The following is a 57,671-nucleotide window of genomic DNA, read 5'->3' as shown; positions in this document are numbered from 1 at the left end:
GGCCTGGCGTCGGTGATCTGCAGCATCACGTCGAGATAATGCACGCCGCAGTCGACGATCGGCGATGTCGTCTGCATCAACTGCTTGTGCGTCTCCCAGCTGTGGCCTGAGGATTGCTGGTTGAGGTTCATGCGGAACACGTAGGGGCCGCCCAGCTTCCGCGCCTCGGCGATCAGCCTTATCCAGGACGGGTGATGGCGAAGGATATAGCCGATCACCAGTTTCTTGCCGTTGGCCTTGGCGGCGGCGACGACGCGCTTCGCATCCGCGACCGTTGTCGCCAGCGGCTTTTCGACGAAGACATGGCAACCCGCCTCGAAGGCCTTCACCGCATACTCGGCATGGCTGTCGGAGTAGGTGGCGATGCAGGCAACATCCGGCCGTTCGTCGCGCAGCGCCTCGTCGAAGGAACGCCTGATGCCGTAGCCGGAAAGCCCGGCCGGCAGCGGCACATCCGAACGGTTGACGAGTGCTGCGATCTCGAAATCCGGATTGGTGTGGTAGGCCAGCGCATGGCTGCGGCCCATATTGCCGAGACCGGCGACGACGACGCGAAGGGGTTTTTGCGAGCTCACTTGACGGCTCCGGAAGTGATGCCGCGGATCAACTGCCGCGAGAAGATGACGTAGAGGATCAGCACCGGCATAATCGCCAACGAAAGCGCTGCCAGGATCGCGTTCCAGTTGGTGACGAACTGGCCGAGAAACAGCTGCGCGCCGAGCGTCACCGTCTTGGTCTGCTCCGACGGCGCCAGGATCAGCGGGAACCACAGATCGTTCCAGATCGGGATCATGGTGAAGACGGCGACAGTCGCCATCGATGGCCTGACCAGTGGCAGCACCAGGCGGAAGAAGATGGTGTATTCCGACAGGCCGTCGATGCGGCCGGCATTCTTCAAATCGTCCGACACCTGCTTCATGAATTCCGACAGGATGAAGATCGCCAGCGGCAGGCCTTGCGCCGTATAGACCAGGATCAGCGCCGTCAGCGTGTTGACCAGCCCGCTCGCCACCATCAATTGCAGGATGGCGACGGTGCCGAGGCGGATCGGGATCATGATGCCGAGCGCCAGATAGAGTCCCATCAGCGAATTGCCGCGGAAGCGGTATTCCGATAGCGCGAAGGCCGCCATAGCGCCGAACAAAAGCACGAAGAACAGCGAGGCGACGGTGACGACAAGGCTGTTCTGGAAATAGTGGATGAAGTCGCCCTGGCCGATCACCGTGGTGTAGCCGATCAGGTCGAAGGTCTTGGGGGTCGGCGGCGTCAGCGGCGCGCCGAAAATCGCGGCGCGCGACTTGAATGAATTGATTATGACGATGATCACCGGAAACAGCGCGATTGCCGTATAGGTCAACAGGATCGCATGGGCGCCAATGGTGCGGGGCAGGGATGCGGTGGCGCGGCTCATTGAAACGCCTCCTGACCATCGGTAACGAGAAGGGTTCTCGCCCGGGGGGTGTTCAAGCTAAACATTTCCGGCCCCCTAGAACTGATAGCGACGCAGGCGCGTCTGGACGAGGAAAAGGTAGACGCAGACACCGCCAAGGATGATCAGGAACATCATCGTGGCGATCGCAGCACCCATATTGGGGTCGCCGACCTGCAACTGGAAACCGAAGAAGGCGCGGTAGAGGAAGGTGCCGAGGATGTCGGTCGAATAATTCGGGCCGGCCAGCGCGCCTTGCGCGGTGTAGATCAGGTCGAAGGCGTTGAAGTTGCCGACGAAGGTCAGGATCGAGATGATGCCGATCGACGGCAGGATCAGCGGCAGCTTGATCTTCCAGAACTGCGCCATGCCGGTGATGCCGTCGCATTCGGCTGCCTCGATCACCTCGTCGGGGATCGACAGCAACGCTGCATAGATGAGCATCATCGGGATGCCGACGAACTGCCACACCGAGATCAGGCTGAGCGCGGTCAACGCATATTGCTCCTTGCCGAGCCATGGCGTGAACAGGCTCTTGAGCCCGACCAGATCGAGCATATGCGGCGCCACGCCCCACAGCGGCGACAGGATCAGCTTCCAGGCAAAGCCGACGATGACGAAGGACAGGATCGTCGGCACGAAGATCGCCGTGCGGTAGAAGGCGGAGAACCTAAGTCGCGGACTGGAGAGCGGCGCCGCCAGCAGCACGCCGATCGGGTTCTGCACCAGCATGTGGATGATGAAGAACCAAACGTTGTTCCTCAGCGCGTTCCAGAAATTGACCGACCAGTTGGGATCGCCGAACAGCATACGAAAGTTCTCCAGCCCGACGAAGACCTGGGACTGGTTGATGTTGCGGAACAGCGAGAGCTGCAGCGTGCCGGCCAGCGGCAGGATCATGATCGCCGTATAGACCAGCACCGCCGGCGCCAGGAAGACGCCGATGTGCCAGCGGAACGGTCGTTTCGGTGCTGCGGCCATGAGTTCGGTCCTCGCCGATCAGGTCTTGCAATTGCTTTCGATGGCGGCACTGCCCCTTACTCTTACCCTCTCCCCGTGAACAACTGGGAAGGGGTCGCCAACGTCTGCGGCCTAGCCCTTCTCCCCGTCACTATGCGGGGAGAAGGTGCCGGCAGGCGGATGAGGGGCAGCGCTATCGAATGCCATGAATGCGATGCCAGGCCGCGCGCAAGGCGCGACCTGGCCGTCGTCCGAGCTCTTACTTCGCCGGCTTGTACCAGCTGTCGAGGCCGTCCTGCAGCTTCTTGGCGGCAGCTTCCGGCGTATCGGTGCCGTTGATGACGTTGGCTGATTCGACCCACGTCTCGTTCTCGAGGTTCGGCGTGCCGCGCGACAGGATCTGGTAGGTCGAGCGGATCGTCGACTTGCACTTGCCGCGCCAGGAAACGAATTCCTGCGCCAGCGGGTCTTCCATCTTCACCGGGGTGTTGTTCAGGCTGAAGAAGCCCGGCAGCGCGTTGGCGTAGATGGTGGCGAAATCCGGCGAGGCGACCCATGACAGGAAGGTCTTGGCCGCATCGGCATTCTTCGACGCCGCGTTCAGTCCCATGCCGATATCGGTGTGGTCGGAGATATAGCAGGTGTCGCCGGCCTTTTGCACCGGCGGCGGGAAGGCGCCCATCTTGAATTGCGCCTGCGTGTTGAACAGGCCGATCTCCCACGAGCCGGCCGGATAGATGGCGGCGCGGCCGAGCGTGAACAGGTTCTGGCTGTCCGGATAGGTCTGCGCCTCGAAGCCGTCGCCGAGATAGGGCTTCCACTTGGCCAGTTCCTTGTAGGGCTCGACCCAGTCCGGATCGGTCAGCTTCTGCTCGCCCTTGATCAGCGCCAGGCGGCCTTCCTCGCCCTTCCAGTAGTTCGGGCCGATGTTCTGGTAGCCCATGGTCGCGGCTTCCCAGAGGTCCTTGGTGCCCATCGCCATCGGGATATAGGTGCCGTCGGCCTTGATCTTGTCGAGCGCGGCGTAGAACTCCTCATTGGTGGTCGGCACCTTGATACCGAGCTTGTCGAAGGCGTCCTTGTTGTAGATGAAGCCGTGGATGACGGAAGCCATCGGCACGCAGAAGCTCGCCTTGCCGTCGTCGGTCTGCCAGGCAGCCTTGGCCACATCGGAGAAGTTCTCCATGCCGGGCAGCGTCGAAATGTCGGCGAGGTTGCCCTTCTTGAACAGTTCCAGCGACTTGTCGAACGGCCGGCAGGTGATCAGGTCGCCCGCCGAGCCGGCGGCGAGCTTGGCGCCGAGGGCGGCGTCGTACTCGGTCGGCGCCGAGGGCGCGAACACCACCTTGATGCCCGGGTTCTTGGCTTCGAAGGCCGGGATCAGCTTGTCTTTCCAGATGGCAAGATCGTCGCCGCGCCAGCTTTCGATGTTGAGCGTTACGTCATCGGCATAAGCCACCCCGGCGGAGCCGAGGATGCTGGTGCCGAGAAGAAGTGCCGTCAGTAGTTTCGTTGTCATGCTCAGTCTCCCTGTTGACCTTTTTCAGGTTCGGTTTTGAGAACAGGGGCTTTCGGCCCCTTGCTCCCCTCGATCGCGGAAAGCGCCGGGCGCAGTTTCTGGCCGGTCCTTTCCAGTATCTTCTCGGCCGCATCGGCGTTGGCGGCGCCGGCGGCGAGCAGAATGGCAGTCTTGACAACGCCGCCGCTCTTTTCGAGCAGGCGAGCCGCATCGTCCTTGCCGCGCCCGCTGATGGCGGCGACGATGCGCGCCGCGCGATCGCGCAGCTTGATGTTGTCGGCGGTGAGATTGACCATGTAGCCGTCATGAACATGGCCGAGATGAATGGCGGCCAGCGTCGACAGCATGTTGAGCGCGATCTTCTGCGCGGTGCCGGCGCCCATGCGCGTCGAGCCGGCAATCAGCTCCGGCGGCGTTTCGAGCAGGACGGCGATGTCGGCCAGTCGCAGCAGCGGCGCGTCTTTGTTGTTGGCGATGGCGATGGTCGCAGCGCCGCGGCGCCCGGCTTCCTCGATCACCCTGACAGCATAGGGCGTCGATCCGCTGGCCGAGACGGCGATCAGGCAGTCGCCCTTGCCGATGCCGGCATTGGCGACCGCGATCAAGGCTTCGTCGGTGTTGTCCTCCGGTCCGCCTGCCAGCCTCTTGAAGGCTTCGTCGCCGCCGGCGATCAGGATGGCGATGCGCTCGCGCTGGATGCCGAAAGTGCCAGGCAGTTCCAGTGCATCGGCCAATGCCATCAGGCCAGAGCTGCCAGCTGCCGCATAGGCGAGCTTGCCGCCGTTCTTCAACTGGCTTGCGATGATCTCGGCTGCCTTGGCGATGGCAGGAATGGCGCCGCGCACGGCCTTGGCGGCCTCGATCTGCGCATTAGCCAGCGAGGAAAGGATGGCGTCCGGGGCCTGGATGTCCAGTCCCTCGGCATTCTGGTGAAGCGCTTCGGTGCGCGTTTCGGCCATCCGCTTTCCTCCGATCCAGAAAACAATACCAAAAAAATACCACTTGTCCACACGCATTAACGAGTTGATTGTCGAGGAATCGGCTCGTCGGCAAAATACGTTGGTTTTTCAATAAAGTACGGCTTAATCTTTTTGAAACGGAAATTAATCCTTGGCTATTGGTATTTTATTGGTATTATCGGCCCGGAGGAGAAATTGCGTGAATTTCGTGCTTGGCATTGATGGCGGCGGCACCAGCTGCAGAGCGGCCCTGGCGACCATGGACGGCACCGTGATCGGCCGTGCCAAGAGTGGCGCCGCCAACATCCGCACCGATCTTACCGGCGCCAGGGCCAACATCGTCGACGCGGCGAGGCAGGCCTTTGTCGCCGCCGGGCAGGATCCCGAACTGATCCCGCAAACGCCGGCCATCCTCGGCCTTGCCGGCGCCAATGTCGGCACCTACCGGCAGCAGCTCGAAGCGATCCTGCCGTTCAGCATCAGCCGTGTCGAGACCGACGCCGAGATCGCGCTGGAAGGCGCTATCGGGTCCGGCGACGGAGCCATGGCCATCCTCGGCACCGGCACCGCCTATATGGCGCGCAAGAACGGCAAGTCGCGCGCCGTCGGCGGCTGGGGATTCCAGGTCGGCGACCAGGGCAGCGGCGCCCGCATCGGCCGCGACCTGCTCGAACAGACGCTGCTTGCCTATGACGGCATCCGCGAAGCCTCGCCGCTGACGCAAGCCATGCTCGCTACCTTCCGCAACAATCCCGAGGATGTGGTCGAGTTCACCACCAATGCCAAGCCCGGCGATTTCGGCGGCTTTGCGCCCAAGGTCTTCGATCATGCCGTAAAGGGTGACATCGTTGCCAACTGGATCGTCGACAAGGCGGTCGCCGATGTCGAGGCAGCGCTCGGCGTGCTCGATCTCGGCGGCAACGACCCGCTCTGCCTGCTTGGCGGGCTGGCGCCGCTCTATGCGCCGCGCCTGTCGGAGCGCTACCGGGCACTGCTGAAGCCGCCGCTCGACGATGCGCTGGGCGGCGCGGTGCAGATGGCGGTCCGCCTTTTCGCCGGATCCGCGGAGGCGACGTGATGAGCGATGCCGCCGACCAGATTTTTGCCATGCTGAGACAGTCGTCGCAAAGCGGCGCGCCGCTCTATCTGCAGCTCAGGAAGAGCATCGAGGACGCCGTCAATCGCGGCTTGATCGGACCCGGCGATGCGCTGCCTTCCGAGCGCGACATTGCCAGCAAGGCCGACATCTCGCGCGTCACCGTGCGCAAGGCGGTGCAGGATCTGGTCAAGGGCGGCATCCTCGTCCAGCGTCATGGCTCCGGCACCTTCGTTGCGCCGCGCATGGAGCGCGTCGAGCAGTCGCTGTCGAGGCTCACTTCCTTCACCGAGGACATGGCGCGGCGCGGCATGGCCGTCCGTTCGGCCTGGCTCGACCGTGGCCTCTATGCGCCGTCGCCGGACGAGATGATGGTGCTCGGCCTGTCCTCGAACGAATTGGTGGCGCGCGTGGCGCGCCTACGCATCGCCAACGACACGCCGCTGGCGATCGAACGCGCCGCACTCTCGGCAAGCGTGTTGCCCGATCCGGCGGCGATCGGTTCGTCGCTCTATGCAACGCTGGAAATGTCAGGCAACCGGCCAGTGCGGGCGGTGCAGCGTATTTCCGCCGCCAATCTCGGCGACGGCGACGCGCGCCTGCTCGAAGTGCCGCCAGGTATTGCCGGTCTGCACATCGAGCGTATTTCCTATCTGGCGAGCGGCAAGGCGATCGAGTTCACCCGCTCCATCTACAGGGGCGACGCCTATGATTTCGTCGCCGAGCTCCGGCTGAGCGTGCCGGGCGAAGAGGGCCGGCCATGAACGCAACCACAACCCATATGCGCCGCGAAATCGAGGAGATCCCGGAGGCCACCGCGCGCCTGCTTGATGGCTCGGCAGCGGCACTGACCGAGGCTGGGCGCGGCATTCGCGAACGTGATCCGAATTTTGTCGTCACCGTCGCGCGCGGTTCGTCCGATCATGCCGCCAGCTTCATGAAATATGCCGTCGAGCTGACCGCCGGCCTCGCCGTCGCATCGGTCGGCCCGTCGATCGCCTCGATCTACAAGGCAAAGCTGAGGCTCAGGGGCTCGGCCTGTCTGGCTATCTCGCAGTCTGGCAAGAGCCCGGACATCGTCGCCATGGTGGAAGCGGCCAAAGCCGGCGGCGCACTGACCGTCGCTATCACCAACACCGCCGATTCGCCGCTGGCTCGCGCCTCGGACTATGCGATCGACATCCTGGCCGGGCCGGAGCGCAGCGTTGCGGCGACGAAGACCTTCGTCAACTCCGCCGTCGCCAGCCTCGCTTTGATGGCGCATTGTACCGGTGACGACAAGCTGTTGGCCGCACTCGCCCGCTTGCCGGACCATTTCCGCAAGGCAATCGCTTGCGACTGGATGCCGCTGGCCGGCGCGCTGGAGGCGCAGAAGTCGCTGTTCATCCTCGGCCGCGGCCCGTCCTCGGCGATCGCCAACGAGGCGGCGCTGAAATTCAAGGAAACCTGCGCCATGCATGCCGAGGCCTACAGCGCCGCCGAGGTCATGCATGGCCCGTTGGCGCTGGTCGGGCCGGGCTTCCCGGTGTTGGCGCTGGCTGCCCGCGACGCTTCCGAGCCGTCGGTTGCCGAGGCCGCCGACAGCCTGGCGGGCAAGGGCGCGGCCGTCTTTGTCACCTCGGACAAGGCGAAGAGCGCCCAGCGCCTGCCGCATGTCGCCACCGGCCACCCGCTCACCGACCCGCTGGCACTGATCGTGTCCTTCTACGGTTTCGTCGAAGCCTTTGCCCGCCATCGCGGCCTCGATCCCGACATGCCGCCCAATCTGCGCAAGGTGACGGAGACCGTATGAGCGACCGTTTTGCCCTGACTGGCGCCCGCATATTCGACGGCGACGACTGGCACGATGGTGCGGCCCTTGTCGTGCGCGACGGTCTCGTCGAGGCCATCACTGCCGCCGGCGCCATTCCGTCCGGTGTCGCCCGTATCGAGACCGGCGGCGGCATACTCGCGCCGGGCTTCGTCGACCTGCAGGTCAATGGCGGCGGCGGCGTCATGCTCAACGACCATCCCGACGTCGCCTCGATCGAAACCATCTGCCGGGCACATGCGCCCTTCGGCACGACGGCGCTGCTGCCGACGCTGATCACCGACACGCCTGACATCACCGCTGCAGCGGTAGCGGCAGGGGCCGAGGCCGCTCGACGGAACGTTCCGGGCTTCCTTGGCCTGCATCTCGAAGGCCCGCATCTGTCGATCGCCCGCAAGGGCGCGCATGACCCGGCACTGATCCGGCCGATGCTAGATGCCGACCAGGCGGCGCTAATCGCGGCGCGAAAAAACCTGCCGGTACTTTTGACGACGATCGCGCCTGAATCCGTCGAGCCTGCTCAAGTGTCGGTGCTCGCCAAGGCTGGCATTGTCGTCAGCCTCGGCCATTCCGACACCGGCTACGCCAAAGCCCGCGCCTTCGCCGACGCCGGCGCAACGGTCGTCACGCATTTGTTCAACGCCATGAGCCAGGTCGGCAACCGTGAGCCAGGGCTGGCGGGCGCCGCCATCAGCACGGGCACATTGTTTGCCGGCATCATCGCCGACGGTATCCATGTCGACCCCGCCACCATGGCGATCGCGTTGCGCGCCAAGCTGGGGCCGGGGAAGATCGTCCTCGTCACCGACGCCATGGCGACGATCGGCACCGACATGACCTCGTTCACACTCAACGGCCGCACCATTTTCCGCAAGGACGGCAGTCTCCGGCTCGCCGACGGAACGCTGGCGGGTGCCGATCTCGACATGATCTCCGCCGTGCGTTTCGTCCACCGCGTCGTCGGACTGGAGCTGTCGGAGGCATTGCGCATGGCATCGCTCTATCCGGCGCAGGCGATCGGCCAGTCGCACCGGCTCGGGCGCTTCGCCAACGGCACCGCCGCTGATATCGTTGCCCTGTCGGAAGATCTGAACGTCAAAAGCGTCTGGATCGGCGGCGACAAGGCTTTTGAAGCCAGCGCCAGCCGGTTGTCGTAGCGCTTAGCTGGCTTTGGAAGACGTATAAAGATCCTTGTAGGTCTCGCGCAGCAGGTTCTTCTGCACCTTGCCCATCGTGTTGCGCGGCAGTTCGTCGACGAAGATCACGCGCTTCGGGTGCTTGTATTTCGCCACCCATCCGGCAATGGCCTCGATGATCTCGGCTGCAGTGATTGTCGAGGCCGGCGCCCGCACCACGATCGCCGTGACGCCTTCGCCAAAATCCGGATGGGCAATGCCGATCACAGCACTTTCGGCGACGCCGGGCAGGGCATCGATCTCGCTCTCGATCTCTTTCGGGTAGATGTTGTAGCCGCCGGAAATGACCAGGTCCTTGCCCCGCCCGACGATGTGCACATAGCCGTCGGCGTCGATCAGGCCGAGATCCCCGGTGATGAAAAAGCCGTCGTCGCGGAATTCGGCCTGGGTCTTTTCCGGCATGCGCCAATAACCGGGGAAGACGTTGGGACCTTTCACCTCGATCGTGCCGATCTCGCCGTCGGCAAGCGGCCTGCCGCTGTCGGGATCGGCGATGCGAAGGCAAACACCCGGCAGGGGAAAGCCGACCGTGCCGGCGCGTCGCTCGCCATCATAGGGGTTCGAGGTGTTCATGTTGGTCTCGGTCATGCCGTAACGCTCGAGGATGGCGTGGCCGGTGCGCTCGCGCCAAGCCTTGTGCGTCTCCGCCAGAAGCGGCGCCGACCCGGAAATGAACAGGCGGATGTTCTTTGCCGCTTGCCGGGTCAGCCCGTCCTGATGCAGCAGGCGCACATAGAAGGTCGGTACGCCCATCAGCGCCGTTGCACGCGCCAGCAGGGAGACGATGCGGGCCGGGTCGAACTTGGTTTCGAACAGCATCGAGGCGCCGGCCATCAGGATGACGTTGGTGGCGACGAAGAGGCCATGTGTGTGGAAGATCGGCAGTGCGTGGATCAGTACGTCGGCGGTGGTGAAGCGCCAGTGATCAACCAAAACCCGCGCATTCGAGGCGAGGTTTTCATGGCTGAGCATGGCGCCCTTCGAACGGCCGGTCGTCCCCGACGTGTAGAGGATTGCAGCAAGATCATCCGGTCCGCGCGCCAGGTCACGGAAATCCGTCGGCTGTTGCGATGCGCGCTCGGTCAGCGAACCATCGCCGTTGCGGCCGAGCGTTGCGACGATGGCGCCCGATGCCTTCGCCAAGCGCCCGATGTCGGCTGCCCGAGCCGGATCGCAGACGACCAGTCGCGGCTCGGCATCCCTGAAGAAGTAATCGAGCTCGGTCAGCGTGTAGGCGGTGTTGAGCGGCAGGAAGACAGCACCGGCGCGCAGGCAGGCGAGATAAAGAAAGAAAGCCTCCGGGCTCTTCTCCACCTGGACGGCGACGCGGTCACCTGCTCTGACACCCGATTGCGACAGTGCGTGCGCCAGTTGCGCGGACCGTACCACCGTGTCGCCATAGGTGATCGATCGCCCGTCATCCGTCGCCATCAACAGCCGTTCTGGCGCGGGCATCCGGGCACGGAAAGCGTCGAACAGGTGATTGCTCATATTTCCAGCTATTTCCGGCCGCGAGGCGCCCTACCGGCGCTTGCCCCTGGAATTTCGCGCTGGTGGAGGCGTTCCATGCACATGGCAGCCGTCAAACGGTAGTGGTTGAGCAAGGCCTCGACCGCGCCGTCGGCATCGTCGTCCAAGGCGCGCTCGGCGATCAGACGATGCTCACCTAGATCGTCGCGCTCGTTTCCAGTGCCGTCCTGCGAGATCAGGCGGTAGCGAGAGGCCTGATCGGAAAGCTGCTCGCAGAAACCAATCAGCCAGTGCGACCGACAGGCCGAAATCAGCGCGCGATGAAAGGCACGATGCAACTTCTCCCAATCCGGATTGTTCGACGACGGATCCTCGAGCGAGCGTCGTTGCGCGCGCGCCAGGCGATGCAGCGCAAGCACCAGATGTTCTTCCCATTCGGCGGTGCGGTGGGCGATGGATTCACGCAGCGCCCGCTCTTCCAGCCAGCAGCGGGTGCGGGTCAGTTCCTCCAGCTCGGCCGCACTGACCGGCATGATGAAGAAGCCACGCTGGTCATGCCGGCCGAGGAGGCCTTCCGAGGCGAGGCGATTAAGGGCCTCGCGAACAGGCGAAGCCCCTGCGCCGTATCGGGAAACCACCCATTCAACCCGCAGCTTGCTTTCGCTCGCCAGCGCGCCACGCAGGAGATCCTCGCGAAGCTGATGATAAACGGAGCTGGCTAGTGTGCTCTTGGCTTTCGCGCCTTCGCCCAGATCGGCAGCTCCGTGCGTCAATATCGCTCCCTTTGCCCGCCTCGGCCTGTTCGAGAAATAGTCGAAACCCCAGTTATTATACTGCCGCCGGCTTCGGACCCTCAAGCGAATTAAAGAGGAATGATCGCCGTCGTCCTGCTTTGCCGACGTAGGATTGCTTCGTCGCTCGAGGGTTTCTCCGGCCTCAGCCAGCCGCCCGGTCCGCCGCTGACCTGATCGCCTCGATGGTAGCCCGGTAGGCTTCGACGCTGCCGCCTTTGAAGATGGCCGCACCTGCCACCAGCACGTCAGCGCCGGCGGCGGTGACCAACGGTGCTGTTTCCGGTGAAATGCCGCCGTCGATCTCTATCCTGATCGGCCGCTTGCCGATCAGCGCCTTCACGCGTTTCACCTTGTCGACGATCGCCGGAATGAAGGCCTGGCCGCCGAAGCCCGGATTGACGCTCATGATCAGGACCAGGTCGAGCCAGTCGAGCACATATTCGATCGCTGTTTCCGGCGTCGCCGGATTGAGCGACACGCCCGCCTTCTTGCCGAGGTTCCTGATCGTTTGCAGCGAGCGGTCGAGATGCGGCCCGGCTTCGGCATGCACCGTCATGCCGTCGCAGCCGGCCTCGGCGAAGGCCGCCAGATAGGGGTCGGCCGGCGCGATCATCAGATGGCAGTCGAAGAACGCCGTGGTGCGGTTGCGGATCGCCTTCACCACCGGCGGGCCGAAGGTGATGTTGGGCACGAAATGCCCGTCCATGACGTCGAGGTGGATCCAGTCGGCGCCAGCCGCCACCACCGCTTCGACCTCGTCGCCGAGCTTCGAGAAATCCGATGCCAGCACCGACGGCGCGATCAGGGTCTTTTTGCTCATGCTGCGGCCTTTCGGGGCGCGTGTGCTGCCAAACAGTCTGGATCGCCTGCCTAGACCATGATCCCGAAAAGTGGAAGCCGATTTGTACCGATCGCGCGGGGCACGCGGTCCAGCGGTGAAGAGTGGGTAGCCATCTAGCGGCAGAGCCCGGAAGCAAAAAGCCCGCCGGATTGCTCCGGCGGGGTCTTGTGTTGCGGTGCGCAAGATTACTGGGTGAACTTCAGGATGGTGTTTCGCGCCGGGTCCTGCTGCTGATCCACCTGCGGTTTGCGCCTTGGCACGAGCTGCTGGAGGATATTCGGATTCAGCAGCAGGTTCGGGTTGATCTGCAGCGTCGGCTTGCCGCGGACCGGGACGCAGTCCGGATACTGTCCGACAGTCCCGACCGGGCAGCGCCGCTTGATGATCGGCTGGCACTGGCCGTTGATCATCCGCGAGCCGGGCGCGCATTCTGCCTGCGGCTTGCGGCACGCGCCGTCGCGTTCCTCCGTGCCGCGCGGGCAGACACAGGCGCCGCGCTTGTTGTGAACCTGGCCGCGGACGTCGCACTCTTCCACGGTCGGCTTCTTGTTAATCGGCACGCAGGCTTTGCCTTGCAGTTCCGTCCCGCGCGGGCAGACGCAATCACCTTTCGGGGTGCGGATCTGGCCGCGCAGCAACGCGCACTGCTCCGGCCTATTCCGGATCGGCCGGCAGGCGCCGTTCCTCACTTCTGTCCCTTTCGGGCAGACGCAGTCGCCGTCCTGGTTGCGGTACTGGCCGGGCAGCAACTTGCACTCGCGTGCCGGCGGCTGGTCGATCGATACGCATCTTCCATTCTCAAGCTCGGTTCCGCGCGGGCAGACACAACGCCGGTCGGAGGTCCGGATCTGGCCCTTGAGCAGCACGCAAGGTTTTGGCTCCTTCGGCTTAGACACCGAACCGCCGCCGGACGAGCACTGGCCGTTGCGGAAGGTGGTGCCCTCCGGGCAGACGCAGTTGCCGGCGTCATTCATGACGAAGCCCTGCGAGCACGCCTTCTTCACTACGTGTGTGATGGTGAAGGGATGGCAGGCATAGGCCTTGCCGCGGTCGCCCTGGAGGTTGGCCGCACCGCTGGAAAGCATGTCGCCACCGCCCTGCACCCGCGTGTCCGGAGACAGCACGCCGATGCAGTTCTGCCCGCTGATGCTGCCCTGCAGATTGGCCAGGCGGCCGTCGTCGGGGATGATCACGGTCACCTGGTGAACGTGGCTTTCCCCGGCGGCGAGCGTCAGGTTGGTGATGCAGGACGCAGGTAGAGTTGCCGGCTCCGGCGAGCAGCCGAAGGGCGGGGCGATCGAGGTGATCGCAACGCCTTCCAGCCTGCCGAGGCCCTCGACGCCGATCGCATCACCGATGCGGACCGGACCGGAGAAGGCGCTTTCGCCGTCGTTGGTGATGGTGATCTCGAACGAGCAGGGCTGGCCGGGTTGGCATTCGCTGTCGCCGGTCTTTTCGACACGAATGGAAGATGTGCCGCCGCCCTTGGCGCAGGCCCGGCCGATCGGATAGACGATCGTCTCCCGGTGCCGGTCCATAGGAGCCGCGTGCGCAGTTCTCGAACTCGCGGTTCGCGGCAACCGTCACCTCGAAATGGCGGCTGGTTCCAGGCGTCATCACGGCGCCGGGAATCTGGCACAACAGGGTGTTGGCCGGAACCGGTCCGCAGGCCCATTCCGCACCATCGGGGGTGACGGTCTGGATCTGGACCGGCGCTCCGCCGGCCACCATCGTGGCGGCATCGTTGACCCGCACCGAACCGGTGGGGGCGCTAGTGCCGAGGCTGATGACGGTGATGCGGCAGGATACCACCACGGCACCCGTCAGCGAGCCGTTGCACACCTTGGTGATGCGCATGGCTGGCTGGCCGCCATTGGGATTACGGATGCGCTCCTTGGCGCAGGCCCTGTTGTTGGTGAGGTCGTTCTCACCGGGGATGGCCGTCACCTCGGCGCAGTTTTCGACGCGATCCGGCCGGTAGCCGGCCGGCATCACCGCCTTGACGAAGATCGGCGTCGAGGCGCCCGGCAACAGAATGATGCCGGCATTGTCGCAGCGGAACTGGCCGGGGCCGGTCGGTCCGCAGGTCCAGGGCGGGGTCGGGCCGAAGGTCGAGGATGCCGGCACGCCGCCCGGATAGGTGTCGATGACAGTCAGCGGCCCGCTATAAGGAACGCTGCCGCTGTTGATGATGTCGATCACGAAGGTGCAGATGCCGTCGGCCGTGCAGACTTCCGAGCGAGCGCGCTTCTTCAGGATCAGGTCGACCTTCTTTTCGACCGGCGGCTGGCAGCCGCGGTCGCGGTCGCCACGCCGGCAGGTCGGGATCGAGGCACAGCCGCGATCGTTCTGCTGGCTGCCGAACAGCGGCTTGCCGCTGGCCGCATAATTGTAGGCGGCGCAGTTGCGCAAGACGCTGCCTTGCCAGCCTCCGGTCGGCTTGAAGCCGAGCTTGAGGTCGACAGCGGCACCCGGGTTGAGCGCGGTCACCGGATAGGTGCATGTCATCGGGGTGGTCGCCGGCGCGCAGACCCAGGGCGGGTTCGGCCCTGAATCGAGGCTGGACCCGGCAGGCAGCGTCACTTCGTCGAGCACGATCTTGCCGTGATATGTCGCATCGCCGACATTGCTGACCCTGATGGTAAAGTCGCAGCCGCCGCCCATCGTGCAGCGCTGGACATCGGCACGCTTTTCGACCTTGAGGTCCGGTTCCTTGTCCTTGGGCGGGCACCTCTGGTCACGCGGAATGACGATGTCGATCGTCTGCGTGCAGCACAGGCCCCAGCCTTGCCTTGGACCGGCATAGGTTTCGATGCCGGTGACTGTGATGTGGATGATGTCGCCAGGCGATGCGCCGACGACCTTCCAGTTGAGCACGCCGCCGCCCGCCGGCACCAGTTGCGTGTCGGGGATGATGGTGATGCCGGGTGTCGTCGTCGAAAGCTGCACCCACTTGCCGCCCATATCCGGGCCGACCGGCATGTGGTAGAGGAAGGCGCCGCCACCAGGCACACAATCGACCGTGCCCCGCTCCACCTTAAAGCACTCATGGTCGTCCGGAGGCGGGGGCGGCGGGTTGCACTTGGTGACGTCGATCCTGATCGAGGTCTTTTCGCCGGTCAGAAAATTGCCGTCGTCCGGCTTGCCCGGATCCAGCGACGGGATGATGGTCCCGGGTCCGACGGTGATCAGGCCCTGGTTGTCGATGATAGCAGGCGAGGGAAACGCCGCACGGTCGATCTTGGCCGTGATCTGGAAGGTGATGATGCGCTCGTTCGGAGCGCCGACGCCGTCGAGGTCGGCGGCGGAAATCCGGAGATCGGAAACCGTCGCCGTATCGTTTGGACCTGCCGACGTGCTGATCGAAGCACCGGGCAGCGGCCCGCCGGACGCATCCGTGCCGTCCCCGGCCACATGCACGCTGACGATTTCAAGGCCGTGCGGAAGCTGGTCCTTGAATTCGAGCCTGGCTTTTTTCAGCATGGCCGCGAGGTTCGGGCTGGCAAAGCTCTGCGCAGTGCCGCGCAGGCCGAAACTCAGGGAATATTGGACATAGTCGCAGCTTCTTTGCTCGCCCTTCTTGGTGAAGAAGGGCACGATCCGGCCCGGTTCAGGATTGATGATGCGCGGATTGTCGAGCTCGAGTCTAGGCTCGAGCGGACCGGCATCAGCGACACCGGTGTGGTTGGTCTTGGCCGGAGCCGGGTCTTCTGCGAAGCCTTGCATAGGGGTCAGGACGACGACCGCGATACCGGCCGCCATCAGCCAGCGCGCGCCGCGCCTGGCGAGTGACAGGGGTTTCATGATCGTCTCCAAAACGGTTGACTGCTTGCCGGTTGGTTGATTGCTCGTCGCGGGCCGGGAAAGTGCTGAAATGCTCATCTTCCCCTCCTCAACGTTCGCAGCTGACGGCTGGGGTTCTGAGCGGCAAGGTCATCTTGCAGCAAGGGTAGTAACCACCCTTGTCGCGGTCGGACTGCCTGTAGAAGCAGAGCCCGACATCGACCGTGTCGCCAGGGAAGTGGCCGGTGATACCGATCGTGTATGGCGCGCCGGGAGCATGCGACAGGGGCGAGGTCACCCCGACGCCAGGCGTCCTGGACAGAGCCTTGATCGAATCGCCGCCAAAGCCGGCATGGTCATGGAGATAGAGGTCGGCCTCCAGGCCGGAAGGCGTACAGAAATAGCTGACATCCTCGACATCGAGGCAAGGAGGCAAATTGCCGGGGGGCGGAAAATCAGGCGGATAGAAGGGTGGCAGATAACCGCCCGGTATCTGCTCGTAGTAGCCGGCACGGCCCTCGCAGGGGTGCCAGACCTCGACATCGCCAACATGGCCTTCGACCTCGGGGTCTTCGAAATAACCGTCGAAGTCGACGAACCACGAACCGAAGGGCGGCACGTTCGCCGGCCTGACGAGCGCCGTCGGCGTGATCTGCACGCCATGCACGGCGAGCGGCCCGCCAGCGGCGAGTTGTTCGGCAAGGGCTGGATTGTCGCGCAGTTTGTCGCCGGTGTTGACCAGCGTGTCGGTGCAGACGCCGGTGTTCAGATTGCCGTCGGCGTCGTAACCATATTGCAGGTCGAGGCCGCCGGCCGACTGCCTTCCGGGAAGCCGACCGCGTATTCCTGCGGCACTTCCACCCAGACTGATTCCGTCGAGGGGTCGTCCGGGCTTTCGCGCCAGTAGCGGATGACCTCGCCTTTGCCGGAATCGGCGAACTGGCTGTAGTCATAGCGGTTTTCCACCGGGCCGCGCTGGGCAAGGTACATGAAGCCGCTATTATCGAAGGCGATATCGGTGACGGCGTGGTCCTTGTCGGCCTTGACCGTCAGCTCCCAGCGCGGGTCGCCGGCGAAGCGGCCGTCACGGGCGATGCCCACCGACCAGATCTCGGCCTTTTCGCCGACCGAATAGTAGAGCCTGCCGCCATGGTAGGCGACGGACCAGACGCGGCGTTCGTCCGGTGTGTAGCCCCATGTGTCAGGGTCCTCGCTGTCGAAGGCAGCGCCCTCGATGTCCATCACCGAGCCTTCGTCGGCGAGCGGCGTCAGCCCGTGCGCCCGGCGCCCGGCAACGCCGTGGTCGAACATGTCGATCGGCGTGCCGTTGGCGTCGATACGGTGAATGAAGCCGGTGTCGAGGTCGCTGGCGAAGAACTGCCGGTGGATATTGTCGAAGCTGACGTCGCCGATGCCGGAACCGCTGTTGGTGTCGATGTCTGCGAATTTCGACACGGCGCCGGTGATGCCGTCGACCTTCCAGATCGTGCCCGGTCCGCCGCCGCTTTCGGTGCCGAGCTGGCCGCCCATGAAGACAGCGCCGGCCGTGCCACGGCGTTGCCGCTCGGGCCGTCCATCGTCGTCGGCGTCGGGCGTGACGATGCGGATGCCGTGCAACGAGGTGGCGCCGGCATAGAGGCTCGGGATGCCTGACGGAACGCCGTCCCGCACGCCGTCGTCATAGGTGATGCCGAACACCTGGCCGATCTGCCCGGCCGTCACCTCGAAAGGTGGCGGCGTGAAGACGAGTTGGCCGGAGGCCGCGCCGCCCAGCCCTGAAACGTCCAAAACGCGCAAGGTCGCGCGCGCCGTATCGATGAAGGTTTCGTCGACCGGATCGACACCCGGCGGCAAGCCATCTTCGAAACCGGGAATGATGGTGCCGGAAAATCCGGTCACCGCCATCGAGCCCGGATGCATGATCTGGGCCTCCTGCGCCTGGGCGGAGCCGCCAAGCCAGAGGCTGGCGGTCAGCGCCAGTGGCAGGAAACCGCTTGTGGCCAAAAACCCATTGGTTGCTTGCAACGCGCGGCGCAAGCGCCCAGCACGAGAGGGCTCGAACGAGCCGTGGTCGCAAGACATGGAATTCCCCCCGCAGGCTACGGGAGGAACATCCGGCTTTGCCGCGCGAATCAGGGCAAGGCGCGGCGTTCCGGCACGTTCATCCCTGATCGAATTGTCTGCTTTCCTCTTGGTGACGATACGACGGCTCTTACGCAGGGTCAACGGAACCAGCGGAAAGCCCAGCGCATCGACCCCGTCCCGAAAGCGGTGGTCGCGCTGAGCTCCCATTGGTCCCGGAGACCATGGAGCCTCTGGATTTCCAGTCATGGGGCTTTCCTTTCCGGGCCGCACCATGCGGCACCTGATCGTCAGTCGCGGACTGACGCGGAAAGGTTCATTGGAAGCCGGAACAGAGGGACGAGGTGCCCTGTCTGTCTCCGCTGCAAGGGATCTTGGGGATCACCAGATCCAGGCACCTCGTCCTAATGTCGACACCGCGTCGACGATCCGGGTAAAGCTCGAGCGCGCGCGGCCGACCGTGTGCCTGGCCCGCAAATAGCCGTGCACCAGCCCCGGCTCCTCGAACCAATAGGCGCGCCCGCCTGCCGCTACGACGCGGTCGCGATAGGCTTCGCCGTCGGAAGACAGCGGATCGCATTGGGCGGTGATCAGGACGGTCGGCGGCAGATTGGCAAAATCGGCGTCGGCAAGCGGAAACAGCGTGATGTCACCGGTCCGGTCCGCCCCGCCGGTCCTGACATCCTTGTAGAAATCGAGGTCGCGGGCCGTCAGCATCGGCGCCTTGGCATGCCTGACATAGGAGCCGCGCGCGTGGTCGCCGCCAAGGCCAGGGTAGATCAGCACCTGGCCTATCGGCTTCTGCGCATAGCCGCGCGTCGCATGGCTGATGGCGGCACAGAGATTGCCGCCGGCGCTGTCGCCGCAGAGCAGGACGGGGCATTCGTAGGTTGAGGTGGCCCATTCGAAGGCGCCCATCACGTCGTCGAACGCGGCCGGATGCAGATGCTCGGGCGCCAGCCGGTAGTCGACCGAAACCACTTCATAGCCGGAGCGAGCGCAAAGCTCGGCGCAGACATCGTCATGGCTATCGAGTCCGCCGAGGATGAAGCCACCGCCATGGATATAGAGCACCATTGCCGCTTCGTTCGGTGCCGCGCTGCGATAGATGCGGATCGGGACGTCGTCCCAAGGCGTGGCAATGATGGTGGTTTCAGCCGTCACGCCATCCGGATAGCCGGCAAAGAACTCACGGCACATGCGGTCATAGATTTCGCGCTGCCGGGTGATCGTGTAGTCGATCGTATCCGGCGGATAATAGGAATTGGTGCGCTCGATGAAGGCCCAGGTCTCGGCGTCGATGAGTCTTTTGTAGTCGGTCATGGGTGCTGCGCGCGTTCTGACGATAGCGCCTGAGCACCCCCCTCTGGCCTGACGGCCATCTCCCCCTCATGGGGGGAGATCGGACGTCCTATCGGCTTTCGCCAATCTCCGGCATTGGTGGATGTTCGTTGAGGCGCGAGCTGCCAATCTCCCCCCTTGCGGGGGAGATGCCCGGCAGGGCAGAGGGGGGTGTGACGGAACGCCGTCATTTCCACAATACCGTCACTTCCCCTTCCACACCGGGTCGCGCTTTTCGGCAAAGGCTCGAAAACCTTCGAGATTGTCCTCGGAGCCGTACAGCGCATCGACCGTCGGCAGCTGCCGGCGGGTTACCCGGTTCATTGCATCCTGGAAGGCCAGCGCTTCCGCCACCCGCGCCGTCTCCTTGATCGCGGCAAAGACCAGCGGCGGCCCGCTGGCGAGCAGCCGGGCGACCTCCCAGACGCGGTCCTCGAGCTTTTCCTTGGGCAGCACCTCGTTGACCAGGCCCCAGGTGTGCGCCTCGGCGACATCCATCCAGCGGCCGGTGAGCAAAAGGTCCATGGCGACATGATAGGGGATGCGCTTCGGCAGCTTGATCGTCGCCGCATCGGCCAAAGTGCCGGCGCGGATTTCGGGCAGCGCAAAGGAGGAATGATCGGATGCGTAGATGAGGTCGCAGGACAGCGCCAGCTCGAAGCCGCCGCCGACCGCCATGCCGTTGACGCAGGCAATGACCGGCTTGTTGAGGTCGCGCAATTCCTGTAGCCCGCCGAACCCGCCGACGCCATAGTCGCCGTCGACCGCATCGCCGCCGGCCGCCGCCTTGAGATCCCAGCCGGCGCAGAAGAATTTGTCGCCGGCGGTCTTGACGATGGCGACGCGCAAGCCCGGATCGTCGCGGAACGCCTTGAACGTCTCGCCCATCAGCCGCGACGTCTTCAGGTCGATGGCGTTGGCCCTGGGCCGGTCTAGTGTGACCTCGAGGATCGTGCCTTCACGGCGAGTGGTGATAATTTCAGACATTCTTCTTCTCTCCCAGCACCAGCAGCGCGTCGGCAATCCAGGCGCCCTTGCCCTCGCTGCAGACGATCAGCGGGTTGATGTCGAGCTCCTCGATCTCGCCGGCATTCTCCTGCACGAAAGCGGCAATGCCTGATATCGCGCCGATGGCCGCTGCGACATCGGCCTTTGGCCGGCCGCGATAGCCTTCGAGCAGCGGGAACAGTTTCAGTCTCCGCAACGCCGCCTCGATGTCGTCGCGGGTCGCCGGCAGCATCAGCGTGACGCTGTCGCGCAGAAGCTCGACCAGCACGCCGCCGGTACCGAGCGTCATCACCGCGCCGAACATCGGATCGCGGGTAAAGCCGACGATGAGTTCGGCAACACCGTCGCGCACCATACGCTCGACATAGAGGCCATTGCCGAGCGGGCCGAGATCATGGGCAGCAGTGCTGACGGATTCGGCATCCCTGAGGTTGAGCCTGACAGCGCCGAGCTCGGATTTGTGGGTGACGCCCAGCGCTTTCAGTGCGACTGGGAACCCCAATGCCATCGACGAGATCACCGCCTCGACGGCATTGCCGGCGCGCTCGCCCTTGGGCACGGAAAGCCCGGCCTTGATCAGCCGCGCCTTTGCCTCGGCCTCGTCTGGCGTGATGTGGTCGCCGGCAGGCGCGCCTGACGCCGACGTGTCGACCGGCTGCGCCTGCGGCTCGCGCCAGGCCCAGCCGATGAAGGCTGCCGCCTGCGCGGCGTCTATGGCTTCCGAAATGCCGAACAGCGGCACCATGCCCCGTGCCATCAGCCCGGCGGTGTATTCCTCGGGCAGGTTCTCCGGCAGCGAGGATACGATCGCGCCCTGCGCCTTGTTGGTCTTCAGCGCCGATTCGAAGGCGCGCAGCGTCGCCCACCAGTCGGTATCCGAGCAGCGGTCGGGGCGCGGAAAGTCGAGCACCAGCATATTGAGGTCGAAGCCGCCCGACACCATGGCGGTGAAGGTGGCGGTCATCGCCGGCTCGTTGTTCCAGATGAAGGTATGATAGTCGAGCGGGTTGGCGACGGCGACCAGCGGTCCGAGCGTCGATTTGACCTGCGCGCGGTGCTCGGCGGTGAGCGCCGGGAAGGTCACCCAGCGGCCTTCGGCGCTGTCGGCCATGACGGACGCCTCGCCGCCAGAACAGCTCATCGACGACAGCCGGTAGCCGGGCAAGGGTCCGGTGACATGCAACAGCTTCAGCGCCTCGATGAAGGCGGGAATGGAATCGACGCGAGCGATGCCGAGCCTTTTCAGGAATGCGCCCGAGGCGGCGTCGGAGCCGGCGAGCGAAGCGGTGTGCGACACCGTCGCTTGCCGTGCCTGCTCGGAGCGGCCGACCTTCATGGCGATGATCGGCTTCTTCAATTCGCGAGCCCGTGCCGCCAACCTTTCGAAGCCGGCTACCGAATCGAAGGCTTCGATATGCAGGCCGAGCGCGGTGACGCGGTCGTCCTCGATCAGGCCGAGCGCCATTTCGGAAAGCCCGGTCTGCGCTTGGTTGCCGGCGGTCATCAGATAGGCGATCGGCAGGCCACGCTTCTGCATCGTCATGTTGATCGCGATATTGGACGACTGGGTGATGATGGCAACGCCGCGGCCACCCTCGGCCAGCCTGATGCCGCCATGCTGGTCGGGCCAAAGCAGCGCGCCGTCGGCATAGTTGATCAGGCCGTAGCAATTCGGGCCGATGATCGGCATCCGGCCCGCGGCAGCGACCAGTTCGACCTGCAGCCGCTCGCCATCCTCGTCATAGGCCTCGGTTTCGAGGAAGCCGGCGGCAAAGCAGACGGCGCCGCCGGCGCCACGCTCTGCCAGCGCCTTGATCACTTCGATGGTCAAATGCCGGTTGACGCCGACGAAGGCAGCGTCCGGCGCGCCGGGCAGATCGGCCACCGAGCGATAGGCCTTGCGGCCGGCCACTTCGTTCTTGCTCGGGTGCACCGGCCAGATCTCGCCGGCAAAGCCCATCTTGATCGATTGCGCGACGACGGCGGCGGCCTGCGCGCCGCCGAAGACCGCGATCGATCGCGGACGCAGAAGACGTTCCAGCTTATGCATGGCTATCTTTTTGTTTGAGCATGATCTTTTCCGAAAACCGGATTCCACTTTTCGGGATCATGCTCTAAGCCCCGAATGGGCGCAGCAGCGCCCGCGAAATGATGTGGCGCTGGATTTCCGAGGTGCCTTCCCAGATGCGCTCGACCCGCGCGTCGCGCCAGATGCGCTCCAGCGGCAGATCGTCCATCAGCCCCATGCCACCATGGATCTGGATCGCTTCGTCGGCGACGAAGGCAAGCATTTCGGTGGCCTTCAGCTTGGCCATGGCCATGTCCTGATCGGTGACGGTGCCCTGATCGTACTTCCAGCCGGCTTCGAACACCATCAGCTCGGCCGCCTTCAGTTCAGTCGCCATGTCGGCGAGCTTGAACGACACACCCTGGAACTTGCCGATCTGCTGGCCGAATTGCTGGCGCTGTGCGGCATATTCGACGGCATGACCAAGCGCCCGCTCGGCACGGCCGAGACAGGTGGCGCCGACCTGCAGCCGGGTCGCGCCCAGCCATGAATTGGCTACCTCGAATCCCTTGTGGACCTCGCCGAGAACCTGGCTCGCCGGCAGCCGGCAATCGTCGAATTCGAGGATGGCGTTGGTGTATCCGCGATGCGAGACGTTGCGGTAGCCCTCGCGCACCGTAAAACCCTTGGTGCCCTTGTCGACGAAGAAGGCGGTGATCTTCTTGCGCTTGCCGCGCGGCGAATCTTCTTCGCCCGAAGCCATAAAGACGATCGCGAAGTCGGCCAAATCGGCGTGCGAGATGAAGTGCTTGGTGCCGTTCAGCACCCAGTCAGAGCCCGCCTCGACGGCCGTTGCCTTCATACCGCGCAGATCCGAGCCGGCGCCCGGCTCGGTCATCGCCAGGCAATCCCATTTCTCGCCGCGAATGCAGGGATAGAGATATTTCTCGCGCTGCTCTGGCGTGCCGGCCAGAAGGATGTTGGAGGGCCGCGCGACGCAAGTCCAGTGCAGCGCGTAGTTGGCGCGGCCGAGCTCCTTTTCGTAGAGCAGCCAGGTCACCGTATCGAGTCCGGCGCCACCGACTTCCGTTGGCATGTTGGCGGCGTAGAGCCCGGCTTCGATCGCCTTGGCCTTGATCTCTTCGATCAGCTCGCGACGCAGGACACCGGTGCGTTCGACCTCGCGCTCATGCGGGTAAAGCTCGTTCTCGACGAAGGCGCGCGTCGTCTCGACGATGAGTTTCTGTTCCTCCGAGAGACCGAAATCCATGGGCTCAGCCTTTCTTCTTTCTCTTCGGCTTTTCAGCCTTGGTCTTTTTGGGCCTTCTTCACCGGCTTGGTCGCCTTGGCCTTTTCGCCCGCCTTGGAGGCAGTGGGCTTCTTCGCTGCAGCGTGCTGAGCTGCCTGGTATAAGCCTTGTGCAAGGCACCGGCGCCCCAGCCCTTGCCTTTGTTCTGTCTCGACAGCGCATCCATGATCGCCACTAGGTTGTCGTCGCGGATCTTTTCGAGCTCGCGGATCGACAGCCCGTGCGCCTGGTCGTCCGATTGGGTTGCGATTAGATCGACCAGTTCGTCGTTGAACTCCGGCACATCCATCAGCTTGGTCCACGGCCATTTCAGGCACGGTCCGAACTGCGCCATGAAGTGGCGCATGCCGGCTTCGCCGCCGGCGACGCGATAGACCTGGAACATGCCCATCTGCGCCCAGCGCAGGCCGAAGCCGTAGCGCATGATGTCATCGAGTTCCTCGACCGTGCAGATGCCATCCTTGATTAGCCACAGCGCCTCGCGCCAAGCCGCCTCCAGCAGGCGGTCGCCGACGAAGGCCTCGATCTCCTTGCGGATCACCACCGGCTTCATGCCCATCGAGGCATAGATCTCCTTGGCGACCTCGATCGCCTCCGGAAAGGTCTGTTCGCCGCCAACGATCTCGACCAGCGGCAAGAGATAGACCGGGTTGAACGGATGACCGACGACCAACCGCTCTGGATGTTTCTTCATCGCCACCTGCATGTCGGTCGGCTTGATGCCTGAGGTCGACGAACCGACAATGGCGTTGGCCGGCGCGTGAAGGTCGATCTCGGCCAGCACGCGGTGCTTGAGATCGAGTCTTTCAGGCACGCTTTCCTGGATGAAATCGGCGTCGGCGACCGCTTCGGCGATGGTTTTGGCGAAGGTGAGCTCGCCTTCTTTCGGCAGGCCGCCGGGCAGCATCTGCTTGTAGGCGCGGCGTGCGCCTTTCATCACTTCGCCGACCTTGCGCGAAGCCTCTGGATCGGGATCGAAGATCGACACGTCGATGCCGTTCAAGAGCAGCCGCGCCACCCAGCCGGCGCCGATGACGCCGCCGCCGATGGCAGCCGCCTTGTTGATGATGCTCATGCGGAGGCTCCGGTTCTTGTCATGGCTGTGGCGGATCGATGAGGGGAACGAAGTCCTCGCGGCCGACGTCTTTCATCGCGGTGAATTTCAAGGCCTTCATCGGCGGCTCCTCCCAACCGAAACTTTACGCTGGCTCAAAGCGGCGCGCGCTTGGTCAAATTGAGCTTCCTGCGCACTTCGTCTGGACCGATGACCCTGGCACCCATGTTCGACACGATGCTGACTGCGCGCTCGACCAGCTGCGCATTGGTCGCCAGCACGCCCTTGTCGAGCCAAAGATTGTCTTCGAGCCCGACGCGGACATTGCCGCCCGCCAACACCGCGGCGGCGGCATAGGCCATCTGGTTGCGGCCAATGGAAAAGGCCGACCAGGTCCAGGTCGACGGAACATTGTTGACCATGGCCATGAAGGTGTTGAGATCGTCAGGTGCGCCCCACGGCACGCCCATGCACAATTGCACCAGTGCGTCAGGCTTCAGCACCTGTTCCTCGACGAGCTGCTTGGCAAACCACAGATGCCCGGTGTCGAAGGCCTCGATCTCGGGCTTGACGCCGAGCGCCGTCATCATGCCGCCCATGGCGCGCAGCATGCCGGGTGTGTTGGTCATCACATAGTCGGCTTCGGCGAAATTCATCGTGCCGCAGTCGAGCGTGCAAATTTCAGGCAGGCACTGGCGCACATGTTCCATGCGGTTGGTGGCGCCGCCCATATCGCTGGCTTTTTCGTTCAGCGGCAGCGGGCTTTCCGGCGGGCCGAACACCATGTCGCCGCCCATGCCGGCTGTCAGGTTCAGCACCACATCGACATTGGCGTCACGGATGCGCTCCGTCACCTCGCGGTAGAGATGCACGTCGCGGCGCGGCTTGCCGGTTTCGGGATCGCGCACATGGCAGTGCACGATCGCGGCTCCGGCCTTTGCCGCATCAATGGCCGAATCTGCGATCTGCCTGGGTGAACGCGGCACATGCGGGCTGCGGTCCTGCGAACTGCCGGACCCGGTCACGGCACAGGTAATGAAAACCTCACGGTTCATCGCAAGCGGCATCGAATTCTCTCCCAATCAAACAGACACCCTAGTCAACAGATGGACCCAACCAAGCAGATGGCAACAATGCCCGACTTGCCGGAAACTGCTTTGCGTTTTACGAAGAGTGCATGATCAAAAGCGAAAAACCGACGATCTTTCGCGCCGAGCGCTCGCCGCTTAAGGTAACGCTGCTGGTATTCTCCGGCTCATCGATCATGTGCGTGGCCTCGGCTGTCGATCCGTTGCGAGCCGCCAACCGTATCGCCGGCGAGACCCTGTTCGATTTCAGGCTGGTCTCGGTGACGGGCGAGGCGCCGGTCACCACATGCGGCTTGCCGGTGGCGGTCAGCGGCCGCTTCGATGCGGCGGAAGTAACGGATATGCTTGTCGTCATCGCCGGCTTCGGCACGCAGAACTATGCCACCGCGGCTCTGCTTGCCGGCTTGCGCCGCGCAGCACGCGCCGCGCGTGCCTGCGGCGGTGTCGAGGCAGGCACCTGGCTGGTCGCCCGCGCCGGCCTGCTCGAAGGGCGCAGCGCCACCACCCACTGGGAAGACATGGAGGATTTCTCCTCGGCCTTTCCCGGCGTCGATGTTCGTCCCGACCGCTACGTCATCGACGGCCCGGTCTTCACCTCTGGCGGCGCCTCGCCGACCTTCGACCTGATGCTGCACCTGGTGCGCACGCGGCTCGGCATGGCCGTGGCGCTCGATGTGGCAAGCGTGTTCATCTACGACCAGGCGCGCGCCGCCACTGACGCGCAGCCGCTGGTCTCGCTCGGCCGGCTCGACGGCTACGATCCACGGCTGGCGCAAGCCATCCGGCTGATGGAAGCCCATGTCGACCAGCCGCTGACAATCGCCGCGGTCGCAAAGCGCGCCGGCGTGACGGCGCGAACGCTGGAAAGCATCTTTCGCAACTCGATCGGCGAGACGCCGGGCGCCTACTATCTCCGGCTGCGGCTGGGCGCCGCGCGCCGGCTGGTGGTCGACACGCGGGTGGCCATGGCAGATATTGCCGGGCGGACGGGGTTTTCGTCCGCCGCGGCATTTTCCAGGGCGTTTTCAAGAGCTTTCGGCGAAGCGCCGGTCAGGTTGCGTAGAGGATAGTGGGGATTACGTTGCGTTTTGACGATCGCCAGCGCTGTCGATCCGAGAGCGCATCTGTCTTGCAAGATGGGTCTCGAAGCGGCTTGCGACGGCACGATCCCATTCGTTTGCGCTGCGCACGCCTTCCTTTGGATGCGGCAGCGCCATCAGCCGGTCGATGATCGATCCGGTCTCGCCAGATGAGAGCAGGGCTATACGAGATCCGTGACGGCTGTTTGAAGGCAAGAGCGAGGCGATTGATGGGCAGTGCGAGGCAAAACCTTGTCTTCGGTTTCGGCTTGACGGCAAAGCTGTTTCACAGCGCATGGCTCAGAAACCAGAATCGGTTGCAGAAAGGATCATCAGCAAAATCAAAGTGCTACAGCGCCCTCTGCGCACCCAAAAAGGACTCGCGACGCTGTAGCCAGCTTTCGAAAATTACGGTCGTGAGCCGGCTTTTCCGCCGTCACACGTACCGGTTAACGATGTTTTCGAGCAGTTCCTGGCGGCCGGATCTGGGCTGCGGCTCGATCTTCTTCTTGACCACCCGGTCGGCGATCTCTTCGAGCGTCCGCTTGCCTGCGAGCATCGCCTTGGCCTCAGTGGAATTCCAGCCGGCATAGCGCTCGGCAAGCGGCGCCGACAGCGCCCTGTCCTCGACCATCCTGGCGGCGGCCTTGAGGCCGCGTGCGCAGCAGTCCATGCCGCCGATATGGGCGATCAGCAGGTCCTGCGGGTCGAGCGACTGACGCCTGAGCTTGGCGTCGAAATTGGTGCCGCCGGTCTTGAAGCCGCCCGCCTGCAGCACGTGGTAATAGGCCAGCGCCATCTCCGGCACATTGTTGGGGAACTGGTCGGTGTCCCAGCCCGACTGGTAGTCGTTGCGGTTCATGTCGATCGAGCCGAAGATGCCGAGCGCATTGGCCAGCGCCAGCTCGTGCTCAAAGGAGTGGCCGGCAAGGATGGCGTGCCCTTGCTCGATATTGAGCTTGACCTCCTTCTCCAGGCCGAAGCGCTTGAGGAAGCCGTAGACGGTGGCGACATCGTAGTCGTACTGGTGCTTGGTCGGTTCCTGCGGCTTCGGTTCGATCAGGATGGTGCCCTTGAAGCCGATCCTGTGCTTGTAGTCGACGACCAGGTTGAGGAAGCGCCCGGCCTGCTCCTGCTCGCGGGCAAGGTCGGTGTTGAGTAGCGTCTCGTAGCCCTCGCGGCCGCCCCATAGCACATAGTTTTCGCCCTTCAGCCTTTTGGTGACGTCGATGCAGTGTTTCACCGTCGCCGCCGCATAGGCAAACACATCCGGATCGGGATTGGTGGCCGCACCCGACATGAAGCGACGGTTGGAGAACAGGTTGGCCGTCCCCCACAGCAGCTTGACGCCGGTCTGCTTCATCTTGGCCGCAAAATAATCGGCGATCTCGTCGAGCCGGGCGGCACTTTCGGAAAAGTCTTTTCCCTCCGGCCGCACATCGGCATCGTGAAAGCAGAAATAGGGCACGCCGAGCAGCGAAAACATCTCGAAGGCGACATCGGCCTTGAGCTTGGCCAATTCCATCGTGTCGATACCGCCGGCCTTGGCGAACCATGGCCGATCGAAGGTCTGGCCGCCGAACGGATCGCCGCCCGGCCAGGCGAAGGAATGCCAGTAGGCGACGGCAAAGCGCAGATGGTCTTCCAGCCGTTTTCCGGCCACCACCTCGTCCGGATTGTAGAACCGGTAGGCCAGAGGATTGGTCGAATCCGGTCCCTCGTATTTGATCTCTTGGATGTCGCCGAAAAAGCCGCTGCTCATGTTCTTCCTTTCGAATGGTTCTGTCCTGATTACCTCAGGCGTAATTGGTTTCGCCCTTCGGTTGATCGAAAAGGCTCGTGTCAAAGCCCCCAAACAAAGGAGACGGACCGTGACCGACCTCAACACGATCGCCGAAAACTACATCACCGCCTGGAACGAGAGCGACGCCGCCCGCCGGCAAGCCTTGCTCAAGGCGACCTTCACAGAAGACATCAGCTACCGCGATCCGATCATGCAGGGCGACGGCCATGACGGCATAGCTGTGCTGATCGACGGCGTGCAGCAGCGCTTTGCCGGCTTCCGGTTTTCGCTGAAGGGCAAGCCGGATGGTTTCGCCGACAAGATCCGCTTCTCGTGGAATCTCGGGCCGGAAGGCACCGAGCCCGTCATCGAAGGCACCGACATCGGCGTCATCGAGAATGGCCGCCTGAAAAGCGTCACCGGCTTCCTCGACAAGGTTCCGGCGCAGTGAGGTTATCTTGCTGAGGCGAGGAGATATCGCCCCCCTCTGACCTGCCGGCCATCTCCCCCTCAAAGGGGGAGATTGGCTGGCTTTTCTGCTTTCGCCAGTCACCAGCGCTGCAAGGCTGGCATCAGCGCTGGTGCCGCCGATCTCCCCCCTTGAGGGGGAGATGGCCGGCAGGCCAGAGGGGGGCACTCGCCTGCTCACGCCGTGGCGCCCTTGATCGCCGGATAAAGCGCCCGGTAGCGGTGATAGGCATCCGCATAGGCGCCGCTGAGTGCGGCGACCGGTTCGACGGTCACGTCGGTGGCTGGTGCCGCGCAGATGGCGCGCGCATTGGCGCCGGTCGCGGCGATCAGGCCGAGCCGCGCCGCACCGAAGGCGGCGCCGAAATCGCCGTCGGCCGGAATATCTATGGGCAGGCCGAGTGCGGTGGCGATGGCCTTCAGCCAGTAGCGCGAGCGCGAGCCGCCGCCGATCGCCGTCACCCGCGTCAATGTCGTGCCGGCCTTGGCCAGGGCTTCCAGACTGTCGCGGAAGGCGAAAGCGACGCCTTCCACAACCGCCTGGGTCAGCGTCGCGCGGCTGGTTTCATGCGCTAGCCCGGTAAACGAGCCGCGAATGGCCGAGTCGTTGTGTGGCGTACGCTCGCCCGAGAGATAGGGCAGGAAGGACACGCCGGTCGGCGCCTTCAGCGCATCGCCGAGTTCGGCGGTCAGTTCGCCGGCGCCTTTCCCAGTGATTTCCGACAGCCAGTTGAGCGAATCGGTCGCCGACAGGATGACGCCCATCTGGTGCCAGGTGCCGGGTAGGGCATGGCAGAAGGTATGCACCGCGCTTTCGGGGTTGGGCAGATAGGAAGCATTGGCGGCAAAGAGCACGCCCGACGTGCCGAGCGAGACGAAGGCCTGGCCTGCTGCCACAGTACCCATGCCGCAGGCCGAGGCCGCATTGTCGCCGGCGCCGCCTGCGATCGGGATGTCGGCCTGCATGCCCCATTTCGAGGCCAATTCGGCACGCAACGCGCCGGCCTTCGCCGTGCCTTCGACCAGCGCCGGCATCTGGCTTTCATCGAGCGAGGTCGCGGCAAGCAGCTCGGCAGACCAACCTCGCTTGCCGACATCGAGCCAGGACGTGCCGGCTGCGTCGGACATTTCCGAAATGTGTTCGCCGGAAAGCCAGAGCCGCAGGAAATCCTTCGGCAGCAGCACCTTTGCCACCTTGGCGAAAACATCAGGCTCGTTGTTCTTCACCCAGGCGAGCTTCGGCGCGGTGAAACCGGGAAAGACGATGTTGCCGGTGAGCTTGCGAAAGCGCGGATCGGCGTCGAGCGCAGCCGCCTCGGCATGGCTGCGCGTGTCGTTCCACAGGATGCAAGGGCGCAGCACCTGGTCGCCGGCGTCGACCAAGGTGGCGCCATGCATTTGGCCGGACAGGCCGATGCCTTTCACCGCTCCAAGCTGCGTTGGATGCGAGGCTTTCAGCTCGGCGATCGCCGCTTCGCAGGCGCGGATCCAGTCGGTGGGGTTCTGTTCCGACCAGCCGGGATGCGGCCGCGACACGTCGAGCAACGCATGGCCGGAGCCGACGACAGTCTGCCCGGCATCGATCAGCAGCGCCTTGACGCCCGATGTGCCCAGATCGAGGCCGAGATACATATCTTCCTCCCCACGTCCGCCACGCCATGCTGCGACGGTCTTTCCTTGCTTCCCCGGCCTGTTCTGCCACAGGCGGCGAAGATATTCCGGCCATATCGTGCCGCCGGAACCGCATCCCGGTCAACACGCGGCAATTTTTTCGACGCTCGAAAAAATCTGGCCGGGCCAGTTTCTAAGGCAAGATTTGCCGCCGGTCAATTCTCGGTCAGATTGGCTGCGCGGCGCGAAAACAGCGCCGACAACGGACTGTCCGGCCGCGCCAGCGCACGCTCCGCGGCAAGCGCCTTCGCCAGCGCCCGATCGCCGGAACGCAGCGCCGCTTCGATCAACGTCAGGTCGATGACGTCGCGCTGGGCGTGGCTGCCGCCGAAACGGTGCGCGATGGTGCGAATCGGCCGGATCAGGCGCACCGTCTCGGCATAATTACCACTACCGAAGGCCTTGATGGCGAGCGAAAGCGGATGCCCAACATCCCTGGTGAAAGCAGCGTTGTCGTCATTGCCGCGCATGGCCTCGCGCTGCGCCTCGATCAACGTGAGGGCGGGCGCTTCGAGGCCGGCGCCGACGAAAGCCATCATCGCGTGGACATCGTTGAAGGCATAGTTGCCGGCACCGGCCTTGGGAGCCCAGTTGGCGGCGAGCGCCGCCCAGCGGTCGCCGACATCGATGCCGCCAAGATTGAGCCGCCACAGGATCGCCGAGGCATCGACCATGTTGAGCGCCAGCGTCGAGCGCTCGCCATAGATCGGTCCGTCATAGAGCGCCAGCACCTCCTCAGCCTCGCCGAGATCGTAGTGGAACAGCGCCAGATGCCACCAATTGTGCACCTTCAGGAAGCTTTCCTTGGTCCAGGCTTCGGGATTGGCGCGCATCCACAAAATACCGTCCTTCTGCCGGCTCTGCATTTCCATGACATGGGCGACGGCGTGCTGTGCCCAACCGTCGCGCGGCTCGATCTCGACTGCCGTGCGGCCAAGCTTTTCGGCGCGCGCATAGTCGCCCATTTCCTCCAGCCCAAATGCCTGCATGCCGAGAATGGCATGATAGCCAGGCATGCCGCTTTGCCAGGACGGCAACGCGCGGCCGATGCGGTCGCGCAGCATGCGCGCGTTGCCGGTGAAGAAATCGATCTGGTGCCCGGTCTGCAGTGCCAGGGCGTCGAGCGGGAAGTCGATGGCGATATCCTTGAGGATGCGGGCGGCTTCATGCCAGTGCCCCGCAGCGAGGTGGCCAAGGGCAGCAACATGGGCCTGCTCGCGCGTCGTCGCGGCAAGCGGCAGCGCCGCCTCATGGCATGTCCTGGCCACCGCCGTCGCCTCGCGCTCGGTGGCGAGGCCGAAGAGATAGCCCTTCAGCACGTGCGCCATGACGAAGCCGGGATCCTGCGCGATGGCGCGGTCGACGGAGCCGACCGGATCGCCGATGAAGCACTGCAGCTCGCGGACAGCCTGGCCGTAGAGCGAGAACCCTGCTTCCGTCGCCCCCGAAAATGTCAGACCGAATGCATCCCTGACTGCCATGCCCAGTCCTTCGATGACCGCGGAATTCCTGATAGAGTTGCGATCCTAGAGCATCTGCACCGGGTGCACCAACTCGCCTCGAAGGCAATCTCGGCTTCAGTGTCAAATGGTGAGGCCGGCCGGCCTTGCCATCAATTGCCCGAGCGCATCGCCACCGTCGCGATGCCGGCGCCGACCAGCAGCGTACCGCCGGTGCGGTTGAAGATGCGGATCGCCTTCGGGTTGCGCACGATGTTGCGCGCCCGCGCGGCGATCAGCGCGTAGCCGAACGCATTGGCGAAGGCGAGCGCCAGGAAGGTCGCCTCGAAGATCAGCATCTGTGTCCAGAAATCGGCGTGCCGGTCGAGGAACTGCGGCAGGAAGGCGACGAAGAAGGTGATGCTTTTCGGGTTGAGCGCGGTGACCAGCCAGGCATGCGCCATCATCCTGGCCGAGGATACCGCATCGGTGCGCGGCTCGGCCCTGAGCGCGCCGCCGGCGCGAAATAGCTTTATGCCGAGATAGATCAGATACCCGGCGCCGATCACCTTCAGCAGCGTGAACACGGTGGCCGAAGCCGCCAGCAGCGCGCCAATGCCCAGCATCGACAGCGTCATTGCGGTGAAGTCGCCAAGCGCCACGCCGACCGCTATCGGCAGTGCGGTACGCCAGCCCTGGCCAAGCGCATAGGACACGACCAGAAGGATGGTCGGTCCCGGAATGACAAGAAGGATCGACGAGGCGGCGGCAAAGGCGGCCCAGTTTTCGAAGGACATGGTCTTCTCCTTGAGCGTAAAAAAAGGATAAATCCTTGGCTTGGCGAAGATGTAAAGAGGCAGCGTCGAAAATGTGCGGCGCGCCGCGCCGGCCCCTCTGCGCAGCGCACGGCAACAGCGGATTCGGTTAAGGCCAGGCTCCGGCCTTCACGCTTTTTCAACCATGAATGATGAAAATGCCTGCTATCCGGCCGGACCGTGTTTCCCGCCGCTAGCGTGGGGTTTGGGTAGATGCGTGAGTTGCCGCAAAGTCTGACGCCGCCGCATAATGGCGACGCAATCGAAACCGAAATTCAGCTTTCCCGCCGCGCGGTGCTGTCCGGCGCCAGCGCGCTGGCGCTGCTCGGCGTCGCCGGCTGCAGCCAGACGCTCGATCTGCCGGCGCTCCAACTCGATGGTGTTACCACCGGCTCGGTTCCTATCCGCCCCAGCATCAGCGTCGACAGGAATATCACCAGCCCCGACGTGATGTACGCCTCGCTTACCGATGGCGGCTTCACCGTGCCGGAAGTGCCCTACCATAAGATCAAGCCGAAGTTCCGCCGCCAGATCGTCGTCGATGAGACCGGCGAACAGCCCGGCACCATCGTCGTCCACCTGCAGGAACGGCTACTCTATCTGGTGCAGCCCGGCGGCGATGCAATCCGCTACGGCGTCGGCATCGGCAAGGACGGTTTCCGCTGGTCCGGCCGCGCCAACATCCAGTACGGCAAGGAATGGCCGGTCTGGACCCCGCCCCCCGAAATGATCGCCCGCAAGCCCGAACTGGTGAAATGGCAAGGCGGCCAGCCCGGCGGCATCACAAATCCGCTCGGCGCAAGAGCGCTCTACATCTATCAGGACGGCAAGGACACCGGCTATCGTATCCACGGTTCGCCGGAATGGTGGAGCATCGGCCAGGCCATGTCGTCGGGCTGCGTGCGCCTTATCAACCACGACATCATCGACCTCTACAGCCGCGTTTCGAAGAAAAATCCGGTCGTCGTCGTCTGATCCTCCGGCTGCTTGCGCTGCCGCTCGACTCTCCCGTTGCGTGATCCCACAAGACAGGCGAATGTTGCCTGCAGATTCACCGCCCGGGAGAAAAGAAATGTCAGGAACTTTTGTGATCGCGCAGGGCGGCGGCCCGACCGCCGTCATCAACCAGACGATGGTTGGCGCTGCGCTCGAGATCCGCAAGCGGCATCCCGGCGCGAAGGTTTTGGGCTCCATTCACGGCGTGCGCGGCATCCGCGACGGCAATTATGCCGATCTCTCGGCCATTCCCGAGGACCAACTGCGGCTGATTGCCAGCACGCCAAGTGCTGCCCTCGGATCGACCCGCGACAAGCCTGACGCAGCTTACTGCGAGGTCATCCTCAATGGCCTGAAGAAGGCCGGCGCCGACGCCTTCATCTATATCGGCGGCAACGACACTTCGGGCACGCAGCAGATCCTGACCGACGCCGCCGGCGGCAAGATGGCTTTCGTCCATGCGCCGAAAACGATCGACAACGATCTCGAGGAAAATGACCACACGCCGGGCTTCATTTCCGCGGCCGAGTTCGTCGCCGGCGCCTTTCTCTCCGTCGACCTCGATTTCCGCGCTCTGCCGGGCATCTATGTCGGCATCGTCATGGGCCGCCACGCCGGTTTCCTCACCGCAGCGGCTGCCGCGTGGCAGCTTGACCCGGACAGTGGCCCGCATCTCGTCTATGTGCCCGAGCGCCCATTCTCGGCCAGCCGCTTCATCGACGATGTGCGCGCCACGCTCGACCGTCACAAGCGCTGCATCGTCGCCGTGTCCGAAGGCGTCAGCACCGCCGACGGCAAGGCGCTGGTCGAAAGCCTGGTGCCGCCGGAAAAACTGGAGCGCGACGCGCATGGCAACGTCAAGCTGTCGGGCAGCGACCTGCCGGCTGCGCTTGAGCGCGCGCTGGCCGAAGGCCTGCCGGGCAAGCGGGCGCGTGTCGATGCGCTCGGCTACATGCCGCGCGGCTATGTCGGCGCCATCAACGCCGTGGACGCGCAGGAGGCCTACGATGCCGGCGTCTTTGCGGTCGAGGTTGCCGAACAGGGCGGCGGCTCGGTGGCGCTGCAACATGACGGCAAGAAAACCGTGCTGAAGAAGGTGCCGCTGAAGAACGTCGCCGGCAAGACGCGTCACATGCCGGATGATTTCATGCTGCCGGATGTCAATCAGCTGTCCGATGCGGGAATGGCCTATCTGAAGCGGCTGGTTCCGGAAAAATACAAGGTCGGGAAGCCTTTCGTCTGATGCCGGCTTTTGCTGATGGATGATGACTGGTTCAGCAAGAGCAGCATCGACATCCATACGACGATGCTGACCGAGCCTTTCGTGCATGATTTCGTACGCGCCAACATCTGGCATCTGCGCGGCCGCGATGTCGACCTGCTTGTCGACACCGGCATGGGCATTTGCCCGCTGGCGCCGGAGATCGACACGCCGGCGGGCAAGCCGCTGCTCGTCGTCGCCACGCACATCCATCTCGACCATGTCGGCTCGCTGCACGAATTCCCGCAGCGGGCTGGCCCGAGACACAGCGCCGCGCATTTCGACAGCATGGATGAAGCAGTCACCTACGCCTACATGTTCCACAATCTCGACGCCGCCGTCTCCAGGCTGCCGGCGCCGGGCTGGAAAGCGGCCGACTATAGAATTCCGCCGGCGCCGCTGACGCGGACGCTGGACGAAGGCGATGTGGTCGATCTTGGCAACCGGCAATTCCGCGTGCTGCATCTGCCGGGCCATTCTCCTGATTCCATCGCGCTGTTTGACGAGGCTGATGGCCTGTTCTTCGCCGGTGATGCCATCTACGACGCCATGCTCATCGACGACCTGCCTGATTCCGACCGAGCCGCCTATCGCCGCACGATGCAGCGGCTGCTCGACCTGCCGATCCGCATCGGCCATGGCGGCCATGGAGCGAGCTTCGACGGCATGCGGATGCGCGAGATCGCCACCGCCTATCTCAGGCGAACCGGCGGGATCTGACGCCGCTGACCAGCACCTTGGACGTCATTTGGCCGCGTATTGACCCAGCCGTCCCCGAAATTAAATCTTGGTAACATCGCCCGGAAACCCTAATTCAGGCCGGTGCGTGCCCTAGATGCAGAACTGTCGATCCGGTTGGCTGCCATGCCAGGCGAGACAGGCAATCCCAACCATCGACACGCCGAATGGCGGTCCCCGGAAACCGGAACATGCCACGGCGCCCGATCAATTTCTCGCCCGGAGCACGACCATGTCACCCCAAGATATCCTTCGCAGGCATCGCGTTGTCGCTTTGCTGGGTGCCGCGTTGATCGTCAGCCCCTTCGTTCAGCCTCTCGCCATCAAGGCGAACGACGCTCTTGCCGCTGCCACCGTGACCCCTCCCGTCACCAGCACGCCGGTTCCCAACGGCTCGTTCGCCCCAATCGTGGCCGCCGACAAACCGGCGGTGGTAACGATCACCACCGTCGTGAAATCGCAGTCGGACACGATGGGCGATGCCTCTCCCTTCAGCGACAACTCGCCGTTCGACGATTATTTCCGCCGATTCTTCGGCGACCAGGGGGTGCCTGTTCCCAAGACGCCCCCGGAGCACGCACCTCGCGCTGAAGCCATCGGTTCGGGCTTCATCGTCGCTGCGGACGGCACCATCGTCACCAACAATCACGTCGTCGACGGCGCCACGTCGATCAAGGTAACGCTCGACGACGGCACCGAACTTCCCGCCAGGCTGGTCAGCAACGACACCAAGAACGACCTCGCGGTGCTCAAGATCAAAGCCGACAAGCCATTGCCGACCGTAAAATGGGGCGATTCCGACAAGCTCCTGCCCGGCGACCAGGTGCTCGCCTTCGGCAACCCGTTCGGCATCGGCACCACTGTCACCGCTGGCATCGTCTCGGCGCGTGGCCGCGACCTGCACAGCGGACCGTTTGACGACTTCATTCAGATCGACGCGCCGATCAACCGCGGCAATTCCGGCGGTCCGCTGATGGATGTAAGCGGCAAGGTGGTCGGCATCAACACGGCGATCTTTTCCCCGAACGGCGGCAGCGTCGGTGTCGGCTTCGCCATTCCCGCGAACCAGGCTCAAAAGGTGGTCGCCAAGCTGATGAAGGGCGGCTCCATCCAGTACGGCTATCTCGGTGTCCAAATCCAGCCGGTTACGCCGGATGTTGCGGGCGCCATCGGGCTCGATCACCCCAGCGGTGCACTGGTTTCGCAGGTCAATGACGGATCGCCGGCCGCGAAAGCGGGGATCGAGGCTGGCGACGTCATCACCAGCTTCGCCGGCCGCGACATTAAGGATCCGAAGGATCTGTCGCGTGCCGTCGCCGACGTCTCGCCCGGCACCAGAGAACCGCTGAATGTCTGGCGCAACGGCAGGAATGTCGAAATTTCGGTCGAGGTCGGGAGCAATGCAGAGGATCAAAAGACCGGATCGATAACGGGCGACTCAAGCAACCCGTCGGCGGAGCAAGGCGTTCGTGAACCCACGATCGGCCTTGGCCTGATGGACATCACTCCTGACGTTCGCCAGGCAATGAATCTGCCGGCCAACCGGCAGGGTGCACTGGTCGAGAGCGTCAATCCGGACAAGGCGGCATCGGCCTCCGGCATCCAGCCGGGCGACATCATCGTCGCTGTCGATCGGGCTCCGGTGCGAAGCGCCAAGCAAGCAAACCAGGCGATCGCGCAGGCCGCGAAATCCGGCAAGAAGTCGGTGCTCCTGCTGGTGGGACGTGGCGACTCGCAAATCTTCGTTGCCGTGCCCTTCGCCAGCGGCTGAGGCTGCGCATTGCCGCGAGGCCGCGGCCAAGATTTCGGTTGCCCGCGGCGGCATCTTCGAGAACATTGGGCAGGTCGATCAGACCTGCCCCAATGGATTGTCTCGATGGTCACTCGCGGCTTCTTTTCCGGACGAAAGCCTCCCACGGACACTGATGCGCGGATCCCGCCCGGGCAGTATCTCGACCAGGGATTTCCAGTTCTGTCGGCCGGGCCGACGCCGCGCGTGCGCACCGAAGACTGGTCGTTCACGCTCAAGCACGGACCGCGGCCGGTCAAGAAATGGGCCTGGGCCGAGTTCAACACGCTGCCTTTGACCAGGATGACGCGTGACATCCATTGCGTCACCGCATGGACCAAATTCGACACTGCCTGGCAAGGCGTGCTGGTCGACGATATTCTTGCCGATGCCGGCATCGAGCCGCCGACCGCCTTCACGCTTGCGCATTCGTTCGACGGCTACACCACCAATGTGCCGACCACGGATCTTACCGCCGGCAAGGCCATGGTGGCGCTGCTCTATGAAGGCAAGCCGATAACGCCCGACCATGGCGGGCCGGCGCGGCTGCTCGTTCCGCATCTCTATTTCTGGAAGTCGGCCAAATGGGTGAACGGGCTGCAGTTCACCGAACGCGACGAGCCGGGCTTCTGGGAATTGCGCGGCTACCACATCTATGGCGACCCGTGGCGCGAGCAGCGCTATACGGGCGATCCATGAGGGACGGGCCGGCGGCGCAATCACCCTGGCAGACGGCCAGGATCACCCGCATCGAAAAGCGCACGCCGCGCGTCACCAGTTTCTTTTTCCAGACGTCGCGGCCCTTCGCCTATCGGGCCGGGCAGCATGTCGATGTCAGGCTGACGGCGCCGGACGGTTACCAGGCACGCCGCTCCTATTCCATCGCTTCCGCACCGGAAACCGGCGGGACAATCGAGTTGGCGATCGAAAAGCTCGAGGATGGCGAGGTCTCGCCCTTCTTTCACGAGGTTGCTGCGGTCGGCGACGAGGTCGAACTGCGCGGGCCGCTCGGCGGCCACTTCGTCTGGTCCGACAGTGACGGCGGACCGCTGCTGCTGGTCGGCGGCGGCTCGGGCGTGGTGCCGCTGATGGCGATGGTGCGCCACCGCGCGCTACGCAAATCGGCGGTGCCGGTCGCGCTGGTATTTTCCGCGCGGGTCTGGGACGAGGTGATCTTTCGCAACGAGCTGCTCGGCCTCGACGACCGTCGAGATGGCTTCGATCTGGTGCTGACGCTGACGCGCGAGGCCGCCCGGCGTCCGGCGGACTATTCGCGGCGGATCGACGCCGCCATGATCGTGCAATCCATGGCGCGGCTGCCAGAACCGCCGAAGCTCGCCTTTGTCTGCGGCTCGAATACCTTCGTGTCGGCTGCTGCCCAGGCCCTGATCGATGCCGACGTTCCGCCAGGTCTGATCCGTACCGAGCGCTACGGCGTCTGAGCGCTGGACGGCGTCGTCGCCGTCTCAGGCCTCGATTTCGAGCGCCGACAATGGCTTTGAGCAGCAGGCGAGGATGAAGCCGTCGTCGATCTCGTGATCGAGGATGCCGCCATTGTGGCTCATCTCGACGTTGCCCGAGACCTTCTTTACCTTACAGGTTCCGCATAGGCCGAACTCGCAGGCCGCCGGGATCCTGACGCCCGAGGCGCGCGCCGTCTGCAGCACGGTCTGGCCGGCAACGCATTCGGCATCGACATCTGAAAGCGAAAAGCGGACCGGCGTAGCGGTGTCGGCAGGCATTTCGATCCTGCCATCTGCCAGCGATGCGAACGGCGCCGGAATTTCCTCCACCGCCGGCGCGGCAAAGCTTTCCTGGTGGTAGTTGGCCATGTCGAAGCCTGAGGCTTCGAGCATCTGCCGCACCGCGCGCATGAATGGGTCGGGACCGCAGCAGAAGATTTCACGCTCGCGGAAGTCGGGCGCCAGCAGCGGCAGCCGGATTGCATCGATCCGGCCCATATGGCCGAACCAGCCCTCGCGGCTTGAGCGCTCCTCGATCATGAAGCCAAGCGACAGGCCCGGCATGCGGCTGCCGAGCAGTTCGAGTTCCTTGCGGAAGATGATCTCCTCGGGTCGCCGCGCGCAATTGACGAAGCCGACATCGGTCCACGGCGCGCAGTCGTTCAGCCAGCGCAGCATCGACATCATCGGCGTCACGCCGGAACCGGCCGAAATGAACAGGTATTTGGCCGCCGGATGGCTGTGCAGCGAAAAGTCACCCGCCGGCCCATAGGCCTTCACATGAACGCCGGGCTTCAAATTGTCGAACATCCAGCGCGTGCCGACGCTGCCGGCCTGCGCCTTGACAGTCACCGCGATCGAGAACGGCCGCGACGGCGAGGACGACAGCGTATAAGTCCGCATCAGCGGGCCGTCGGCGGTCGGCAGCTCCAGCGTCACGAACTGCCCCGGCTTGTAACGGAACCAAGTCTGGTTGTCGGAGCGGAAGGTGAAGGTCGTCACCTCCGGCGCCTCATCGCTGACGCTGATCACCTCCAGCACTTGCAGCCTGTCGTTCCAGGGTGCCATCTCATCAAGGTGGCGGTAGAGGCCAAGGTCCGTCATCGCATTCATTCCTATCCCCTCAGGCGACGCTGCGCAGCGCCGGCCGGCCACCCTCGGCAAGGCGCGGTTCGATGAAGGACGCATACCATTCGACGAACTGGATCACGCCGCCCTCATGCAGCTCCGAGTAGGGGCCCGGCTCATAGGCCGGCGACAGGATGCCGAAGGCGTTCTCCTCGACGATGCGGCGGTCCTGGTCGTTGGTCTCGGTCCAGACGTGGGTGAGTTCGGCCAGATCGTAGTCGAGGCCTTCGATCGCATCCTTGTGGACGAGCCATTTGGTCGTCACGGCCGTTTCCGTGGCGCTGATTGGCAGCACGCGGAAGGTGACGGCATGATCGCCGAGGATGTGGTTCCAGGTCGTCGGGTAATGATAGAGCAGCAGCGAGCCGATGCGGTCGGTGGAAACGCTGTCGGAAAGGTTCTTCTTCACGGCGCGCTTGCCGGTCATCGTATAGCTGACGGCATCGCGCAGCAGCGGCGCGCGCGTGGCGCGATATTGCCCCGCGGGATCGATGCGGAACTTGCTCGGCAAGCCCACCGCCTCGCATTTGGCCCAGTGTGCGAGCATGTCAGGATCGCTGTCGGCGCCCTGCACGCCGGTCACGGTCGGTGCCTCCGGGAACGTCTTGCAGAGTTCCGGATGGTTGCCGGCGCAATGATAGCACTCGCGGTTGTTCTCCCAGACGAGCTTCCAGTTGCCCTTCTCGACGATGGTCGATTCGAAGGCGACCTTTGCCTCGCGTAGCCGGTGCGGCAGGAGGTAAGGCTCGATCATCGCGCGCATCGGCGCGAAATCCGCAGGCTCCTTGGCCAGGCAGACGAAGATGTAGCCGCCGGCGCTTTCGCACGCGACCGGCTTCAGGCTGAACTGGCCCTTGTCGAAACCGTCCGCCATCTGCCTGGCGAACAACAGCCGGCCGTCCAGTTCGTAGGTCCACTGGTGATAAGGGCAGACCAGCTTCGCAGCCGTGCCCTTGTCAGCGTTGCAGACGCGGCTGCCGCGATGACGGCAGGAATTGTGGAAGGCGTTGATCTTGCCTTGCTGGTCGCGGACCAGCACGATCGGATAGTCGCCGACCTGCGCGGTGATAAAGCTGCCCGGCTTCGGCAATTCGCAATCATGGCCGATGAACAGCCAGTCGCGATACCAGATCAGCTCCATGTCGAGCTTGAAGTAGTCGGGATCGGTATAGAAGGGCTGCTCGAGCGAATAGCCTTCCCTGCGGCTGTGCAAGAGCCCCAGCATGTCGTTGCGCGCATCCATGTCCTGTCCTCGCGTTTGTCGCATCGGCCCGAAATCGAAAATCGGTCTCGGAAAACGCGATGCGCAGGTTCAAGTTCTTGGAGCGTACTTTGTGCGCCCAAGTGGACGCACGTCGCTCCAAGGACTGAACTGGTGGTGAAGAGAGGAAGGATCGGCCGCAAGCCGGCGGCAGGGCCGGCCATGCACTATCCACCTCTGACCGCCCACCGCGATCAGTCGAGTCTAGAGATCTCGGGCTGGTTTCCGGGCTCTGGAGTGTCCTGCGGACGGTCGCGACACCTTCCCAGGCTTTTGGCCCAGTGGTCTCCCGTTGCGACTTGAACTCCACCACCGTTGCGGGGGCAGCGCCGGGTTCTGACCGGCTTCCCAATTCTCCGCTTCGTCGTCACCAAGCGGCACCTGAGATGGCGTGATCTAATCACGACGGCCGGCTGGCTGTCGGCATGAAAGCGACATCGTATCCATGCGGCGCGACACGGCTGCGAAACCGGTCAGTCAGTGATTGCACGGGGCGACGTACGGCCTCACGGAGGCCGTTGCCTGTCGAAAACGGGCAGAAATTTGGCCCGTCGCTTGACGCCGAAATGGTTAACGAATTCGACAACAGGCCCGATGGCTTTTCAAGGGGTCTCTAAAAATCGAACCGAACGGTTCGTTTCTGTTGACGGTGCGTGCAGGACTCTGTGAACGCTGGCCTGAGAATCCACCCGATAAGCGAGTGGCGCATATAAGCTAAGTATCTGATAATAAAGCATAAATTCGTTGTAATGGAAGCCTCTGGCACAATTTCAAGGTGTAGATTCTTGGTCCACACGGAACAACTTCGTGATTGGAAACTAGCGGATGGCTTTCCCACATCGGGGCTGTCCGAACGACGCGAATTCCTTCCAAGACACGCCGCTAGACGGACGGAAAACTAAGATACTGGAGTACCAAAAATGAAAAAGATTGTTCTTACTGCCGCCGCCGTTTTGGCCATAACCGGCAGCGCCTTTGCCGCTGGCAGCGACCACTACGGTTCCAATGGCGCCAATCAGCCTGCCGTCGCGGTCGACAGCTCGTACACGGCTTCAATCCAGGAGCCGGTTCACGCTGACAAGCAGCCCATCGTCCAGGGCAGCGACCGCAACCTTTTCGGCAACAGATAACAGCCGATCCCAAATAGCAGAGCGGCGGGCAAGTCCGCCGCTCGGGGATCTGAAAATTCAGGAGTATTAAAATGAAAAAGATTGTTCTTGCCGCCGCGGCCGTTTTGGCCATCTCCGGCAGTGCTTTTGCCGGTAGCGACAACTACGGCTCTAACGGCGCCAACCAGCCGGCCGCCGCGGTCGACAGCTCGTACACCGCTTCCACTGAGAAGTCGGCTCCGGCTGACAACCAGCCCATCGTCCAGGGTAGCGACCGCAACCTCTTCGGCAGCAACTAACAGCCGATCCCAACAGCAGCGGCGGGCCGCAAGCCCGCCGCGCTGATGGAACACGAAATCCAGGAGTACTGAAAATGAAGAAGATCGTTCTTACCGCGACCGCACTTTTGATTGCCGCTGGCAGCGCCTATGCCCGCAACGACAACGTTGGCGGCACCGACATCAACAAGCAGGCGACCGCCAACGTCGACACCACGCAGACATCCTCGGTGCGCGATACCAGCTCGCCGGTCTACAAGCTGCTCAATTCGGCGCGTGACGTACCGAAGTCTGCCCCGCAGGGCGCCGACCGGAACCTCTTCGGCAACAACTAACGGCTGAATGAAGTTGATCCCAAAACAAGAGCGGCGGGCTAGGCCCGCCGCTCTTGTTTTTTGCATATCGATACAGCCAATCCAGCAGTTCGACTCGTCAGGCCGCCTTTGCTTCCGCCGGATGCAGCGTGAACGAATGCCCTTCCGCATCGAAGATGTGAAGGTCCCCGGCATCCGCGGTAAGCCGCAACGTTGCGCCGCGCTTGACCTCGACATTGCCCGGCAGCTTCGTCACCAGCGGCAGGTCGGCACGGCCGATGTCGACATAGACCAGCTGGACCTCGCCGAGCTGCTCGATATAGTCCACCGTTCCCTCGAAAAGATAATCCGCGCCGGTGGCGATCGTCAGATCCTCCGGCCGCACGCCGAAGCTCACCGAAGCGCCTTTCGCTGATGCCGGCGTGGCGATCGGCACCGTCGCCTTGCGGCCGCCGACATGGCTGACGACGGTCGGATTGCCTGACTTGTCGATCGTCGCCGGCAGTATGTTCATGGCCGGCGAGCCGATGAACTGGGCGACGAACAGATTGCCGGGTTTCTTGTAGAGCTCCATCGGTGTGCCGACCTGTTCGATATGGCCGTCCTTGAGCACCACGATGCGGTCGGCCAGCGTCATCGCCTCGACCTGGTCGTGGGTGACGTAGATCATCGTTGTGTCCGGCATCGATTCCTTGAGCTTGGCGATCTCGATGCGCGTGGCGACGCGCAGTGCCGCGTCAAGGTTCGACAGCGGCTCGTCGAACAGGAAGACCTTCGGGTTGCGCACGATGGCGCGACCGATGGCGACGCGCTGGCGCTGGCCGCCCGACATCGCTTTGGGCAGGCGGTCGAGATATTTGGTCAGCTGCAGGATTTCCGCCGCCTGGCGCACCCGCTTGTCGATCTCGGCCTTGCTTTCCTTGCCGATCTTCATCGAGAACGCCATGTTGTCGTAGACGGTCATGTGCGGATAGAGCGCATAGGACTGGAACACCATGGCGATGCCGCGCTTCGACGGCGGCACGTCGTTGACTACCTCGCCGTCGATCTTGAGTTCGCCGGAGGTGATTTCCTCCAGCCCGGCGATGCACCGCAGCAGGGTTGACTTGCCGCAACCCGAAGGGCCGACGAAGACGATGAACTCGCCCGACTTTATGTCGAGATCAATGCCGTACAGGATGTTCAGAGTGCCGTATGATTTCTTCACCTGCCTTAGCGTGACATCGGCCATGGGTTCCCTCCAGTGATTCTTTCTGACTAGCAAATTCAGTCGATACGCCCGAACCAGGCGCCGTAGCCGCCGAGGCGGATAGTGCCGGCGCTAGCTTGTCCTGAAAACCCGTGTCCCGGCAAGGGCTGAAGCGAACGTCCGCCGAGATCGACTTCGGCGGGCCTGGCTCCGAGATTGAAGACGCAGACGATCTGCTCGTTGCCCTCGCGACGTATGAAGGCGACAGTGTCGCCCTTGCTTTCGATGAAGTCGATATCGCCCTTGGCCAGCGCCGGATGCAGGCGGCGGATGGCGAGAAAGCGCCGATAGTGCTCGAGCAGCGAGTTGTCGTCGCCCTGCTGCAAATTGACCGCTTGCGAAAGGTGCTTGCCGGGCACCGGCAGCCACGGCTTTGCCGTCGAGAAGCCGCCGTTGCTGGCTGTGGCGTCCCACACCATCGGTGTGCGGCAGCCGTCGCGGCCCTTGAATTCCGGCCAGAAGCGGATGCCATAGGGGTCCTGCAGGTCTTCGAATTGCAGCTCGGCCTCGCCGAGGCCGAGCTCCTCGCCCTGATAGATGCAGACCGAGCCGCGCAACGACATCAGCAGTGCCGAAATGACCTTCAGGTAGCCGAGCTGGTCGGGCTCGTCGGCCGCCCAGCGCGACGCCGTGCGCATCACGTCGTGGTTGGAGAAGGCCCAGCACGACCAGCCGTCGCTGGCGACTTTGCCAAAAGCTTCCAGCACCGAGCGCACCTTTGCCGCGCTGATCTTCTCTGGCGCCAGAAAATCGAACGAATAGCACATGTGCACCCGCTTGCCGCCGCTGGTGTAGGCCGCCACCACTTCCAGCCCGCGCTGCGAATCGCCAACTTCGCCGACAGCGGCTGTCGCCGGATATTCGTCGAGCAAAGCGCGGAAGCGTTCAAGGAAACCGAGGTTTTCCGGGCGGCTCTTGTCGTAGAGATGGTCCTGGTAATTGTAAGGGTTGACGGCGGGCGCCGTCTGGTCGTTGCGCTGCTCCGGCGGCAGCGGCGGGTTGTCCTCCAGGCCCTGGCTGTGGAAGTAGAAATTGATGGTGTCGAGGCGGAAGCCGTCGACGCCGCGCTCCAGCCAGAAGCGGGTGACGTCGAGCAGTGCGTCCTGGACCGCGCGGCTGTGAAAGTTGAGATCGGGCTGCTCGGCCAGGAAATTATGCATATAATATTGCTGGCGGCTGGTGTCCCACTGCCAGGCCGAGCCGCCGAAGATCGACAGCCAGTTGTTGGGCGGCGTGCCGTCGGGCCTGGCGTCGGCCCAGACATACCAGTCGGCCTTCGGATTGGTGCGGTTCGAGCGGCTTTCCTTGAACCACGGGTGACTGTCGGCGGTATGCGACAGCACCTCGTCGATCATCACCTTGAGGCCCAGCCTGTGCGCCTCGGCGGTCAGGACGTCGAAGTCGGCCAGCGTGCCGAACATCGGATCGACATCGCAATAGTCGGTGACGTCGTAGCCGAAATCTTTCATCGGCGACTTGAAGAACGGCGAGATCCAGATTGCATCGACGCCGAGTGAGGCGATGTAGGGCAGTCTGCGGATAATGCCCTTGAGGTCGCCGATGCCGTCTCCGTTCGAATCCTGGTAGCTGCGCGGATAGATCTGATAGATCACAGCGCCTCGCCACCAGTCGCGATCGACGGCGAGATCGGGCTTCGGAGTAGCCTTTAAAGCGGATTGCATGATCTCAACCTCCTTTCACCGAGCCGGCAAGCAGCCCGCGGACGAAATAGCGCTGCAGCGAGAAGAACACGATCAGCGGCACGATGATGGTCACGAAGGCCGATGTCGTCAGGATCTCCCAGTCGCCGCCGCGCGAGCCGAGCAGCGCATTGAGCTTGGCGGTCAGCACGATCTGGTCGCCCTCGGTACCGAGGAAAACCATCGCCACCAAGAGATCGTTCCACACCCACAGGAACTGGAAGATGGCAAACGAGGCCAGGACCGGGAACGACAGCGGCAGCACGATCTTGACGAAGATCTCGAAATCGCTGGCGCCGTCGATGCGCGCCGATTCCATAATTTCACGCGGCAGGCCGGCAATATAGCTTCTCAAGAGGTAGATGGCGAAGGGCAAGCCGAAACCGGTATGCGCCAGCCAGATGCCGAGATAGGTCTTCGACGGCACGCCGAAGAAGCTGCCGACACCGTTGTAGAGCTTCAATAGAGGGATCAGCGACATCTGCAGCGGCACGACCAGCAGGCCGATGATGACCGCGATCAGCAGCGCCCGGCCAGGAAAGCGCATCCAGGCCAGTGCATAGGCGGCGAACGCCGCGATCAGGATCGGGATTACGGTGGACGGAATGGTGACGGTCAGCGAGTTCATGAAGGAGCGGCCGATGCCTTCGGAAAACAGCACCGTGTCATAATTGTCGGTGGTGAATTTCGGTGGCGCCGATGAGGCATAGTAGACGCGCTGGCCACGCTCGCCCTCGAAAGCCTTAGGCGACTGCATGATGAAGCTGCCGTCGGCATTGAGCTGCAAGGTCACGCCGTCGCCAAGATCGGCTGTCGTGCCGGCGGCATACTGCGTCGGTGCTGCCGACTTGACGCCGAAGGCGCTGATGTCGCGGGCAGCACCATCTGCGAAGATATTGCCTTGAATGACGAATTTGCCATCCTTCTCGACCTGCGCCGAGGCGGCCGGCAGCCGGCCGGCTTCCGTCTGGCTCGAACTGGCGAACGAGTTCCACCAGCCCGAGGCGATGATCTGATCCTTGTCGCGCAGCGACGAGGCCAGAATGCCGAGCGTCGGGATGGTCCAGATCGCAACGAAGATCAGTACGGCAATGTGGACGCCGAAGCGGCCGGCAAAGGACTTTCCGGTCGATGCGGCCATCTCAATGTCCTCCGGTCTCTTTGTTCGCCTGGCGGATGTTCCAGACCATGATCGGAATGACCGCGATCATGATGATGATGGCGATGGTAGCGCCGCGGCCGAAATCGCCGCCGCCGCGGAACATCCAGTCGAACATCAGATTGGCCAGCACCTGGCTGTTCCATTGGCCGTTGGTCATGGTCAGCACGATATCGAAGACCTTCAGCACCAGGATGGTGATGGTGGTCCAGACGACGGCGATGGTGCCCCAGATCTGCGGCACCATGATCTTCCAGAAGATCTGGAACGGGTTGGCACCGTCGATGACCGCGGCCTCCAGCGTTTCTTCCGGGATGCCTCGCAGGGCGGAAGACAGGATGACCATGGCAAAGCCGGTCTGGATCCAGATCAGGATGACCATCAGGAAGAAATTGTTCCAGAACGGCAGCGATATCCAGACCTGCGGCTGGCCGCCGAAATACTGGATGATGGCGTTGAGCAGGCCGATCTGCGTCTGGCCCTCGCCGCGATATTCGTAGATGAATTTCCAGATGACGCTGGCGCCGACGAAGGATATGGCCAGCGGCAGGAAGATCAGGCTCTTGGCAATCGTGCCCCACCAGATCTTGTCGGTGAGAACGGCGATGATCAGCCCGAGGAAGGTGCAGGCGGCCGGCACCACCGCCAGCCAGACGATGTTGTTGAGGATCGAGTTGCGGAACTCGCGGTCGCCGAACGCCCATTGATAGTTGGCGAGGCCGACGAAATTGGCGCCGCCGCGGTCGAGGAACGATAGCCTCAGCGTCTCGACGACCGGGTATATCAGATAGATGGTGAGGATGATCATGGCCGGGCCGACGAACAGCCACGGCCGGATCAGCCCCTGCCGGCGCAGATTGTCGATCGCCGCAGCGCCTTTGACGCCGCGCGAGGGAAAGATCGTATCAAGTGCTTTGTTGGCGCCCCAGAAATAGGCGACGCAGCCGCCGACGCCGACGATGATGACGAATATGGCCGAGAAAATCTGAGCCGCCATGGGTTCCTCCCCTGCGCATGATCCGCCGATCGAGAATGGCTTTGGCGACGGGATCGTGCGCCGATTCAACTATTGAGAGCCATCGAACGCAAACGGTTTCCACCCTTGCCGATCGCGCTTCATGCCGGAACGTCTATGCGCCGATAATGAACGGCTCGGCGCGGGCCGCCGGTCGCGATCCGGGCCTCGAGGGCCCGGATCAGATCAGATTGGGAAGTCCGAACGTGCAAGCCGGTCCGCTTACTTGATCGCGTCCCAGCTCTTCTGGATGTCAGTGGCGACATCCTGGGCCGACTTACCGCCGACCAGGTCGATCATGCCGGTCCAGAAGGAGCCGGCGCCGATCTTGCCCGGCATCAGGTCGGAACCGTCGAAGCGGAAGGTCGAGGCGTTGGCAAGGATTTCGCCCTGCTTCTTCAGCGCGTCGCTGGCATAGGCATCCTTGTTGACCGACTTCAGCGGCGTCACGAAGCCGCCCTGGGCCATCCAGATCTCATGGGCCAGCGGCAGCTTCAGGAAATCGATGAAGGCGCGCGCGGCTTTGGAGTCCTTGGTGATCATGGCCAGCGTGCCGGCACCGAGCACTGGGGTGCCGAGGTCAGGCTTGGAGGCATAAGGCGGGTAGTAGAAGAAATCGGCGTCCTCACCGAGCTTCGTGCCTTCCGGGAAGAAGGTCGGGATGAACGACGCCTGATGATGCAGGTAGCACTTCGGCGGCACCGAGAAGAGGCCTTTCGGGCTGTCGCGGAAGTCGGTCGCCGCAACCGCCTTGGCGCCGCCGTCGACCATCTTGTCTTCGGTGGCGATCTTGCCGAAAATGTCGATGGCGTTGACCACCGCGGGATCGTTGAACGGGATCTCGTTCTTCACCCACTTGTCGTAGGTCTCGGGCGTCTGGGTGCGCAGCATGATGTCTTCGACCCAGTCGGTCGCCGGCCAGCCGGTGGCGCCGCCGGAGCCGAGCCCGATGCACCATGGCGTGCCGCCGTCGGCAATGATCTTCTTTTCGAGCTCGGCGAGCTCTTCCTGCGTCTTCGGCACCTTATAGCCGGCTTCCTCGAAATTGTCCGGCGAGTACCAGACCAGCGATTTCACGTCGGCCTTGTAGGGGAAGGCGAAGAAGCCGGGCTTGCCGTCCTTGTCCTTGAAGGTACCGAGATCGACCCAGGATTGGCCGGCGCCGTAATTGTCCTTGACCCAATTGGCGGTGTCGTCGCCAAGCGGCGTCAGCAAGCCCTTGGATGCCAGGTCCTGGATCAGGCCTGGCTGCGGCAGCACGGCGATGTTGGGCGGGCTGCCGGCCTGCGTGTCGATGACGATCTGCTGCTCGTAATTTTCGGAAGAGGAGTATTTGATCTCGGCGCCGGTGGCTTCCTGGAAATACTCGAGAACGGTGCGCACAAGACCTTCGTCCTCGCCGCGCCACGGGCCGAAGATGGTCAGCGTCTCGCCCTTGAGATCGACCTTCTTGAGATCTTCGTAGTTCGCCCAGTTGAAGCGGGGGTCTTCGCCCGGCTTGAACTTCAATTCGGCTTGCGCCGGCAGGCTCAAGGCGAGCGCGGCAAACGCGGCGCCAAGCAGAAGCATTTTCTTCATCGGTATTCCTCCCAGTGGTCACATACACCCGGACGAAACCTCCATTCCGTCCGCCGACGCCGCAGGACTGTGACTCAGTCAGAAAGGAACCGCAACCTTTCGAAGAGTCTTCCAAAGCGCTTTGGCCTTCTTGATCTCGCCATTGAATCGGCTGGGAGTCAAGAGGGTGCCAGGTTAATCGATTTAATTCTTGCGCCTTAAGTGTCCCTAAAGTGCGCTGCAGCACGCTTTTTTGGCGCTGCAGCAGCAAATTTGCTTCAAACCGGCTGTAAACGGTGCTTATGGTCTGCGCGTTCGGCGGCTCGCTCGTGGCGGTAGAGTCGACTGGAGAATTAAAGCGCTTTGGGGCTTGGGAGGCCTCCGGTGAACCTCAAACAGCTCTCGCACATGCTAGCGCTTTCGCAGACCACGGTCAGCCGCGCGCTGAACGGCTACCCGGAGGTCAACGAGGAAACGCGGCGCCGCGTGATGGATGCCGCCAAGCGCCACGGCTACCGCCCCAATCCGAGCGCGCGCCGGCTGGCGACCGGCAAGACCGGCATGATCGGCTATGTCTTGCCGACCGGCAGCGCCGTCGACATCGACCCGCATTTCGTCGAATTCCTCTCCGGCCTCGGCGATTACGCCCGTTCGCACGAGCTCGACCTGGTGCTGTCACCAGCCGACGCCGACGACCAGGAGACAACTTACCGGCGTATCGTCGCCAACCGGCAGGTCGACGCCGTCTACATCTCCTCGCCGAGGCCGGCCGACCGGCGGGTGGCGCTGGTCAACACGCTCGGCATCCCCTTCATCGTCCATGGCCGCAGCGAAGGCTGCGATTTCGACTATCCCTTTCTCGACATCGACAATGAGGGCGCCTTCCATGAGGCGGCGCGGCTGTTCGTCCAGCTTGGTCACCGGCGGCTGGCGCTGATCAACGGCGATAACCGCGAGACCTTCGCCATCCACCGCGAGCGCGGCGTGCGCCGGGCACTGGCGGCGAGCGGGCTGCTGCTTGCCGAGAGCCATGTCTGCTCCATCACCATGACCGAGGAGAACGGCTACCGTGCCGCCAGGCGCTTGCTCGAGCAGAGCGATGCGCCGACGGCGATCATCTGCTCCAGCCTGATCATGGCGCTGGGCGTCGTGCGCGCGGTGCGCGATCTCGGCCTGACCGTCCCGGGTGATCTGTCCTTGATCGCCCATGACGACGTTTTCCCCTGGCTGAAACCGGAGAATTTCTCCGTGCCTTTGTCGACGACGCGTTCGTCGATCCGCTTGGCCGGGGCGCGCATCGCCGAACGGCTGGCGGCGCGGATTTCCGGGCTGGAGGAGGGCGCCCGCGGCGAAGTCTGGCCGGTCGATCTGGTGGTCAGGAGCTCGGTCGCCGGCGCACCAGCCTAGGGTCAAAACCATCTTCTCTGGGCGACCGAGTTCGACCCATCTCGGTCGTATAGGATGTCATAAACACCGCCGAAATACGACCTACGTCCAAAAACCTCAATCCGACTACTTCCGGCTGGCATCCAGACAGCCCGCTTCTGCACTCAGCTCCACCGACAGGAAACCTTTTGCACGAGTTGACCGTTGTGGCTACAAGACGGAGGAAAAGGTTGAATGGCATCCGTCCGATACATCGTTGCGGACGTCAACGAGGCGGTCGCGTTCTATCGAGACAATCTCGATTTCAAGATCGACAAGCACAATCCGGGCAAGTTCGCCGCGCTGCTGCGCGACGACTTGACGCTGTATCTCAGCGCCCCAGGTGCGGGGAGCGGTGGTCAGGCGGGCGGCGATCCGAAGCCGGGCGGGTGGAACCGATTTATGATCGTTACGAACGAGATCGATATCCTCATTGAGCGGTTGCGCCGGGCTGATGCAAGATTCCGCGGCGAAATCAGCGACGGCGGTGCCGGCCGCGCCATCTTGCTCGAAGATCCATCGGGCAACGTCATCGAGCTATTCGAGTTCAAGAAGGACTGAGCCTGACGCAAAGCTGATGGCGGGGGCTGTTGGTTTTGATACCTGCTCATGGTCATGTCGCGTTCCGCCATCCGACGGCAGATTTCTGCCGTCTTTGACCAAAAGCGGACGGGCCGGAATCCGAAACCCATCACAATCTCGGCCATTTGCGACAACCAGTTGATTGAGCTTCGACCCTGATACGTGTCGCCTAAAAGTACGCAGCGCCTTTGGGAAGATGACATATATAAGGCAGAAACTTCAGGCACGAGACTTAGTCTTTCGCCGTCTCGGCCGCCTTGATGTCCAGCAGGCCATAGCCGAAATCATCGTCTCGCCCGGTGGGGCCGAGATCCTTGGCGGTGGCGGCCAGCGCCTTCTCGATCCCTTCCGCGGAGCGTTCGGGCGAGACGTGGAAGAGATTGGCCACGGCGCCAGTGACGATCGCCGCGGCAAACGAAGTGCCGGTGACCACATCCGAGCCGGCGCCGCTCGGCGCCACCATCTCGACGCCGGGAGCCGAGATAAAGACGTAAGCGCCGCGGTTGGCCTGCGGCATCAGCGCGTCCTTCGCATCGGTGGCGGTCACCGCGATGACGCCGTCGAAGGCGGCCGGGTAACCATAGGGCGCTTTCGGCCCGTTGTTGCCGGCGGCGGCGACCAGCGCGATGCCGAGCGCCCTTGCATTGCGGCAGGCGATGCCGAGCAGGTCGTTCTTCGGGCCGACGAAGCTCATATTGATGATGCGCACATCCTGCTCCGCTGCCCAGTCAAGCGCCGAAAGGATGACATCCATGGTCGACTTGCCGCCCTCGAAGGCGCGGGCGTGGTAGATTTTGGCGCCCGGCGCCATACCCTTGAGCGCTCCGACGCCGGCGATCAGGCCGTCGACCGAGGTGCCGTGGTCGCGCGCCTCGACCGGCACGTCCGGCATGGCGTCGAACTGGGCCGCGATGACGCCGGACAGCGCCGGGTTGGTGTCGTCGATGCCGGTGTCGATGACGGCGACGCGGACATTCTCGCCGCTGGCCGCCTTCTCATCGAGCGCGATGCGGTCGAAGGCATAGTTGACGATGGTGGCTGCCTGCTGCAGCGAATAGACATGGTTGGGCTCGCGCCGCCTGGTGCGGCCGTCGGCGGCAAGCTGCGCCAGCACGACGCTGACCGGGCGGCCATCGGGAATGCCGAAGCGCACCAGCCTCGTGCCGAGCAGTCGTGACTGGCGTTCCGAGCGCACCTCCAGCCCGAAAGCGGCTGCGATCTGCTGGACGGTGCCGGCATCGCCGTCGACCGTCACCAGCACCTCGTCGGCTACGAAATCGCCGATCACGGCGCGCGGCGGCACGGTCGCCACACGATCGGTGGGTGAAACGATCGGACCACCCGGCGCAGCTGCTGGTATCACCGGCGTATTGGCGGGTGGAGTCGGCGGTGGCAGTGCGCCGCTGGCCGGATCGCGGCGCGGATCGGGTATCGGCAGCGGTGCCTGGCCGCCTTCAACCGGATTGGGGAACAGGTCGACGATCAGCGCGGGAAGAAAGACAGCGCCTGTCGTCGCCGGGCCTGTGCCAGGCTCTTCGACGCCATCGTCCTTGGCGCAGTCGGCGCTGGCTGCATTTGTCCGGTCGAGGCAGTCGATCTTCGTCTGCGGGTTCGGATCATTGGTCTGCGCCAAGGCAGGCGCGGCGGTGATTGTCGCCGCCGCCACAACGACTGTCGCAAATCGAATGACCGCCTCAGCCGCCATCAACCGGTTTCCTTCCCTCGATCACGGCGTCCGCGAAAGGCTGGGCGGCAATAAGACCGAGCAGCTTTTCATAGTCGGCGGCGGTCTTGGCCGGGACAGCAAGGCGAAAGACGCCGTCGACGGTCGGCCCGCCGGCGATCTTCAGCTGGTTTTGACCGAGAAAGGCGGCAATATCGGACATCCTGGCATCCGGCTTGAACTTGACCAGCGCGAAAGGCATTTTCGCCAGATCGTCCTCCTGGCCGGCAATCTCGAAATCGCTACCCTTGCCGCTGGGCTGCATAAACGACTGCACGACGACCAGAGCCAGTAGCGCCGCGGCGGCTGCCCAGGCGACACCAACCGGCACCGCCGTGAAGCGGTTCCAGGCTTGCCTTAGCCAGGACGATGCCGCCGGCGCGGGTGCCGGACCGGCCTCGGCGTCGAGCGCCCTGGCGAAGCGACTGAGCGCGTCGGCCGGCGGCCGGATCGCTTCGTTGGCGGCAGCGGTGCTGGAGAATTCGGCCTCGGCCTCGCCGAGTGCGGCAAGCGCCGCTGGATCGGTCGCCAGCCATTCCTCCACGGCTTCCAGGTCCGAGCCTTCCAGCGAGCCGTTCAGGTAGAACGGCAGCAGTGTTTCCATCTCGTCGCGGCGCGACATCTTTTCAGCAGCGCTCATGGCCACCCCCTGTCGTAACCGGCGGCCTTGAGGGCCTCGCCGAGTTTCTTGCGGGCGTAGAACATCCTGGTCTTGACCGTGGCGACGGGAATGCCGAGCACCTCGCCGATCTCGGTCACCGATTGTTGGTGGTAATAGGCAAGGTCGATCACCGTGCGGTGTTCCTCCGGCAAGGCATCGACGAAGCGCCGCAGGGCGGCACCCTTGTCCTCCTTCATGATGACGACTTCCGGCGTGTCGGCGCCGTCGACAATCTGGGCCGCGTCATCGTCGTCGATCCATTCTTCCTTTCTCTTGCGCAGCACCGACAGTGCCTTGAAACGGGCAATGCCGAGCAGCCATGTAGAGACTTCCGAGCGTCCTTCGAAGCCTGGCGCCTGACGCCAGAGTTCGAGAAAGACCTCGTTGGCGATATCGTCGGCCATCATTTCCGATCCCGTCTGGCGCGCAACGAAGCGGTAGACCCGCGCATGGTGGCGCATGAACAGGAGCCGCACGGCGGCACGGTCGCCCTTCGCGACCCGGTCTACAAGCGCGCGATCGGTCTCCGTCGCTGCCGTCATGGCCGGTCGAGCCGCCTGGCTCCTGTCTGCTCTGTCGCTGGCCGGCCCAAAAAGGTTCACCGCTTCCGCCCGAGGATTTTTCCGGAGGCTAGCCGAAGAGCGGGAGCGTTGCCATAGGTGCGCTTCTTCCTTCTCCCACAACAAGTGGAGAAGGGAGGGCATGCGCACTGGCGCCGTCCCAGGCGTGGCGGATCGTTGGGCGCCTAATTCCCCGCGCTGGCCATGCGCCGCCCCTTGATCGCCTTTTCCAGCCAGCCGATCTCCATTTCAGGAACGGAAGACAAGAGAAGGTCGGTGTAGGCATCGAAGGGTGGCGTCAGCACCTTGCTCTTGGCACCGTAGCGCACCACCTCGCCGCGATACATCACCGCGATCGAATCGGCGATCGACTTCACCGTCGCCAGGTCATGGGTGATGAACAGATAGGCGACATTCTCCTCCTTCTGCAGCCCGAGCAACAGCTCCAGTATGCCGTGGGCCACCAGAGGGTCGAGCGCCGATGTCACCTCGTCGCAGATGATCAGCTTTGGCTTGGCGGCGAGCGAGCGGGCAATGCAGACGCGCTGCTTCTGGCCGCCGGAGAGCTCGGCCGGATAGCGGTCGACGAAACCCTTGCCCATCTCGATCTTGTCGAGCAGTTCGGCGACGCGCTTGTCGCGTTCACGCCCGCGCATGCCGAAATAGAATTCGAGCGGCCGGCCGATGATAGTGCCCACGGTCTGGCGCGGGTTCATAGCCACGTCGGCCATCTGATAGATCATCTGCAGCTGGCGCAGATCCTCCTTCGGCCGTTCGGCGAGCCGGTTGGCGAGCGGGCGTCCGTCGAAGGTGACCGTGCCCTGCTCGGGCGGCAACAGGCCGGTGATGGCGCGTGCCAGCGTCGACTTGCCGGAGCCGGACTCGCCGACGACGGCCAGCGTCTGCCCCGGATAGATATCGACCGAGACGTTCTTCAGCACCTTGATATGGCTGCGCCCGTAGGCGGCGGTGATGCTCTTGACCGCCAGGAAGGGCGTCGTGCCGGGCTTCTGCTCCTCGTGCTCGATCTGATGCACCGACACCAGCGCATTGGTGTATTCTTGGCGCGGTTCCTTGATGATCTGGCGGGTGCCGCCCCATTCGACCAGCCGGCCGTGGCGCAGCACCATGATCTCGTCCGACACCTGGGCGACAACGGCAAGGTCGTGGGTGATGTAGAGCGCCGCCACATGCGTGTCGCGGATGGCATCCTTGATCGCCGCCAGCACGTCGATCTGCGTCGTCACGTCGAGCGCCGTGGTCGGTTCGTCGAAGACGATCAAATCGGGCTCCGAGCACAGCGCCATCGCCGTCATTACGCGCTGCAACTGGCCGCCCGATACCTGATGCGGAAAGCGTTCACCGATACTTTCGGGGTTCGGCAGGCTGAGCTTCTTGAACAGCGCCACGGCGCGCCTTTCGGCCTCGGCCCTTGTCGCCGTGCCGTGCAGCAGTGCCGCCTCGACCACCTGATCCATCAGCCTGTGCGCCGGGTTGAAGGCCGCCGCCGCCGATTGCGCCACATAGCAGACTTCGCGGCCGCGCAGCTTGCGAAAACCCTCCTTGCCGCCCTTGAGGATGTCGCGGCCGTTGAGGATCACCTCGCCGCCGGTGATGCGAACGCCGCCGCGGCCATAGCCCATCGACGACAGGCCGATGGTCGACTTGCCGGCGCCGGATTCGCCGATCAGGCCAAGCACCTTGCCCTTCTCGAGCGTCAGCGAGACATCATGGACAAGTACGATGTTCTTCGGCGGCTCGCCCGGCGGATACACCGTTGCCTCGATGCGCAGATTGCGGATGTCGAGCAGCATGCCGGACTTCGGATGCTTGTCAGCCATTACCCGCGCCCTCCCTTCAGGCTTGTCGTGCGGTTGAGCACCCAGTCGGCGACCAGGTTGACCGAGATCGCCAGCGAGGCGATCGCCGCCGCCGGGATGAGCGCCGCCGCTATGCCGAAGACGATGCCGTCTTTGTTTTCCTTGACCATACCGCCCCAGTCGGCATCCGGTGGCTGCACGCCAAGGCCGAGGAAGGACAGCGTCGACAGGAACAGCACCGCGTAGATGAAGCGCAGGCCGAGTTCGGAAACCAGCGGCGACAATGCGTTGGGCAGGATCTCGCGGAAGATGATCCAGCCCTCGCCTTCGCCGCGCAGCTTGGCCGCCTCGACGTAATCCATGACGTTGATGTCGACCGCGACCGCACGCGACAGGCGATAGACACGGGTCGAATCGAGAATGCCCATGACCAGGATAAGCGTCACCAAGTTGGATGGCAGCACCGAGAGCACGACGAGGCCCATGATCAGCGTCGGAATCGACATCAGGAGATCGACAAGACGCGACAGCAGCGTGTCGAACCAGCCGCCGAAAACCGCCGCCGAAAACCCGAGAATGGCGCCGAGCGAGAAGGACAAAGCGGTGGCAAGCACCGCGATGAACAGCGTGATGCGGGCGCCGTACATCATCCGTGACAACAGATCTCGCCCGAGATTGTCAGTGCCGAGCCAATGCTGCGCCGACATCGGTTCCCAGACATCACCGACGATCTCGCCATTACCGTGCGGCGCGATCCATGGCGCCAGGATCGCAGCCAGCACGAACAACGCCGTCAGCACGATGCCGACCAGCGCCGGGATGGGGATGCGTTTGATATCGAGCATGCCCGCCCCCTATTTCGGATGTCTGAGGCGCGGATT

General features: G+C 63.7%; 47 protein-coding genes, 3 pseudogenes and 1 riboswitch (2 of these 51 cut by a window edge). Of the genes and pseudogenes, 17 read left to right on the top strand and 33 right to left on the bottom strand.

Translation table 11 applies throughout. The features are described 5' to 3' along the window. The 5 genes from EN859_RS14585 to EN859_RS14565 all read right to left on the bottom strand — a co-directional run. Positions 1-575, bottom strand: the 5' portion of a protein-coding gene (locus tag EN859_RS14585) for a Gfo/Idh/MocA family oxidoreductase (protein WP_127853408.1). The gene continues 487 nt to the left of window position 1, outside the view; the window shows 575 of its 1,062 coding nt (coding positions 1-575); it begins with the start codon at positions 573-575; its stop codon lies off the left edge, out of view. Continuing rightward, positions 572-1,411: a carbohydrate ABC transporter permease gene (locus EN859_RS14580; protein ID WP_127853409.1), complete on the bottom strand. Its 840-nt coding sequence runs from the start codon at positions 1,409-1,411 to the stop codon at positions 572-574. Before EN859_RS14580 ends, EN859_RS14585 begins: the two co-directional genes overlap by 4 nt. A 75-nt stretch (positions 1,412-1,486) precedes the next feature. Then, entirely contained in the window at positions 1,487-2,410 is a 924-nt protein-coding gene (locus tag EN859_RS14575; protein ID WP_127853410.1) for a sugar ABC transporter permease, read from the bottom strand. Between the two features lie 238 nt (positions 2,411-2,648). Then, positions 2,649-3,908: an ABC transporter substrate-binding protein gene (locus EN859_RS14570; RefSeq protein ID WP_127853411.1), complete on the bottom strand. Its 1,260-nt coding sequence runs from the start codon at positions 3,906-3,908 to the stop codon at positions 2,649-2,651. Between the two features lie 2 nt (positions 3,909-3,910). Continuing rightward, positions 3,911-4,867, bottom strand: a complete 957-nt coding sequence (locus EN859_RS14565; protein WP_127853412.1) for an N-acetylmuramic acid 6-phosphate etherase — start codon at positions 4,865-4,867, stop codon at positions 3,911-3,913. A 199-nt stretch (positions 4,868-5,066) separates the two neighbouring features. Between EN859_RS14565 and EN859_RS14560 the strand changes: the two genes are divergently transcribed. Genes EN859_RS14560 through nagA form a run of 4 tightly spaced genes read left to right on the top strand, consistent with a single transcriptional unit; the run spans position 5,067 to position 8,930 of the window. After that, positions 5,067-5,945, top strand: a complete 879-nt coding sequence (locus EN859_RS14560) for an N-acetylglucosamine kinase (protein ID WP_127853413.1) — start codon at positions 5,067-5,069, stop codon at positions 5,943-5,945. Continuing rightward, positions 5,945-6,727: a GntR family transcriptional regulator gene (locus EN859_RS14555; RefSeq protein ID WP_127853414.1), complete on the top strand. Its 783-nt coding sequence runs from the start codon at positions 5,945-5,947 to the stop codon at positions 6,725-6,727. Before EN859_RS14560 ends, EN859_RS14555 begins: the two co-directional genes overlap by 1 nt. Beyond that, a complete protein-coding gene (locus tag EN859_RS14550; protein WP_127853415.1) occupies positions 6,724-7,755 on the top strand; it encodes an SIS domain-containing protein in 1,032 nt (343 codons plus the stop codon). Before EN859_RS14555 ends, EN859_RS14550 begins: the two co-directional genes overlap by 4 nt. Next, the gene (nagA, locus tag EN859_RS14545; RefSeq protein WP_127853416.1) at positions 7,752-8,930 is read left to right on the top strand and encodes an N-acetylglucosamine-6-phosphate deacetylase; all 1,179 of its coding nucleotides are present in this window, start codon (positions 7,752-7,754) and stop codon (positions 8,928-8,930) included. The genes EN859_RS14550 and nagA overlap by 4 nt, the downstream gene beginning before the upstream one ends. Before the next feature lie 3 nt (positions 8,931-8,933). On the opposite strand, the gene EN859_RS14540 is transcribed toward nagA, so the two are convergent. From EN859_RS14540 to EN859_RS14490, 11 genes and pseudogenes are all read right to left on the bottom strand, one after another. Beyond that, positions 8,934-10,460 carry a malonyl-CoA synthase gene (locus EN859_RS14540; RefSeq protein WP_127853417.1) on the bottom strand — a complete coding sequence of 509 codons (1,527 nt, stop codon included), beginning with the start codon at positions 10,458-10,460 and terminating at the stop codon, positions 8,934-8,936. An 8-nt stretch (positions 10,461-10,468) separates the two neighbouring features. Beyond that, positions 10,469-11,212 carry a GntR family transcriptional regulator gene (locus tag EN859_RS14535; RefSeq protein WP_127853418.1) on the bottom strand — a complete coding sequence of 248 codons (744 nt, stop codon included), beginning with the start codon at positions 11,210-11,212 and terminating at the stop codon, positions 10,469-10,471. Positions 11,213-11,375: 163 nt separating this feature from the next. After that, complete coding sequence (gene rpe, locus EN859_RS14530) at positions 11,376-12,053, bottom strand: ribulose-phosphate 3-epimerase (protein WP_127853419.1); 678 nt, start codon at positions 12,051-12,053, stop codon at positions 11,376-11,378. A 206-nt stretch (positions 12,054-12,259) separates the two neighbouring features. Continuing rightward, positions 12,260-15,956, bottom strand: a pseudogene (locus tag EN859_RS14525) (hypothetical protein). Between the two features lie 10 nt (positions 15,957-15,966). Further along, positions 15,967-18,215 (bottom strand): annotated as a pseudogene (locus EN859_RS14520) (hypothetical protein). A gap of 105 nt (positions 18,216-18,320) precedes the next feature. Then, a complete protein-coding gene (locus tag EN859_RS14515; protein ID WP_127853420.1) occupies positions 18,321-19,262 on the bottom strand; it encodes an alpha/beta hydrolase in 942 nt (313 codons plus the stop codon). Between the two features lie 222 nt (positions 19,263-19,484). After that, positions 19,485-20,267: a carnitinyl-CoA dehydratase gene (locus EN859_RS14510; RefSeq protein WP_127853421.1), complete on the bottom strand. Its 783-nt coding sequence runs from the start codon at positions 20,265-20,267 to the stop codon at positions 19,485-19,487. After that, positions 20,260-22,338: an acetate--CoA ligase family protein gene (locus tag EN859_RS14505; protein ID WP_127853422.1), complete on the bottom strand. Its 2,079-nt coding sequence runs from the start codon at positions 22,336-22,338 to the stop codon at positions 20,260-20,262. The genes EN859_RS14510 and EN859_RS14505 overlap by 8 nt, the downstream gene beginning before the upstream one ends. Positions 22,339-22,402: 64 nt before the next feature. Then, positions 22,403-23,566 (bottom strand): acyl-CoA dehydrogenase, encoded by a 1,164-nt coding sequence (locus tag EN859_RS14500; protein WP_127853423.1) that lies wholly within the window; start codon positions 23,564-23,566, stop codon positions 22,403-22,405. A gap of 4 nt (positions 23,567-23,570) precedes the next feature. Then, a pseudogene (locus EN859_RS14495) lies at positions 23,571-24,680 on the bottom strand (3-hydroxyacyl-CoA dehydrogenase NAD-binding domain-containing protein). Positions 24,681-24,814: 134 nt separating this feature from the next. Further along, positions 24,815-25,726 (bottom strand): 3-keto-5-aminohexanoate cleavage protein, encoded by a 912-nt coding sequence (locus tag EN859_RS14490; RefSeq protein WP_127853424.1) that lies wholly within the window; start codon positions 25,724-25,726, stop codon positions 24,815-24,817. Positions 25,727-25,836: 110 nt separating this feature from the next. Between EN859_RS14490 and EN859_RS14485 the strand changes: the two genes are divergently transcribed. Beyond that, entirely contained in the window at positions 25,837-26,817 is a 981-nt protein-coding gene (locus EN859_RS14485; RefSeq protein ID WP_127853425.1) for a GlxA family transcriptional regulator, read from the top strand. A 445-nt stretch (positions 26,818-27,262) separates the two neighbouring features. Here the strand turns inward: EN859_RS14485 and xylA are convergent, their stop codons facing one another. After that, positions 27,263-28,588, bottom strand: coding sequence for a xylose isomerase (xylA, locus tag EN859_RS14475; RefSeq protein WP_127853426.1), 1,326 nt, complete (start codon positions 28,586-28,588; stop codon positions 27,263-27,265). A 109-nt stretch (positions 28,589-28,697) separates the two neighbouring features. Here xylA and EN859_RS14470 point away from each other — a divergent pair, with 109 nt between their 5' ends. Further along, positions 28,698-29,060: a nuclear transport factor 2 family protein gene (locus tag EN859_RS14470; RefSeq protein WP_127853427.1), complete on the top strand. Its 363-nt coding sequence runs from the start codon at positions 28,698-28,700 to the stop codon at positions 29,058-29,060. 194 nt (positions 29,061-29,254) lie between these two features. On the opposite strand, the gene xylB is transcribed toward EN859_RS14470, so the two are convergent. The 3 genes from xylB to EN859_RS14450 all read right to left on the bottom strand — a co-directional run bounded on the left by xylB (position 29,255) and on the right by EN859_RS14450 (position 32,984). After that, positions 29,255-30,709, bottom strand: a complete 1,455-nt coding sequence (gene xylB, locus EN859_RS14460) for a xylulokinase (protein WP_127853428.1) — start codon at positions 30,707-30,709, stop codon at positions 29,255-29,257. A 194-nt stretch (positions 30,710-30,903) separates the two neighbouring features. Further along, the gene (locus tag EN859_RS14455) at positions 30,904-32,229 is read right to left on the bottom strand and encodes a tetratricopeptide repeat protein (protein WP_127853429.1); all 1,326 of its coding nucleotides are present in this window, start codon (positions 32,227-32,229) and stop codon (positions 30,904-30,906) included. A gap of 131 nt (positions 32,230-32,360) precedes the next feature. Further along, a complete protein-coding gene (locus EN859_RS14450; RefSeq protein WP_127853430.1) occupies positions 32,361-32,984 on the bottom strand; it encodes a LysE family translocator in 624 nt (207 codons plus the stop codon). Positions 32,985-33,215: 231 nt separating this feature from the next. On the opposite strand from EN859_RS14450, the gene EN859_RS14445 reads away from it, so the two are divergent. From EN859_RS14445 to EN859_RS14420, 6 genes are all read left to right on the top strand, one after another. Next, the gene (locus EN859_RS14445) at positions 33,216-33,977 is read left to right on the top strand and encodes a L,D-transpeptidase (protein ID WP_127853431.1); all 762 of its coding nucleotides are present in this window, start codon (positions 33,216-33,218) and stop codon (positions 33,975-33,977) included. Positions 33,978-34,074: 97 nt separating this feature from the next. Further along, the gene (locus EN859_RS14440) at positions 34,075-35,241 is read left to right on the top strand and encodes a diphosphate--fructose-6-phosphate 1-phosphotransferase (protein ID WP_127853432.1); all 1,167 of its coding nucleotides are present in this window, start codon (positions 34,075-34,077) and stop codon (positions 35,239-35,241) included. Between the two features lie 15 nt (positions 35,242-35,256). Beyond that, on the top strand, positions 35,257-35,979 hold the full coding sequence (locus tag EN859_RS14435; protein ID WP_127853433.1) for an MBL fold metallo-hydrolase: 723 nt from the start codon (positions 35,257-35,259) through the stop codon (positions 35,977-35,979). A gap of 250 nt (positions 35,980-36,229) precedes the next feature. Continuing rightward, positions 36,230-37,768, top strand: coding sequence for a DegQ family serine endoprotease (locus EN859_RS14430; protein ID WP_127853434.1), 1,539 nt, complete (start codon positions 36,230-36,232; stop codon positions 37,766-37,768). A 105-nt stretch (positions 37,769-37,873) separates the two neighbouring features. Then, the gene (locus EN859_RS14425) at positions 37,874-38,485 is read left to right on the top strand and encodes a sulfite oxidase-like oxidoreductase (protein ID WP_127853435.1); all 612 of its coding nucleotides are present in this window, start codon (positions 37,874-37,876) and stop codon (positions 38,483-38,485) included. Continuing rightward, the gene (locus EN859_RS14420; protein WP_127853436.1) at positions 38,482-39,228 is read left to right on the top strand and encodes an FAD-binding oxidoreductase; all 747 of its coding nucleotides are present in this window, start codon (positions 38,482-38,484) and stop codon (positions 39,226-39,228) included. Before EN859_RS14425 ends, EN859_RS14420 begins: the two co-directional genes overlap by 4 nt. Positions 39,229-39,252: 24 nt before the next feature. Here EN859_RS14420 and EN859_RS14415 read toward each other — a convergent pair whose 3' ends face one another. Next, positions 39,253-40,353 carry a hybrid-cluster NAD(P)-dependent oxidoreductase gene (locus tag EN859_RS14415; protein WP_127853437.1) on the bottom strand — a complete coding sequence of 367 codons (1,101 nt, stop codon included), beginning with the start codon at positions 40,351-40,353 and terminating at the stop codon, positions 39,253-39,255. A gap of 19 nt (positions 40,354-40,372) precedes the next feature. After that, positions 40,373-41,620 carry an aromatic ring-hydroxylating dioxygenase subunit alpha gene (locus EN859_RS14410; protein WP_127853438.1) on the bottom strand — a complete coding sequence of 416 codons (1,248 nt, stop codon included), beginning with the start codon at positions 41,618-41,620 and terminating at the stop codon, positions 40,373-40,375. A 216-nt stretch (positions 41,621-41,836) separates the two neighbouring features. Further along, positions 41,837-42,038, bottom strand: a riboswitch (cobalamin riboswitch). Between the two features lie 520 nt (positions 42,039-42,558). Here EN859_RS14410 and EN859_RS14405 point away from each other — a divergent pair. The 3 genes from EN859_RS14405 (at position 42,559) to EN859_RS14395 (ending at position 43,360) form a co-directional block, all read left to right on the top strand. Further along, a complete protein-coding gene (locus tag EN859_RS14405) occupies positions 42,559-42,768 on the top strand; it encodes a DUF680 domain-containing protein (RefSeq protein ID WP_127853439.1) in 210 nt (69 codons plus the stop codon). A 71-nt stretch (positions 42,769-42,839) separates the two neighbouring features. Then, the gene (locus tag EN859_RS14400; RefSeq protein WP_127853440.1) at positions 42,840-43,046 is read left to right on the top strand and encodes a DUF680 domain-containing protein; all 207 of its coding nucleotides are present in this window, start codon (positions 42,840-42,842) and stop codon (positions 43,044-43,046) included. A gap of 74 nt (positions 43,047-43,120) precedes the next feature. After that, the gene (locus tag EN859_RS14395; protein WP_127853441.1) at positions 43,121-43,360 is read left to right on the top strand and encodes a DUF680 domain-containing protein; all 240 of its coding nucleotides are present in this window, start codon (positions 43,121-43,123) and stop codon (positions 43,358-43,360) included. 97 nt (positions 43,361-43,457) lie between these two features. Here the strand turns inward: EN859_RS14395 and ugpC are convergent, their stop codons facing one another. From ugpC to EN859_RS14370, 5 genes are all read right to left on the bottom strand, one after another. Next, positions 43,458-44,570 (bottom strand): sn-glycerol-3-phosphate ABC transporter ATP-binding protein UgpC, encoded by a 1,113-nt coding sequence (gene ugpC / locus EN859_RS14390; protein ID WP_127853442.1) that lies wholly within the window; start codon positions 44,568-44,570, stop codon positions 43,458-43,460. A 35-nt stretch (positions 44,571-44,605) separates the two neighbouring features. Further along, complete coding sequence (locus tag EN859_RS14385; RefSeq protein ID WP_127853443.1) at positions 44,606-46,270, bottom strand: alpha-glucosidase; 1,665 nt, start codon at positions 46,268-46,270, stop codon at positions 44,606-44,608. A 4-nt stretch (positions 46,271-46,274) separates the two neighbouring features. After that, positions 46,275-47,429 carry a carbohydrate ABC transporter permease gene (locus EN859_RS14380; RefSeq protein WP_127853444.1) on the bottom strand — a complete coding sequence of 385 codons (1,155 nt, stop codon included), beginning with the start codon at positions 47,427-47,429 and terminating at the stop codon, positions 46,275-46,277. Between the two features lies 1 nt (position 47,430). Then, positions 47,431-48,444, bottom strand: coding sequence for a sugar ABC transporter permease (locus EN859_RS14375; protein WP_127853445.1), 1,014 nt, complete (start codon positions 48,442-48,444; stop codon positions 47,431-47,433). A gap of 240 nt (positions 48,445-48,684) precedes the next feature. Continuing rightward, positions 48,685-50,040 (bottom strand): ABC transporter substrate-binding protein, encoded by a 1,356-nt coding sequence (locus EN859_RS14370; RefSeq protein WP_127853446.1) that lies wholly within the window; start codon positions 50,038-50,040, stop codon positions 48,685-48,687. A 363-nt stretch (positions 50,041-50,403) separates the two neighbouring features. On the opposite strand from EN859_RS14370, the gene EN859_RS14365 reads away from it, so the two are divergent. Both EN859_RS14365 and EN859_RS14360 read left to right on the top strand, forming a co-directional pair. Continuing rightward, positions 50,404-51,426 (top strand): substrate-binding domain-containing protein, encoded by a 1,023-nt coding sequence (locus EN859_RS14365; RefSeq protein WP_127853447.1) that lies wholly within the window; start codon positions 50,404-50,406, stop codon positions 51,424-51,426. Between the two features lie 213 nt (positions 51,427-51,639). Continuing rightward, on the top strand, positions 51,640-52,005 hold the full coding sequence (locus EN859_RS14360) for a VOC family protein (RefSeq protein ID WP_127853448.1): 366 nt from the start codon (positions 51,640-51,642) through the stop codon (positions 52,003-52,005). A gap of 253 nt (positions 52,006-52,258) precedes the next feature. Here EN859_RS14360 and EN859_RS14355 read toward each other — a convergent pair whose 3' ends face one another. From EN859_RS14355 to EN859_RS14330, 6 genes are all read right to left on the bottom strand, one after another. Further along, a complete protein-coding gene (locus EN859_RS14355; RefSeq protein WP_127853449.1) occupies positions 52,259-53,731 on the bottom strand; it encodes a S8 family serine peptidase in 1,473 nt (490 codons plus the stop codon). Continuing rightward, positions 53,721-54,389 (bottom strand): anti-sigma factor, encoded by a 669-nt coding sequence (locus EN859_RS14350; protein WP_127853450.1) that lies wholly within the window; start codon positions 54,387-54,389, stop codon positions 53,721-53,723. The genes EN859_RS14355 and EN859_RS14350 overlap by 11 nt, the downstream gene beginning before the upstream one ends. Beyond that, entirely contained in the window at positions 54,386-54,952 is a 567-nt protein-coding gene (locus EN859_RS14345) for a sigma-70 family RNA polymerase sigma factor (protein WP_127853451.1), read from the bottom strand. The genes EN859_RS14350 and EN859_RS14345 overlap by 4 nt, the downstream gene beginning before the upstream one ends. Before the next feature lie 203 nt (positions 54,953-55,155). After that, on the bottom strand, positions 55,156-56,811 hold the full coding sequence (locus EN859_RS14340; RefSeq protein WP_127853452.1) for an ABC transporter ATP-binding protein: 1,656 nt from the start codon (positions 56,809-56,811) through the stop codon (positions 55,156-55,158). Further along, the gene (locus tag EN859_RS14335; protein WP_127853453.1) at positions 56,811-57,635 is read right to left on the bottom strand and encodes an ABC transporter permease; all 825 of its coding nucleotides are present in this window, start codon (positions 57,633-57,635) and stop codon (positions 56,811-56,813) included. Before EN859_RS14335 ends, EN859_RS14340 begins: the two co-directional genes overlap by 1 nt. A gap of 9 nt (positions 57,636-57,644) precedes the next feature. Then, positions 57,645-57,671: the 3' end of an ABC transporter permease gene (locus EN859_RS14330; protein ID WP_127853454.1), read on the bottom strand. It continues 933 nt past the right edge of the window; the window shows 27 of its 960 coding nt (coding positions 934-960); the start codon falls outside the window, past its right edge; the stop codon is at positions 57,645-57,647.

This window comes from Mesorhizobium sp. M00.F.Ca.ET.216.01.1.1, assembly GCF_004010325.2.
Lineage (GTDB): Bacteria > Pseudomonadota > Alphaproteobacteria > Rhizobiales > Rhizobiaceae > Mesorhizobium.
The sequence above is the reverse complement of the archived record's forward strand: the minus strand, read 5'-3'. Positions and strand labels throughout refer to the sequence as shown.

Excerpts from the sequence above, each read along its gene's own strand:
- EN859_RS14420 (WP_127853436.1), top strand. The coding sequence starts at position 38,482 with ATGAGGGACGGGCCGGCGGCGCAATCACCCTGGCAGACGGCCAGGATC.
- EN859_RS14370 (WP_127853446.1), bottom strand. The coding sequence starts at position 50,040 with ATGAAGAAAATGCTTCTGCTTGGCGCCGCGTTTGCCGCGCTCGCCTTG.
- EN859_RS14490 (WP_127853424.1), bottom strand. The coding sequence starts at position 25,726 with ATGCCGCTTGCGATGAACCGTGAGGTTTTCATTACCTGTGCCGTGACC.
- EN859_RS14500 (WP_127853423.1), bottom strand. The coding sequence starts at position 23,566 with ATGGATTTCGGTCTCTCGGAGGAACAGAAACTCATCGTCGAGACGACG.
- EN859_RS14340 (WP_127853452.1), bottom strand. The coding sequence starts at position 56,811 with ATGGCTGACAAGCATCCGAAGTCCGGCATGCTGCTCGACATCCGCAAT.
- EN859_RS14425 (WP_127853435.1), top strand. The coding sequence starts at position 37,874 with ATGGTCACTCGCGGCTTCTTTTCCGGACGAAAGCCTCCCACGGACACT.
- EN859_RS14430 (WP_127853434.1), top strand. The coding sequence starts at position 36,230 with ATGTCACCCCAAGATATCCTTCGCAGGCATCGCGTTGTCGCTTTGCTG.
- EN859_RS14510 (WP_127853421.1), bottom strand. The coding sequence starts at position 20,267 with ATGTCTGAAATTATCACCACTCGCCGTGAAGGCACGATCCTCGAGGTC.
- EN859_RS14335 (WP_127853453.1), bottom strand. The coding sequence starts at position 57,635 with ATGCTCGATATCAAACGCATCCCCATCCCGGCGCTGGTCGGCATCGTG.
- EN859_RS14435 (WP_127853433.1), top strand. The coding sequence starts at position 35,257 with ATGGATGATGACTGGTTCAGCAAGAGCAGCATCGACATCCATACGACG.
- EN859_RS14355 (WP_127853449.1), bottom strand. The coding sequence starts at position 53,731 with ATGGCGGCTGAGGCGGTCATTCGATTTGCGACAGTCGTTGTGGCGGCG.
- ugpC (WP_127853442.1), bottom strand. The coding sequence starts at position 44,570 with ATGGCCGATGTCACGCTAAGGCAGGTGAAGAAATCATACGGCACTCTG.
- EN859_RS14385 (WP_127853443.1), bottom strand. The coding sequence starts at position 46,270 with ATGCAATCCGCTTTAAAGGCTACTCCGAAGCCCGATCTCGCCGTCGAT.
- EN859_RS14540 (WP_127853417.1), bottom strand. The coding sequence starts at position 10,460 with ATGAGCAATCACCTGTTCGACGCTTTCCGTGCCCGGATGCCCGCGCCA.
- nagA (WP_127853416.1), top strand. The coding sequence starts at position 7,752 with ATGAGCGACCGTTTTGCCCTGACTGGCGCCCGCATATTCGACGGCGAC.
- EN859_RS14440 (WP_127853432.1), top strand. The coding sequence starts at position 34,075 with ATGTCAGGAACTTTTGTGATCGCGCAGGGCGGCGGCCCGACCGCCGTC.
- EN859_RS14580 (WP_127853409.1), bottom strand. The coding sequence starts at position 1,411 with ATGAGCCGCGCCACCGCATCCCTGCCCCGCACCATTGGCGCCCATGCG.
- EN859_RS14485 (WP_127853425.1), top strand. The coding sequence starts at position 25,837 with ATGATCAAAAGCGAAAAACCGACGATCTTTCGCGCCGAGCGCTCGCCG.
- EN859_RS14410 (WP_127853438.1), bottom strand. The coding sequence starts at position 41,620 with ATGGATGCGCGCAACGACATGCTGGGGCTCTTGCACAGCCGCAGGGAA.
- EN859_RS14360 (WP_127853448.1), top strand. The coding sequence starts at position 51,640 with ATGGCATCCGTCCGATACATCGTTGCGGACGTCAACGAGGCGGTCGCG.
- EN859_RS14400 (WP_127853440.1), top strand. The coding sequence starts at position 42,840 with ATGAAAAAGATTGTTCTTGCCGCCGCGGCCGTTTTGGCCATCTCCGGC.
- EN859_RS14550 (WP_127853415.1), top strand. The coding sequence starts at position 6,724 with ATGAACGCAACCACAACCCATATGCGCCGCGAAATCGAGGAGATCCCG.
- xylA (WP_127853426.1), bottom strand. The coding sequence starts at position 28,588 with ATGAGCAGCGGCTTTTTCGGCGACATCCAAGAGATCAAATACGAGGGA.
- EN859_RS14415 (WP_127853437.1), bottom strand. The coding sequence starts at position 40,353 with ATGACGGACCTTGGCCTCTACCGCCACCTTGATGAGATGGCACCCTGG.
- EN859_RS14505 (WP_127853422.1), bottom strand. The coding sequence starts at position 22,338 with ATGCATAAGCTGGAACGTCTTCTGCGTCCGCGATCGATCGCGGTCTTC.
- EN859_RS14375 (WP_127853445.1), bottom strand. The coding sequence starts at position 48,444 with ATGGCGGCTCAGATTTTCTCGGCCATATTCGTCATCATCGTCGGCGTC.
- EN859_RS14455 (WP_127853429.1), bottom strand. The coding sequence starts at position 32,229 with ATGGCAGTCAGGGATGCATTCGGTCTGACATTTTCGGGGGCGACGGAA.
- EN859_RS14555 (WP_127853414.1), top strand. The coding sequence starts at position 5,945 with ATGAGCGATGCCGCCGACCAGATTTTTGCCATGCTGAGACAGTCGTCG.
- EN859_RS14575 (WP_127853410.1), bottom strand. The coding sequence starts at position 2,410 with ATGGCCGCAGCACCGAAACGACCGTTCCGCTGGCACATCGGCGTCTTC.
- EN859_RS14345 (WP_127853451.1), bottom strand. The coding sequence starts at position 54,952 with ATGACGGCAGCGACGGAGACCGATCGCGCGCTTGTAGACCGGGTCGCG.
- EN859_RS14570 (WP_127853411.1), bottom strand. The coding sequence starts at position 3,908 with ATGACAACGAAACTACTGACGGCACTTCTTCTCGGCACCAGCATCCTC.
- EN859_RS14350 (WP_127853450.1), bottom strand. The coding sequence starts at position 54,389 with ATGAGCGCTGCTGAAAAGATGTCGCGCCGCGACGAGATGGAAACACTG.
- EN859_RS14405 (WP_127853439.1), top strand. The coding sequence starts at position 42,559 with ATGAAAAAGATTGTTCTTACTGCCGCCGCCGTTTTGGCCATAACCGGC.
- EN859_RS14450 (WP_127853430.1), bottom strand. The coding sequence starts at position 32,984 with ATGTCCTTCGAAAACTGGGCCGCCTTTGCCGCCGCCTCGTCGATCCTT.
- EN859_RS14565 (WP_127853412.1), bottom strand. The coding sequence starts at position 4,867 with ATGGCCGAAACGCGCACCGAAGCGCTTCACCAGAATGCCGAGGGACTG.
- xylB (WP_127853428.1), bottom strand. The coding sequence starts at position 30,709 with ATGTATCTCGGCCTCGATCTGGGCACATCGGGCGTCAAGGCGCTGCTG.
- EN859_RS14380 (WP_127853444.1), bottom strand. The coding sequence starts at position 47,429 with ATGGCCGCATCGACCGGAAAGTCCTTTGCCGGCCGCTTCGGCGTCCAC.
- EN859_RS14515 (WP_127853420.1), bottom strand. The coding sequence starts at position 19,262 with ATGACCGACTACAAAAGACTCATCGACGCCGAGACCTGGGCCTTCATC.
- EN859_RS14395 (WP_127853441.1), top strand. The coding sequence starts at position 43,121 with ATGAAGAAGATCGTTCTTACCGCGACCGCACTTTTGATTGCCGCTGGC.
- EN859_RS14445 (WP_127853431.1), top strand. The coding sequence starts at position 33,216 with ATGCGTGAGTTGCCGCAAAGTCTGACGCCGCCGCATAATGGCGACGCA.
- rpe (WP_127853419.1), bottom strand. The coding sequence starts at position 12,053 with ATGAGCAAAAAGACCCTGATCGCGCCGTCGGTGCTGGCATCGGATTTC.